This is a genomic window from Saccharomonospora piscinae, from assembly GCF_005862235.1.
GTDB classification, from domain to species: Bacteria; Actinomycetota; Actinomycetes; order Mycobacteriales; family Pseudonocardiaceae; genus Saccharomonospora; species Saccharomonospora piscinae.
On the sequence record NZ_VCEK01000004.1, the window covers coordinates 227,732 to 284,069 of the forward strand.

Genomic DNA, 56,338 nt, shown 5'->3' on the forward strand with positions numbered 1-56,338 from the left:
GTCGTGGGCGACTGACGCTCGCTCACCACCGGCACCACCGGCACCACACTGCCCTCACCACAGAGAAAGGCGACTCATGGCGGGACTCAAACAGCGATCGGTCGGGATCGTGATGAACGGGGTGACCGGGCGCATGGGCTACCGGCAGCACCTCGTGCGCTCGATCCTCGCGATCCGCGAGCAGGGCGGGGTGAGGCTGCCCGACGGCACGGTCGTGTGGCCCGAGCCGATCCTGGTCGGTCGCAACGAGGCGAAGCTCGCCGCGATCGCCAAGGACCACGGCCTCGACAACTGGACCACCGACCTCGACGCGGCGCTGGCTGATCCGGCTGCCGAGATCTACTTCGACGCCCAGGTGACCAGCCGCAGGGTGGAGGGCGTGCGCAAGGCCGTCGCGGCGGGCAAGCACATCTACACGGAGAAGCCGGTGGCCGAGGACGTCGGCACGGCACTGGAACTCGCGCGGTTGGCCGCCTCGGCGGGGGTCAAGGTGGGTGTGGTGCAGGACAAGCTGTTCCTGCCGGGCCTGCTCAAGCTCAAGCGGCTGGTGGACGGCGGGTTCTTCGGCCGCGTCCTCTCGGTGCGGGGCGAGTTCGGCTACTGGGTGTTCGAGGGGGACTGGCAGGAGGCGCAGCGACCGTCCTGGAACTACCGCAGTGAGGACGGCGGCGGCATCATCATCGACATGTTCTGCCACTGGCGGTACGTGCTGGAGGACATCTTCGGCCCGGTTCGTTCGGTGCAGGCGCTGGCGGCCACGCACGTTCCCGAGCGCGTGGACGAGGGCGGGCGGCCCTACGCCTGCACCGCCGACGACGCGGCGTACGGCATCTTCGAGCTCGACGGCGGCATCGTCGCACAGGTCAACTCGTCGTGGGCGACCCGCGTGTTCCGCGACGAACTCGTGGAGTTCCAGGTGGACGGCACCGAGGGCAGCGCGGTGGCGGGGCTGCGGCGCTGTCGTGTGCAGCACCGGTCGGTGACACCCAAGCCGGTGTGGAACCCGGATCTGCCCGCGACGGAGGACTTCCGTGGCCAGTGGCAGGACGTTCCCGACAACGCGGAGTTCGACAACGGTTTCAAGGCCCAGTGGGAACTGTTCCTCCGGCACGTGGTCGCCGACGGTGAGTTCCCGTGGGACTTCCTGGCCGGCGCGCGCGGGGTGCAGCTCGCCGAACTCGGCCTTCGCTCGGCCCACGAGGGCCGCAGGATCGCGGTGGAGCCACTGAGTTTGTAGAGCTGCCTGTAGGCGCTCTGCGCGGCTCGTCGCGGTGACAAGACCCGGCACGCACAACTGAACACGGTCCCGGCATTGCGAAAGAAAGCGCTTCCAGTAGAAGCGTGACACTCAACGGAGAGGAATTCGCTTATGTCCGGTCGTCGACGTGCGCGCGCTCTGGGGGCGCTGCTCGCGACACTGATGGCGGTCAGTGTCGCGGCAGCGCTTCCCGCGGGGGCCCAGCCACGATTCAGCGTCCTGGTCTTTTCCAAGGTCACCAATTTCCACCACGACTCGATCCCGGCCGGGATCGAGGCCATCGAGCGCATGGGTGCCGAACACGGCTTCGACGTCGAGGCCACCGACGACGCCTCGGCGTTCACCGACGACAACCTGGCACGCTTCGACACGCTCGTCTTCAACAACACCAACTCGACCCCCGAGTCGGGCGACCTGCTCGACGCGGACCAGCGCGCCGCGCTCCAGCGCTACGTGCAGGGGGGCGGCGGCTGGGTCGGGCTGCACGCGGCCTCCGCCAGCGAGCGCGACTGGGAGTGGTACGAGGGCCTGGTCGGCGCGATCTTCGACTATCATCCCGCGCCGCAGGTGGGCCGGGTGAAGGTCCTCGACCAGGTGCATCCGTCCACACGCGACCTACCGCAGCTGTGGGAGCAGCACGAGGAGTGGTACAACTGGCGGGCCAACCCCACGGGCGACGTCCACACGCTCGCGCAGATCAAGGTGCGCGACGGTGTCGAGGGCCTCGACGAGGGGGTGGACCACCCGTACTCGTGGTGCCACAACTACGACGGCGGGCGGTCGTGGTTCACCGCGGGCGGCCACGCGGCGGAGAAGTTCTCCGACGAGCTGTTCCTGTCGCACCTGAGGGGAGGCATCGAGTGGGCCGCCGGAGCCCAGGAGGGCGACTGCTCGGCCACGCAGACGGGCAACTTCCAGCGCGTCGCGTTGGTGGACGAGGGACTGGCCGATCCGTTCGAGCTGGCTGTGGCACCGGACCGCCGGGTCTTCTACATCCAGCGCACGGGCGCGCTCAAGGTGATCGACCAGACCTCGCGTGAGGTCACCACGGCACTCGACTTCAACTACACCCCCGAGATGACCAGCCAGTCCGACGGTCTGCTCGGGCTGACGCTCGACCCGGACTTCGCCGAGAACAGCCACCTGTACCTGTTGTACTCCGACCCCGAGGAGCCGAGGCTCAACCTCTCGCGGTTCACGGTCGCCGACGACGACACGGTGGACCGGGCCACCGAGGCCCGCCTGATGGAGATCCCGACGTTCCGGGGCGAGGGCAGGGCGAACTCCCACATGGCCGGGTCGATCACCTTCGACGCGGAGGGCAACCTGCTGGTCGCGACCGGCGACAACACCGACCCGTTCGACTCGGACGGCTTCTCCCCGATCGACGAGCGGGAGGGGCGCCGGGCGTGGGATGCCCAGGGCACCGCCGCCGACACCAACGACCTGCGGGGCAAGATCCTGCGCATCACGCCGCGGGACGACGGCACGTACACCGTGCCGGAGGGCAACCTCTTCGAGCCGGGCACGGAGCTGACCCGCCCGGAGATCTACGTGATGGGGCTGCGTAATCCCTTCCGTATCGCCGTCGATCCCGGCTCCAACGCCCTGTTCGTGGGCGACTACGGGCCGGACGCGCGGCAGCCCGTCCCCGATCGGGGACCCGAGGGCACGGTCGAGTTCCTGCGGATCACCGAGGCGGGTAACCACGGCTGGCCCTACTGCGTCGGCGACAACACTCCGTTCTCGGACTACGACTTCGCCACCGGCGAGTCCGGGGAGAAGTTCGACTGCGGGGCGCCGGTCAACGACTCGCCCAACAACAGCGGGCTCACCGAGCTGCCGCCCGCGCAGCCTGCCTGGGTGTGGTACCCGTACTCGGCCTCGGCGGAGTTCCCCGAACTCGGCACCGGTGGTGGCGGCCCGATGGGCGGGCCGGTCTACGACTTCGACCCGGACAACGAGCGGGTGACCAAGTTCCCCGAGTACTTCGACGGGAAGTTCTTCGCCTACGAGCTGACGCGCCGCTGGTTCAAGACGATGTCGGTGCAACAGGAAGACCAGAGCTTCACCGACCCGCGGTTCTCCCCGGCACAGGCCGGCGACCTGCATTCCATCAACGGCGTGTTCGAGGACATGGACTGGATCCAGCCGTTCGAGGCGCACTTCGGGCCTGACGGCTCGCTCTACGTCATCGACTTCGGTGAGGGCAGCGGCACCGGCCGGGGCGGAAGCAACGACGGGGCCGGGATCTACCGGATCGACTACGTGGCCGACGGGCGACTCCCCACGGCCTCGCTCAGTACGTCGGCCGACTCGGGCAAGACACCGTTGACGGTGGACTTCTCCAGCGAGGGGTCGGCGGGCGGTGACGGCGAGCCGGTCACCTACGAGTGGGACTTCGACGGCGACGGCACCACCGACTCCACCGAACCCGAGGCCACCCACACCTACACCGAGGGTGGCCAGTACACGGCGCGCCTCACGGTGACCAGCACGGCCAACCCGGAGCTGACGGCGGTCGCGACGACCACCATCACCGCCGGGAACACACGGCCCACCGTGGAGCTGGTGCTGCCGAAGGACGGCGGGATGTTCTCCTTCGGTGACACGATCCCGTTCCAGGTGCGGGTCAACGACCGGGAGGACGGCAGCATCGACTGCTCGGAGGTGGTCGTGCAGTCGCAGCTCGGGCACGACGACCACCTGCACCCGATGGACAACGTCACCGGGTGCCGCGGCGAGATGGCCACCGACAGCGGCGACAGCCACGGTCCCGGCCAGAACCTCTACGTCGCGCTCAGCGCGCAGTACACCGACCAGGGCAACGGCGACGTGCCGCCGCTGACCGGTTCCGCGCACGTCACGCTCGAACCGAAGCACAAGGAGGCCGAGCACCTGGAGGACAGCGACGGTGTGGACGTGCTGAACCGCGACGACGCGTCGGCGGGCAAGCGGCTCGGGGAGATCGAGCACGGTGACTGGGTGGCCTACGAACCCGTTCACCTGATGGGCATCGACTCGGTGACGATCGGGGCGAGTTCGGGTGGCATCGGGGGCACCGTCGAACTGCGTGCCGACGCCCCCGATGGCCCGCTGCTCGGCTCGGTCGACGTGGCAGCCACCGGAGACTACGGCGAGGTGGTGCCGAGGACGGCCGAACTGGCCGACCACGACGGCACGATGACCCTCTACCTGGTGTTCACGAACCCCGACTGGTCGCCGGACGGGCCTGACCTGCTGGCGCTCGACTGGCTGGAGTTCAACGGAAAGGGTGTGACGAGGTGAGTAGCACGGCGAACTCCCGGCGCGACTTCCTGCGCCTCGCGCTCGGCTCGGCGGCGCTGGCCGGTGCCGGAGGCATGCTGTCCCAGGGCACCGCGCTCGCGGACCGGCCCGCCGTCGGCCCCCACCGCGTGCCGCCGGGACACATCGGCATCCAGCTCTACACGGTGCGGTCGCTGATGACGCACGACCCGCAGGGCACGCTCGACGCGCTCGGCGAGATCGGCTACGCCACGGTGGGCGTCAGCGGCCGCTACGGGCACACCCCGCAGGAGTTCCGGGCGATGCTCGACCGCGCGGGACTGCGAGCGGTACTGACGCACCTGTCGCTGGACGCCGTGCGCGGTGACTGGCAGCGCGAGCTGGACAACGCGCACGTGCTCGGAGTGGACTCGGTGGTGGTGCCGTCGCTGCCGAGTTCGTTGTGGACACCGGAGGGTTACCGGCAGGTGGCCGCGGAGTTCGAGGCGGCGGGCCGGGCGGCGCGCGAGGCCGGGTTGCGGTTCCTCTACCACAACCACGACTTCGACTTCCGCACCGTCGACGGGCAGGTGCTCTACGACATCCTGCTCACCGAGACCGACCCCGCGCACGTGAACTTCGAGATCGATCTGTACTGGGCGATCCACGCGGGCTACGACCCGGTGGACTACTTCGCGCGGTACCCCGGCCGGTTCCCGGTGTTCCACGTGAAGGACCGGGCGCCGGACGGATCGTTCGAGGACGTCGGTTACGGCACGATCGACTTCCGCCGGATCTTCCGGCAGCGCAGGCTGTCGGGGGTGAAGGAGTACGTGGTGGAACACGACCAGCCGCAGGACCCGCTGGTCAGCGCCCGCCGCAGCTTCGACACGCTGTGGAGCCTGCGGTTCTAGGGGGTACCGGTGAGGCGCGGCGCAGGGCCGCGCCTCACCGGCGCAGGGCCAGCGCGTCGGCCCTCGCCTGGGCGGCCCGCGCGGCCTGGAGCATCGCCTCCGCGAGGTCGGCCAGGTTGGTCCGGTCGGCGAGGTCGGCGTTGATGGCCACCTCGCGCACCCGGCCTCGCGAGTCCAGCACCACTTCCACGAGTCCCCAGTCGTCCTGCGCGCGCACGCCGTCGTCCGGCCGTGGCGCGGCCGCGGGCTCGGCAGCGCTCGTGCGCCGCAGCGGGTCGTCGAACGCGGGATTCTGCTCGCTCATCCCCAGTCCGACGCGCGGGGGGCCGGCATCGTTCCCAGGGAACGGAACGGAACCGCGCCGCGTCGGAGCCGATATGGCTTGGGTACGTGCACGGGTGGAGGAACTGGCACGGCGCAGCCAGCCCCCGTCGGCGAGCACGCTGGGGCGGCGTCAGCCCAGGTGGGTGCGATCGAGTGGCCGCAGGAGGGCGTCCGCGCCGCCCGGTGACGTGGGCGACTCGACGGCGGCCACGCGGGTCGCCGACCGGCGGGACTGAGGCATACTCGGTGGCGTGGACCTGGTGACCCTGGCTGACATCCGCGCCGCCGCCGACCGTATCCGCCCCGCCGTCGTGCGGACGCCGCTTTTGCCGTGCGCGTTCCAGAGGTTCCAGCACAGCCCGCTGTGGCTCAAACCGGAGAACCTGCAGCCCATCGGGGCCTTCAAGCTCAGGGGCGCGCACAACGCCCTCGCGCGGCTCGACGCCGACGCGCGCAGGCGTGGCGTGGTGGCCTATTCCAGCGGCAACCACGCCCAGGCCGTCGCGTACGCGGCGGCGAAGGAGGGCATCACCGCACACATCGTCATGCCCGAGGCGACGCCCGCGGTGAAGATCGAGAACACCCGCTCCTACGGCGCCGAGGTCGTGCTCGTGGAGTCGGCCGCACAGCGCGAGTCGGCCGCCTACGAGATCGTGGCCGAGCGGGGCGCCGTGCTGATCCCGCCGTTCGACCACCCGGACGTCATCGCGGGGCAGGGCACCATCGGGCTGGAGATCGTCGAGGACGACCCGCACGTCGACGTCGTGCTCGTGCCCGTCAGCGGCGGTGGACTGGCCTCGGGCATCGCGACGGCGATCGCGGCCCTGAGCCCCCGCACGAAGGTCATCGGAGTGGAGCCCGAGCTCGCGGCCGACGCCAGGGAGGGGTTGCGGGCGGGCACCCCCGCCGACTGGCCGCTGGAGCTGCGCAACCGCACCATCGCCGACGGCCTGCGCTCCCAGCCCTCGGAGTTGACCTTCGCGCACCTGCGCGCGAGCCTGCACGACATCGTGACCGTCGCCGAGGACGAGATCCGGGAGGCGATGGCCGTGCTGGCGCGCTCGGCGCGGCTGGTCGCCGAGCCCAGCGGGGCCGTGCCGGTGGCGGCGGCCCTGTTCCACGCCGCCGAGCTGCCGCCCGGACGTACGGTGGCGGTGGTGTCCGGGGGCAACGTGGACCCGGCGCTGCTCGCGGACGTCCTGGCGGTCCGGGGCTGAACCACCTGAATCCACCTGAGTCCGGGTGACACGACGAGAAGGAGGCAGCGTTGCTGTTTGGTGACGACCACGTCAAGCGCTATGAGGAGACCGACGGCGAGGTCGGTTACGAGTGGTTGAAGGGCTCGAAAATCCTCGTTCTGACCACCACGGGGCGGAAGTCGGGCGAGCCGCGCAAGTCCGCTCTGATCTTCGGCGAGCACGGCGGCCACTACGTCGTCGTCGCCTCCAAGGGCGGCGCTCCGGAGCACCCCGACTGGTACAAGAATCTCGTGGCCCAGCCCGAGGTCCGCGTGCAGGTCAAGGCCGACCGGTTCCCGGCCCGCGCCCGCACGGCCACCGGCGAGGAGCGCAGCGCCTTGTGGGCCACGATGGTTCACGAGTGGCCGGACTACGACGACTACCAGCGCAAGACCGAGCGGGAGATTCCCGTCGTGGTGCTGGAGCGGCTGAGCTGAGTGCCGTGGGTCACCCAGGCGTCCCGCGCCGCCCGCCGCACCCGCTCAGGCTCATCCGCCGCTTTCCCCGGCGCGGCCGTGGTGCCTGGTTCGGCCTCGCCATCGAGGTGATCGCCCCGCTGCTCGCCGCCGCGACGCGGTGGCGGATCTCGGGGCGTGAGCACCTGCCCCGGCAGGGCGGTGTGCTCGTGGCGAGCAACCACCTGTCCTTCGCCGACCCGATCGCGGTGACGTTGTTCACACTGGTCGCGGGGCGGGTGCCCCGGTTCTTCGCGAAGGCCGAACTGTGGGAGACGCCGGTCGTCCGGCGCGTGATGCGCTCCGGCGGGCACATCGCCGTCCACCGGGGCAGGGCCAGCGCACTGGACGCCTTCCGGGACGGCGTGGCCGCCGCGCGGGCGGGGGAGTGCGTGGTGGTGTTTCCCGAGGGCGGCTTCACCGAGCGGCCCGGCCAGTGGCCCGACAGGGGCAAGACCGGCCTCGCCAGGATGGCGCTGACCACCGGAGTCCCCGTCGTGCCGCTGGCGTGCTGGGGAACACAGGAACTGCTGCCCGTGGGCAGCAGGCTGCCGAGAGTGCGCCCCCGCCCGACCCTGCACCTCGTCGCGGGACCGCCCGTGGACCTGTCCGACCTGGTGGGCGGGCGGCCGAGCGCGAGCCAGCTGCGGGAGGCGACCGAACGGATCATGGCGGCGATCACGGAGCTGCTGTCGCACGCCCGTGGCCAGGACCCGCCCACGGTGGCGGAGGGGGCATAATCGCGGCCATGAGCGAACACTTCGACGTTGTGGTGCTGGGTGCGGGCCCCGGCGGTTACACCGCCGCGGTCCGCGCGGCCCAGCTGGGCTACGACACCGCCGTCATCGAGGAACGCTACTGGGGCGGGGTGTGCCTCAACGTCGGATGCATCCCGTCGAAGGCGCTGCTGCGCAACGCCGAACTCGCGCACCTGTTCACCCACGAGGCGCGCACGTTCGGCATCCGGGTCGACGGCGAGGTCACGTTCGACTACGGGGCCGCCCACCAGCGCAGCCGCAAGGTCGCCGACGGCCGCGTCAAGGGCATCCACTACCTGATGAAGAAGAACGCGATCACCCAGTTCACCGGGCGCGGCAGCTTCACCAGCGACAAGTCCATCGAGGTGACCACCGCCGACGGCGTGGAGACGGTCACGTTCGACCACTGCATCATCGCCTCGGGCGCCTCGCCCAAGCTGCTGCCGGGCACGTCCGTGAGTGACCGGGTGGTCACCTACGAGGAGCAGATCCTGACCTCGGAGCTGCCCGAGAGCATCGTCATCTGCGGTGCGGGCGCGATCGGCGTCGAGTTCGCCTACGTCCTGCACAACTACGGCGTCAAGGTCACCATCGTCGAGTTCCTCGACCGGATGGTTCCTGCCGAGGACGAGGAGGTCTCGGCCGAGCTGGCGCGCCGCTACCGCAGGCTGGGCATCGAGGTGCTGACCTCGACGCGCGTCGAGTCCATCGACGAGTCGGACGAGTCGGTCCGCGTCACGGTGTCGAAGGACGGCGAGAAGCAGGTCCTCGAAGCCGACAAGGTCCTGCAGGCCATGGGATTCGCGCCCAATGTGGAGGGTTACGGCCTGGAGAACACCGGCGTGGCACTCACCGAGCGTGGAGCGATCGATGTGGACGGTCGCTGCCGCACGAGCGTGCCGAACATCTTCGCCATCGGTGACGTGACGGCCAAGCTGATGCTGGCCCACGCGGCGGAGTCGATGGCGATGGTGGCGGCCGAGACGATCGCCGACGCGGAGACCATGGAACTGGACTACCGCATGATCCCGAGGGCGACGTACTGCCAGCCGCAGGTCGCGAGCTTCGGGCTCACGGAGGAGCAGGCCAGGGCCGAGGGCCACGACGTGCAGGTGTCGAAGTTCCCGTTCACGGCCAACGGCAAGGCACACGGTCTGGCCGACCCGGTGGGCTTCGTCAAGCTCGTCAGCGACGCCAAGTACGGCGAGCTGCTGGGCGGGCACCTCATCGGCCCGGACGTCACGGAACTGCTGCCCGAGCTGACGCTGGCCCAGCAGTGGGACCTCACGGTGCACGAACTCGCCCGCAACGTGCACGCCCACCCCACCCTCGGCGAGGCCGTGAAGGAAGCCGTGCACGGCCTCGCGGGCCACATGATCAATATGTGAGGACGAATCCCGCTGCGACCTGGTCCCCGGGGTCGCAGCGGGCCGTTTCATGCCGGTGCCAACCGACAACCCAGAGCGCGAAGATCACGCAGCACCGGACGAGCCCTCAGCCGGAACGCTACTGATATGAAAACTGTCCCGCGCGCCGTTGCGTTGGTGTTCGCTTTCCTTGCCACGCTCATCGGGTGTGGCTCGGGCGAAGAAGGCGGGTTGATGGAGTACGACGGGGAGTTCGCCGAGCGAGTACGCGAGTTGCGCAGTGGTGCGGAGAGTGCGCCGCTGAAGGACCTGGTGCCAGGGGACTGGACCACGATCCACATCATTCTCGGCCCGCACACCGAGGAGTGGGTCGAGCGTGCGGTCGGCGCGCCGCTACCGGAATCGAAGTACGGTTTCGACACCGAGGGCAACATCCTGGTGTTCATGCGCGGCCAGGAGGTCGTCCAGATCAAGGGCACCACGGGGCGACTGATGGGCGAGGGCTACTTCTCGTCAGAAGTCGTGTTGCGGGGCACGGGCAGCACCATCGACATCGACGACCCGACACCGCCGCAGCCGAACTGATCATTGCGGAGCCGGACTACCCCCGCCAGCCCGCTCGGGCGAGGATCTCGTCGATGAGTGGCCGTTTGGCCTCCGCGTAGTAGTTGATGTCCGGCCACTCCCTCGTCGCGAGCTGCCGCTTGAGCGCGGCGTAGGCGTCGCGGTCGGCCTCGTTCGCCCGCAGCCGGTCGCGGAACGCGAGGTACTTGCGCACCTCCACGTGGCCGGGTGGGTAGCAGTGCAGGTTGACCGGCTCGCTGTCCGTGCCACCGCGCAGGGCGCGGTGCGCTGGCTCGCGCACGCGGAGTTCGTAGCCCGCCGCGTCGAGGTCGGGCAGGTACGCCTGCTCGTCGTCGGGGTCGTCGATACCCACGACGATGTCCACGATCGGCTTGGCGGCCAGGCCGGGCACCGACGTCGAGCCGATGTGCTCGATCAGCCGGGCACGCTCGCCGAGCACGTCGCGAAGCTCGGCGGCACGGTGCTCGAAGCGCACCGGCCAGGCGGGGTCGTAATCCACGGTCGTGACCGTGGTGGGGCGAGGCCCGTGGACGAGCTTCGCGGCGAGCGTGGGGTCGTCGTACGACTCGGGCATCGTGGCGCACTCCTTCCCGGGGCAGCGGGACAGCGTATCGCGCCGAGCGCCAGTAGCGGGGTGGCCGAAGCCCCTGCCGTCATCGAGCCAGCAGGCAGAACTCGTTGCCCTCGGGGTCCGCGAGCACCATGTCCTCGCCGTCCGCGATGACGGTGGCGCCGAGGCCGAGAAGTCGGGTGAGTTCTCCGGCGACGTCGTCGGCGTCGAGATCGAGATGCAACCGGTTCTTGACGATCTTGTGCTCCGGCACCGCGTTGAAGAACATCCGGGGTCCGCCGCCGTCGGGTGGTTCCACGAGCACCGACGGGTCGTCCTCCGGGCCGTCGACGCCGATGCCGCGGAGGCGTTCCAGTTCCGTGTCGTCGTAGGGTGCGACGTCGTAGCCGTCCAGTACCGCGGCCCAGAACCGCGCCAGCGATGCCGGGTGCCTGCAGTCGACGACCACGTCACGAATCCGAGCCACCACGACAGGGTCGCACACGCGCAGGGAGCAGTCCGGCCGTCCGAACGGCGTAGCGGAGAACTGGTGTGGATCGCTGGTGATCCACCTCGGCCGGTCGCCTAAGGTTTGCAGCTATGGCCGTCCCGCAGTTCGCCCGGCTTCCGGTGTGGCTGATCGCCGGTGCCGCGATGGTGGTGCTGTTGGCGTTCGGCCATCGCTACGGCTATCACGGCGACGAGTTGTACTTCATCGCCGCAGGGCGACACCTGGACTGGGGCTATGCCGACCAGCCGCCGCTGCTGCCGTTGCTGGCGCTGTTGATGGACAGCCTCTTCCCGAACTCGGTGGTCGGGTTCCGGTTGCCCGCCGTGTTGTTCACCGGCCTTGGCGTCGTGGTCGCGGGCCTGACGGCGCGGGAACTCGGTGGTGGGGCCAGGGCACAGGCCATGGCGGCCGGTGCGTACGCCTGTTCGCCGTTCCTGTTGGCGGGAGCGGGTCACATCCTCGCCACGCACATGGTGGACGCTTTTCTGTGGACGGTGGTCGTGTGGCTGGTGGTGCGGTGGGTCCGCACCCGGGACGACCGCCTGCTGCTGGCCGCGGCGGTCGTGACCGCGCTCGACCTCCAGGTGAAGTTCCTGATCCCGGTGTTCTGGGCGATCGCGGTCGTGGCGTCGCTCCTGCTGGGGCCGAGGGAACTCGTGCGGCGGCCCGCCCTGTGGCTCGGCGGTGCGCTGGCGGTCGCCGCGTGCGTGCCCACCCTGGTGTGGCAGGCGGCCAACGGCTGGCCGCAGCTGGAGATGAACCGCATCGTCGCCAGTGAGGTGTCCTACGCGGGCGGGCGGGTGACGTTCCTGCCGATGGCGCTGGAGCAGGCCGGCTACGGCGTGGGTGCCGTGTTGTTCGTCCTCGGGGTGTGGTGGTTGCTGCGCTCGCCGCGGCTGCGGGACTACCGGTTCCTCGGGTTGACCGTGCTGGGTGTGACCGCGGTGTTCTGGCTCAGCTCGGGGCGCCCCTACTACGTGGGCGGGCTGTTCGCGCTGTGCTTCGCGGCCTCGGCCGTGGAGCTCGACCGGTTGTTGACGGCGCGCTGGCGGCCCGTGGTGGTGCTCGCGTACGCCGTGTCGGCGCTCGTGGCGATCAGCTGGCTGCCGGTGAAGCCGATCTCGGCCTACGCGGGGCAGCCGTACGACCCGATGAACATGGAGCTGGAGGAGTTCGGCTGGCCCGAGGTGGCCGCCAGCGTGGCGTCGGTGTATAACGCGCTGCCGGAGGACCGCCGGAAGAACGCCACGATCGTCACGGAGACGTACTGGCAGGCGGCGGCCCTCGACAAGTTCGAGCCGGACCTGCCGGAGGCCCACAGCGGCAGCCGGGGTTACTGGTACTTCGGTGTGCCGCCCGAGAGCGCGCGGCTGACGCTGTTCGTGGGGGGTTCCCGCGACGAGCTCGAACCCTACTTCGATCAGGTGAAGCGCGTCGGGACCGTGGACAACGGTCACGAGGTCAACAACGGCAACCAGGGCGAACCCATCTGGGTGTGCGAGGGCCGTACCGCGCCGTGGTCCGAGTTGTGGCCGTCGTTCCGCCATATGACATTCACCTGGTGACAGGGTGGTCACGCCCTGTCGGAGTGGCGTAGAAGTTGACGAGGTCGAAACTTCTCCTTGACGCGTGACCGTCGTCGCCCTACTTTTGCATGCCAGAGAAGAAAGTGGGGCTGATGTGGATTTAAGTCTGCACGCGGCAAGCGACGAAGCGAGCGAGACGCCCCTGCTCACGATGCGTGGCATCGTGAAGCTCTTTCCCGGAGTCCGGGCGCTCGACGGTGTCGACCTGGACGTCAGGGCCGGTGAGGTGCACTGCCTGCTCGGTCAGAACGGCGCGGGGAAGTCGACGCTCATCAAGACGCTTGCCGGCGCGCACCAGCCGGACGCGGGTGAGATCACCTGGCAGGGGGAGGTGATCAGCCTGTCGTCGCCGGTGGCCGCGTTGCGGCGCGGTATCGCGACGATGTACCAGGAACTGGACCTCATTCCCGGGCTGTCGGTCGCGGAGAACGTCTTCCTGGGCCACGAGCACGCGCGGTACGGCTTCACGCGGCCCTCGGCCGCGCGGGCCCAGACCGCCGCGCTGCTCGACCGGTTGGGACACGCCGAGATCTCGCCCGACGACGAGGTCGGCGCCCTGTCGGCCGCGGGCCAGCAGCTGGTCTCGATGGCGAGGGCGCTGGCGCACGACGCCAAGCTGATCATCGCCGACGAGCCCACGGCCGCGCTGGCCGCGGACGAGGTGGACAACCTCTTCCGCGTCGTCGGCGAGCTGACCGAACAGGGCGTCGCCGTCGTCTACATCTCGCACCGGCTGGACGAGATCCGCCGGATCGGTGACCGGGTCACCGTCATCAAGGACGGCCGCACGGTGGCCGCCAACCTCGGCGCGCGGGAGAACTCGACGTCGGAGCTGGTCGACCTCATGGCGGGTCGCGCGGTGCAGACCGCGTTCCGCGAGGCGGGGCAGGCGCAGGTGGAGCCGGGCGAGGTCCTGCTCGACGTGCGGGACCTCAGCAGGGCAGGCGAGTTCCGCGACGTCTCCTTCAGCGTCCGCGCCGGTGAGATCGTCGGACTGGCGGGGCTGGTCGGCGCGGGGCGCAGCGAGATCCTGGAAACGGTCTTCGGCGCGCGCACACCCGACAGCGGCACCGTCGCGGTGAACGGCAGGCCGGTGCGGCCCGGCAGCGTCGCCTCCGCGGTGAACGCCGGTGTCGGCCTCGCGCCGGAGGAGCGCAAGAGCCAGGCGTTGCTGCTGGACATGTCCGTGACGCACAACGTCACGCTCGCCAGCCTCGGCGAGTACAGCACCGCCGGGTTCTCGCAACGCGACCGCGAGCACCGCGACGCGCGATCCACATTGGAGCGGCTCGACCTGCGGCCTGCCGACCCGCACCGGGAGGTGCGCACGCTGTCCGGCGGCAACCAGCAGAAGGCGGTCGTGGCGCGCTGGCTCGTGCACGGCTGCCGCGTGCTGCTGCTCGACGAACCCACGCGCGGGGTGGACGTGGGGGCCAGGGCCGGGCTGTACCGGCTGATCCACGAACTCGCCGCGTCGGGCGTGGCGGTGGTGCTGGTCTCCAGTGAGATCCCCGAGGTCCTGGGGCTGGCCGACCGGGTGCTCGTGGTGCGGGACGGCGAGGTGCTGACCGAGCGGCCCTCCGGCGAACTGACAGAAGCAGACATTCTCGACATGGTCATGGAAGGGAGCGCGGCGTGACCGAGACGCTCGACCGACCGCCGGTGGAGCCCCAGAGTGCGGGCACGCGGCGCAGGAAACCCGTCGACGTGCGGCTGCTGGGGCTGGCCGGGGTGCTGGTGCTGCTGCTGGCCATCGGGTTCGCCACGAACCCGGACACGTTCCTCTCGCAGGACAACATCTCGATCATGCTGCGGCTCTCCGCGGCCATCGGTGTGGTCAGCGTGGGGATGACGTTCGTCATCATCGCCGGTGGTATCGACCTGTCCGTGGGTTCGATCGCGGCCCTGGCCAGCGTGTGGATGACGACGGTCGCGACGCAGTCGTTCGGCCCGGTGGTCATGGTGCTGTGCGCGCTGGCGGTCGGGCTCGGCGCCGGCATGGTGAACGGCCTGCTGATCTCCTACGGCAAGGTCGTGCCGTTCATCATGACGCTCGCCATGATGGTCACGGCCCGGGGTCTGGCCGAGCGCATCAGCGGGCGGCAGACCCAGGTGGTGACCGAGCCGGGGTTCACCGAGTTCTTCAACTCCGACGTGCTCGGCATCCCGGTGCTGGTCTGGATCCTCGCGCTGGTGTTCGCGGCGGGCTGGGTGGTGCTCAACCGCACCACCTTCGGCAGGCGGACCTACGCCATCGGTGGCAACGCGGAGGCCGCCCGGCTCTCCGGCATCAACGTCAAGTGGCACACCGCGCTGGTGTACGGCATCAGCGGGCTCACCTGCGGGATCGGGGCCATCATGGTCGTGTCCCGCACGACCTCCGGCGCCTCGACGAACGGGATGCTCTGGGAACTTGACGCCATCGCCGCCGTCGTCATCGGCGGCACCCTGCTCTCCGGTGGGCGCGGAAGCCTCATCGGCACCCTCATCGGCGTGCTGATCTTCACGGTGCTCAACAGCATCTTCACCCAGAACAACCTCGACACCGACATCCAGAACATCGCCAAGGGCGTGATCATCGTCTTGGCCGTGCTGCTCCAGCACACCGCTCGGACGCGCAAGGGCAAGTCACCGCCATCGGCGGACCCCAAGAAGCTCTCCCCCGACCCGGCAACCGAACCCACTGGGAGTAAGCCATGAGAAGAACCAACCTAGGGCGACGCGGTTTCCTGCTCTCCGCCGCGGGAGTCGGCGCCGGAGCCGTGCTCGTGGGCTGCACGTCCAACGAGCAGCCCTCGGACGGCAACCAGCAACCCCAGGTGGGTGCGCAGGGTTCCAACGCCGAACCGGGTGATCCCGTCACCATCGGCTTCTCCGCGCCCGCGGCCGACCACGGCTGGATGGCCGCGATGACCATCAACGCGCGGGAGGCGGCCGGGCAGTACTCCGACGTCACGCTGGAGGCCACCGAGGGCACCAACGACGTCAACCGGCAGGTCGCCCAGGTCGAGTCGCTGATCAGCCAGGGTGTCGACGCGCTCGTGATCCTGCCGTTCGACGGCAAGGCGCTCACCCGGGTGGGCAGGCAGGCGATGGACGCCGGAATCCCGGTCATCAACGTGGACCGGGTGTTCGACACGCCGCTGGCCTACCGCACCTGGATCGGCGGCGACAACTACCGGATGGGCGTCAACGCGGGCAACTACATCGCCGAGCGGCTCAAGAGCGAGAACGTGAGCAACCCGGTGATCGGCGAGGTCGCCGGTCTGGACAGCCTGCCGCTGACCCAGGACCGCAGCCAGGGCTTCGCCGACGCGCTGGCGACCCACGGCTTCGAGGTCACGCACCGGGTCGCCGCGGAGTTCACCCCCGAGACCGGGCAGGAGCAGACCGCCAACCTGCTGCAGAGCGCGCAGGACCTGGACGCGCTGTGGAACCACGACGACGACCAGGGCATCGGCGTGGTCGCGGCCATCGACGCGGCGGGCCGCGACGACTTCTTCATGGTCGGCGGCGCGGGCTCGCGCAACATGATGGACCTCATCAAGGCCGACTCCGGCCCGGTGAAGGCCACGGTGCTGTACAGCCCGTCGATGGCGGCCTCGGCGATCTCGCTGGCCAGGCTGCTCGGCCAGAGCAAGGGCATGTCCGACCTCGCCGAGCACGAGATCCCCGCCGAGGTCACGACCTACTCCGCGGTGGTCACCAAGGACAATGTGGACTCCTATCTCGACGTTGGGTTCGACTCGTGACACAACAGGCATCCGGTAACGGCGGCGGGCGGGAAGAGCTCGGGGTCGCCATGGTCGGGCACGCCTTCATGGGGGCGGTGCACTCGCAGGCGTGGCGCAGCGTCGCCCGGTTCTTCGACGTGCCGGTCACCCCCAGAATGGCCGTGCTGACGGGCCGCGACGCGGACCGCGCGGCGCAGGCGGCCGACCGCATGGGCTGGGAGTCGGCCTCGACCGACTGGCGTGCGGTCCTCGAGCGCGACGACATCGACCTCGTGGACATCTGCACACCGGGCGACACCCACGCCGAGATCGCCATCGCGGCGCTGGAGGCGGGCAAGCACGTGCTGTGCGAGAAGCCGCTGGCCAACACGGTCGACGAGGCGCAGCGCATGGTGGAGGCCGCAGAGCGGGCCCGCGAGCGCGGGGTGTACTCGATGGTCGCGTTCAACTACCGCAGGGTGCCCGCGCTGGCGTTCGCCCGGAAGCTGGTCGCCGAGGGGCGGCTGGGGGAGCTGCGGCACGTGCGTGCCGTCTACCTGCAGGACTGGCTGGCCGACGCGGACTCGCCGATGACGTGGCGGCTGCGCAAGGAGCAGGCGGGTTCGGGCGCGCTCGGCGACATCGGCGCGCACATCATCGACGCCACCCAGTTCGTGACCGGACAGCGGATCAGCGGCGTGTCCGGGCTCACCGAGACCTTCGTGCGCCAGCGGCCCTCCGGCGAGGGCACCGAGGACGTGACGGTGGACGACTGCGCGATCTTCACGGCGCGCTTCGACTCCGGCGCGGTGGGCAGCTTCGAGGCCACCCGCTACGCGCTGGGCCGCAAGAACGCCATGCGCATGGAGATCAACGGGTCGCGGGGCAGCCTGTCGTTCGACTTCGAGTCGATGAACGAACTGTGGTTCCACGACGGCGACGAGGACCCCGAGACCGGCGGGTTCCGGCGCATCGTCGTCACCGAGCCCACCCACCCGTACCTGGGGGCCTGGTGGCCGCCGGGTCACGTGCTCGGCTACGAGCACACCTTCACCCACGAGCTCGCGGACCTGCTCACCGCCCTCGCGGCGGGCACGGCACCGGAGCCGAGTTTCGCCGACGGGCTGCGGGTACAGCGGGTTCTGTCGGCGGTCGAGCACAGCGCGGAGAACGGTTCGAAGTACATCCAGGTGTAGTCGAGTTCGACCGGGCCCCACGGTGTTGGGGGATGAGGAGTAGGTACCAGTGCGACGAGGCAGTAGTACCAGAACTCAGGGCGGAGCGTTGCGGCGCGGTTGGAAGGCCGGCGTCGTGACGCTCGCGCTCTGTACGGGATTGAGCGGCGGGTTGACGTTCACCGCCGGCGCGCAGGAGGCCGCCCACGCGGACGCCAGCGTGCTGGTGTTCTCGAAGACCGCCGGGTTCCGGCACGACTCGATCCCGGCCGGGATCGAGGCCATCGAGCAGCTCGGCGAGGAGCACCACTTCTCGGTGGACGCCACCGAGGACGCCGCCGAGTTCACCGACGACAACCTCGCCCAGTACGACGCGGTGGTCTGGCTGTCCACCACCGGCGACGTGCTGAACGACGAGCAGCAGTCGGCGTTCGAGCGCTACGTCGAGGGCGGCGGCGGTTACGCGGGCGTCCACGCCGCGTCCGACACCGAGTACGACTGGCCGTGGTACGGCGATCTGGTGGGCGCCTACTTCGACTCGCACCCGCACATCCAGGAAGCGACGGTCAACGTCGAGGAGCGGCAGCACCCGTCCACGGCGGAACTGCCGTACCAGTGGGTGCGCACCGACGAGTGGTACAACTACCGCGAGAACCCGCGCCAGGACGTCCACGTGCTGGCCGCGCTCGACGAGAGCAGCTACGACGCGGGCTCGGGCGCGATGGGCGACGATCACCCGATCGCCTGGTGCCACGAGAACAGTGGCGGCCGTGCCTGGTACACGGGCGGCGGCCACACCATCGAGTCGTACGAGGAACCGGAGTTCCTCTCGCACCTCGCGGGCGGTATCCGCTATGCCGCGGGCCTGGCCGACGCCGACTGCGCCTCGACCGGCGACCCCGATCCCGGCGATCCGGGCGACCCCGCCGACGAGGACTTCGACCAGATCACCCTGGCGCAGGGCGAGAGCGTCACCGGCGAGCCCATCGCGCTGTCGGTCCTGCCCGACGGCCGGGTGCTGCACACCTCCCGCGACGGCAGGGTCTTTCTGACCACGCCGGAGGGAAGCACCTCCGTGGCCGGGACGCTCGACGTCTACAACCACGACGAGGACGGCCTCCAGGGCATCGCCGTGGACCCGGACTTCGAGCAGAACCGCTGGGTGTACCTGTACTACGCGCCGCCGCTGGACACCCCGGCCGGTGACGCGCCCGAGACCGGTACGGCGGAGGACTTCGAGCCCTTCGAGGGCCACAACCAGCTGTCCCGCTTCACCCTCAGCGACGAGGGCACGCTCGATCTGGACAGCGAGCAGCAGATCCTCCAGGTACCCGCGGACCGCGGCACGTGCTGCCACGCGGGCGGCGAGATCGACTTCGACGGTGACGGCAACCTGCTGCTGTCCACCGGCGACGACACCAACCCCTTCGCCTCGGACGGCTACACGCCGATCGACGAGCGCGAGGAGCGCAACCCCGCGTGGGACGCGCAGCGCAGCTCCGCCAACACCAACGACCTGCGCGGCAAGATCGTGCGGATCTCGGTGCAGGAGGACGGCAGCTACACGATCCCGGAGGGCAACCTCTTCGCCGAGGGCACCGAGAAGACCCGCCCCGAGATCTACGCGATGGGTTTCCGCAACCCGTTCCGCTTCGCGGTCGACAAGGAGACCGGCTGGATCTACCTCGGTGACTACGGTCCGGACGCGGGGTCGGCGAACCCCGAGCGCGGACCGGCAGGCACCGTGGAGTTCAACCTGATCAAGGAGCCCGGCAACTACGGCTGGCCCTACTGCGTCGGTGACAACGAGCCGTTCATCGACTACGACTTCGTCACCGGGACCTCCGGCGAGGCGTTCGACTGCGCGGCACCGGTGAACGAGAGCCCGCACAACACGGGTCTGACCGAGCTGCCTCCCGCGCAGCCCGCGTGGATTCCGTACGACGGCGGGTCGGTTCCCGAGTTCGGCACCGGCGGCGAATCGCCCATGGGCGGCCCCGTCTACCGCTTCGACCCGGACAACGACTCGCCCACGAAGTTCCCCGAGTACTACGACGGCAAGAACTTCGCCTACGAGTGGGATCGCGGCTGGATCAACACGATCGACGTCGGCGAGGACGGCGAGCCCGGCGCGATCGAGCCGTTCTTCGAGTCGATGAATTTGACCCGCCCGATGAACATCGAGTTCGGGCCCGACGGGTCGCTGTACGTGCTGGACTACGGCAGCGGCTACTTCGGTGGCGCGGACGACTCGGCCGTCTACCGCATCGACTACACGAAGGGCAACCGCACGCCCGACGTGTCGCTGTCGGCGGACGTGACCTCCGGTCAGGCTCCGCTGGAGGTGCAGTTCGACCCGTCGGGAACCGAGGACGAGGACGGCGGTGAGCTGTCCTACGCCTGGGACTTCGACGGTGACGGCGAGACCGACTCGAACGAGGCCGGCCCGGTGAGCCACACCTACACCGAGAACGGCCAGTACACCGCGCGGTTGTCGGTCACCGACGAGACCGGCCTGACGGGCACCGCGAGCGTGACGGTCACGGTGGGCAACACCGCGCCCACGGTGACCCTCGAAACGCCCGGCGACGGCGGCTTCTTCGGCTTCGGCGACACCGTGCCGTTCGAGGTCTCGGTCACCGACCCCGAGGACGGCGAGATCGACTGCTCGAACGTGACGGTCGAGTACATCCTCGGGCACGACAACCACGGGCACCCGCTGTCGCGGACGACCGGGTGTGAGGGCGTCATCGAGACCCCGGCCGACGAGGGCCACGGGCTCGACGCCGACATCTTCGGTGTCATCAACGCGAGCTACACCGACACCGGCGCCGGTGACCTGCCCTCGCTGGAGGGCTCGGACGAGGTCGTGCTCCAGCCGAAGACGAAGCAGGCCGAGTTCTTCACCGAGATGGAGGGCGTCGAGGTCGTCGCGGCCGACGGCGCCAGCGGTGGCCAGCGGGTCGGCTACATCGACGACGGCGACTGGATCAAGCTCGATCCGGCGAGCCTGTCGGGTGTCGACAGCGTGACCTACCGCGTGTCCTCCGGTGGATCGGGCGGCACGATCGAGGCGCGCGTCGGCGCGGTCGACGGTCCCGTGGTGCACACGGTGGACGTCGAGAACACCGGCGGCTTCGACACCTACGAGGAGGTCGGGCCCGTCGAGGTCACCGACCCGGGTGAGAGCGGCCCCCTCTACCTGGTGTTCCGGGGCGAGGGCAGCGGAGGATTGTTCGACGTGGACGTCCTCAACGTCAACGGTGCCGGCGTCGCCGAGCCCGGCACTCCTGCCGAGTGCGAGCCCGGCCAGCCCGAGGACGGCTACCGGATGCTGTTCGACGGCACCGAGGACAGCCTCGGCGGCTGGAACCAGGCCGGGCCAGGTTCGTTCGAGCTGGGTGACGACTGCACCATCAAGTCCGTGGGCGGCATGGGGCTGCTGTGGTTCGACGAGCAGTTCGGCCCGGCGTACAGCCTCAAGCTCGACTGGATGATGCCCGGTGACGACAACTCCGGTGTCTTCGTGGGCTTCCCCGACCCGGGCGACGACCCGTGGGTCGCGGTCAACGAGGGCTACGAGATCCAGATCGACCCGTCGGACGCGCCGGAGAAGACCACGGGCGCGATCTACGACTTCCAGTCGGCCGATCTGGAGGCCAGGGACGAGGCGCTGAACCCCGAGGGCGAGTGGAACAGCTACGAGCTCGTGGTGCGGGGTCAGACGATCCAGGTGTACCTCAACGGCACCCTGATCAACGACTTCGTCAGCACCGACCCCAACCGTGATCTCACGCAGGGCTTCGTCGGCCTGCAGAACCACGGTGGCGAGGACGACGTGTTCTTCCGGAACGTGCAGATCCGCGACATCGACTCGGCGGCCCCGGCCACCGAGGCGTCGTTCGCGGAGCCCGGCGCCAACGGCTGGCACGACGGCGAGGTCGGGATCAGCCTGGAGGCCACGGACGAGGGCTCCGGGGTCGATCGCGTCGAGTACCGCCTCGACGGCGGCGACTGGACGCCGTACGGCGAGCCGGTCGTCGTGAGTGGTGACGGTGAGCACACGCTGCTGTACCGGGCGGTCGACAAGGCGGGCAACGTCGAGGACGACAACGCCCTGACCCTGAAGATCGACGGCACGGACCCGGTGGTGCTGATCGACGGAGTGGCCGACGGCGTCGTCTACGGCGACTCGCGGGACCTCGACGTGACGTGGCAGGCGACCGACGCCACCTCCGGTATCGAGTCGGCCTCGGCCACGCTGGACGGCGAGGAACTGGATTCGGAGCACACGGTGGCGCTGCACCGGCTCGACCTCGGTGCGCACTCGCTGGTCGTGGCGGCCACGGACGCCGCGGGCAACACGGCGGAGCACACGGTGGAGTTCACGTCCACGACGTCGTTCGACGACGTGAACGCGCTGCTGTCGCGCTTCGCGGACGAGGGCCAGCTCGGTTTCGGCCAGCGGATCATGCTGTCGGTGAAGCTGGGCCTCGCGGAGGTCGCGGGCAAGTGGGGCGGCTCGACGCACGCGGAGCGAGCGCTGGAGCGCTTCGTGACCGCGGCCGAGCGGCTGCCCGAGGGAGTGGCACGAACCACTCTGGTGCGCGACGGGCAAGCCCTCATCGGACACGTCGATGGGAGCGCGCAGCTGCCTGACGTTTCGTGATCCCCTCCCGGGTGGGCGTCCGCGGCGCGGCGGGCGCCCACCCGGGAGTGTCCAGGCCGAGCGCGTCGAACCGCGGGGACGTCCCAGGGTCGTGAGAGGGTCTGGAAAGGCGCGGTGGCACCGGCATCCACCGCGAAGAAGACAAGTGAACTGAGGTTGGTGCATCATGGCGCCCACAGGGTTGTGGTTGATCGGCGCACGGGGTTCCGTGGCCACCACGGCGGTCACCGGGTTGCTGGCGTTGCGGTCCGGAGTCGTTCCGCCCGTCGGCTGTGTCAGCGCGCAACAGGAGTTCCGGGACGTTCCACTCCCCGAGTGGGACGAGATCCGCGTCGGCGGGCACGACATCGTCGACACCCCGCTGGAGAAGCGTGCCGAGTTGCTCACCGACTCGGGCGTGATCCCGCACCGCGTGTTCGAGGCGGTACGCCCCACTCTGTCCGAAGTGGAACGTGAGATCCGGCCGGGCTACCACCCCGCCACGCACTCGGGTACGCAGGCCGACGCGGCGCGTACCCTCACCGACGACATCACCGCGTTCGCCCGGCGCCACGGCCTCGCGAGGGTGGTGGTGGTCAACGTGTCGTCCACCGAACCCGTCTTTCCCGACCTGCCCGAGCACGACGACCTCGGCGCGCTGGAAGCGGCGATGGCGGTGCCGGGCCGCACCGTGCTGCCGCCGAGTTCCGTGGCGGCCTACGCGGCGGTGCGCGCCGGGTGCCCGTTCGTCGACTTCACCCCGTCCACCGGCCTTCGGCTGCCCGCGCTGCGGGAACTGGCGCGGCGTGGCGGCATTCCCTACGCCGGATCGGACGGCAAGACCGGCGAGACGCTGGTGCGCAGCACGCTGGCCCCGCTGTTCACGACCCGCGCGCTCACGGTCCGATCCTGGGCGGGAACCAACCTGCTCGGCGGTGGCGACGGGCTGACGCTGGCCGACTCCGAGCACGCGGGCAGCAAGCTCGCCTCCAAGGGCAGGGGCCTTTCGACCCTGCTGGGTCAGGAAGTCACCGCACCCCTGCACATCGACAACGTTCCCGACCTCGGCGAGCAGAAGATCGCGTGGGACCACGTGTCGTTCGAGGGATTTCTCGGCGCGCGCATGAGCATGCAGTTCACGTGGACCGGGTACGACTCGTCGCTCGCCGCGCCGCTGGTGCTGGACCTGACGCGGTTCGCGGCGGCGGCGCAGGCGGCGGGGGAGGCCGGCCCGCTCGCCCCGCTCGCGTTCTTCTTCAAGGACCCGATGGGCAGTACGGAACACCGGCTGGCCGAGCAGTTCGCCACCCTGTCGTCCTGGGCGGGCACGCTGTGAGCGCCTACGTCGAGCTGGTCCGGGGCCCGGCCGCGCTCACCGCGGTCGGTGACACGGTCGCGGGCGGGGCCGCCGCCGGTGCTCCGCTGCGCGGCAGGCGGCGGTTGCTGCCGGTGGCGTCGGCGGCGTTCTACTGGGCGGGCATGGCACTCAACGACTGGGCGGACCGCGATCTCGATGCCGTGGAGCGCCCCGAGCGGCCCATCCCGTCGGGGCGCGTGAGCCCGACCGCGGCGCTGGCCACCGGCGGCGCCCTCACGGCGGCGGGGCTCGTCCTCGCGCGCGCGGCCGGTGGCTCGCGGGCGTGGCGCACGGCGCTGCCGTTGGCGGCCTGCGTGTGGGCCTACGACACGACCACGAAGGGCACCCCGCTGGGGCCGGTCACGATGGCGGCCTGCCGGGGGCTCGACGTGCTGCTGGGAGCCACGGGGCGCGAGCGGGAGGCGCTGGCGGCCGCGAGCGCGCTGGGCGTCCACACCTTCGGCGTCACCGCGCTGTCGGGCAACGAGGTCCACGGCACGAGCCCGGCGACCGCGGGTGGCGCGCTGGCCGCGACCGCCGCCACCACGGCCCTGTCGACGCGGAGTGCCCGGCGCACGGACCCGCCCGCCACGAGCAGGGCGGCGCGGCGTGCGGCCACGGTGCTGGGCGGCGCGTTCTCCGGCACCTACGCCGCCTCGGTCGGCAGGGCCCAGTACACGGCGCTGCGTGACCCGTCGGCCGCCCGGGTCAGGGAGGCCACCAAGGCCGGAATCCACGGCATGGTGCCGCTCCAGGCGGCCATCGCGGCCCGGCACGGTGCCGTGCGGGCGGCGACGCTGCTGGTCACCGCGCTCCCGCTGGCCCGGCGACTCGCGAAGAAGGTGAGCCCCACGTGAGCACTCTGCGGTTCGGCTACGGCACCAACGGCTTCGCCAACCACCGGCTCGACGACGCGCTCGCCGTCATCGCCGACCTCGGCTACTCCGGCGTGGCGCTCACGCTCGACCATGCCCACCTTGACCCGTTCGCCGACGACGTGGTGGCCCGCACCGGGCGCCTCGCGGCGCGGCTGGGCGAACTGGGGCTCGGCGTGGTGGTCGAGACCGGCGCCCGTTACCTGTTGGACCCGTGGCGCAAGCACCAGCCGACCCTGCTGTCCGACGAGCCTGGCCCGCGCCTCGACTTCCTGCGGCGGGCCGCCGACATCGCCACCGACCTCGGCGCGGAGTGCGTGTCGTTCTGGTCGGGGGTCGCGCCCGGTGGCCTGGCCGACGACGTCGCGTGGCAGCGGCTGCGGGACGGCGTGGCCGCGGTGCTGGACGGCACGAGCGCACCGCTGGCGCTGGAGCCCGAGCCGGGACACTTCGTGCAGCACCTGGAGCAGGCGCTGCGGTTGCGGGAAGAGCTGGGCGAGCGGCTGGGCATCACGCTCGACGTGGGCCACTGCGTCGCGGTCGAGCCGGTCGACGCCGCCGCCTGCGTCCGCAGGGCCGGTTCGGCGCTGCTCAACGTGCAACTCGACGACATGCTGCCCGGAATCCACGAACACCTGGAGTTCGGGCAGGGACAGCTCGACCTGCCCGGCACACTCGCCGCGCTGGCCGAGGTCGGTTACGCGGGCCTGGCCGCGGTCGAACTGCCCCGGCACAGTCACGCGGCGCCCGAGGTGGCGCGCCGGTCGCACGCGGCCCTGACCTCGGCCGACTGGGTCGTCGACGCGCGGGCGGCCGTGCGCGCCGAACCCCAGCGCATCCGCACGTCGTTTCCCGCCGTGGGCCGCAAGGCCGGGCGCACGGCGCTGCGGCCGGACACCGACCCCGAAGGTCTGATCCACGGCACCCACGACGATCGCGCGCGCGGGCACCTGCTGTCGGCGCTGGCCGGCACGCTGGAGCCCGGCGCGCTCGGCACCGAGGTCGAACAGTTGTATCGCTACGGGGACGGCGCGGAGAAGCGTGGTGTGCTGCGCAACCTCCACCTGCTGCCCGCCACCGACCCGCAGGTGGTGGAGGTGGGAACCCGGCTGGTGGCCGACGCGCTGCGCGCCAACGACACCGGGCTCGTGGCCGCGGCGCTCGGCCCGTTCGCGGCCGAGCATCTCGACGACCACAGCTGGCGCCACGGTGTGCTCAAGTGCCTGTTCACCGGGGTGCCGACCGCCGCGGTGGCAGGGTTGCGCCGCCGCTGTGACGCCGAGCTCGTCCGCATGGTCACCGACTACGTGGCCGAGCGGACGGCGGCGGGGCGTAGCGTGCCCGCCGACGCCGAGGCGATCCTGGCGCTCGGTGACGCCACCCGTGACAAGGAGGCCGCCCGATGAAGATCTTCGACCCGCACATCCACATGACCTCGCGCACCACCGACGACTACGAGAACATGTACGCCGCCGGGGTGCGCGCTCTCGTGGAGCCCGCGTTCTGGCTCGGCCAGCCCCGGACCACCGTCGGGTCGTTCACCGACTACTTCGACGGGCTCGTCGGCTGGGAGCGGTTTCGCGCGTCGCAGTTCGGCATCCGCCACCACTGCACCATCGCGCTGAACCCCAAGGAGGCCAACGACCCCCGGTGCCTGGACGTGCTCGACGTCCTGCCGCGCTACCTCGCCAAGGACGGCGTGGTGGCCGTGGGGGAGGTCGGCTACGATTCGATGACCGAGGCCGAGGAGAAGGCGTTCACCCACCAGCTCGGCCTCGCGGTGGAGTACGAGCTGCCCGTGCTGGTTCACACGCCGCACCGCGACAAGCTCGCGGGTACGCGACGGACGCTCGACGTCGTGCGGGAGTCGGGCATCGACCCGGCGCTGGTGGTGGTGGACCATCTGAACGAGGTCACCGTCGGGCTGGTCGCCGACTCGGGATGCTGGATGGGCTTCTCCATCTATCCCGACACGAAGATGGACGAGCACCGGATGGTGGCGATCCTGCGCGAGCACGGCACCGAGCGGATGCTGGTGAACTCCGCCGCCGACTGGGGGCGTTCCGACCCGCTCAAGACCTACCGCACGGGCGCGGCGATGCTGGAGTCCGGTTTCCCGCAATCCGATGTGGACACGGTGCTGTGGGACAACCCCGTGGCCTTCTACGGCCAAAGCGGCAAGCTCATGCTCGACCCGCTGCCGGAGTCGGCACCGACGGCCGAGACGTTCGAGGGCAACTCGGTCCTGCGCGGCGCGAGGAAGTAGCGCCGTGCTGTCCTACTGCACCAACGTTCATCCCGCCGAGGACCTCGACGGGATCATCGGTCAGCTCGACACCTACGCTACCCCGGTCCGCGAGTCGCTGGCCGTCGACGTGCTCGGGGTGGGGCTGTGGCTGGCCGCCGACGTCGCCGCCGGACTCGCGGCCGACGCCGCAGCCAGGGCACGGCTGGCCGGTGAGCTGAAGGCCAGGGGACTCGCGGTGCAGACGCTCAACGCGTTTCCCTACGGCGGATTCCACGACGAGGTCGTCAAACACGCCGTGTACGTCCCGGACTGGACCGACCCGCGCCGGGCGCGCTACACCCGGGACTGCCTCACCGTGCTGGCCGACCTGCTGCATTCCGACGCCGCCTACGGCAGCATCTCCACGCTGCCGCTGGGCTGGCGCGAGCCGTGGGGCCCCGCCGCCGACGACCGCGCAGTCGCGGCCTTCGACGAGGTCACCGCCTACGCCCGCACGCTGTCCGGGCGGATCGGCAGGCCGCTGCGCCTGGCCGTGGAGCCGGAACCCGGCTGCGTGCTCGACACCGCCGCCGACGCCGTGGCGTGGCTGGCGGGACGGGTGGACGCCGAGCACGTCGGGCTGTGCCTGGACACGTGCCACCTCGCCGTCTCGTTCGCCGACCCCACCGCCACGGTGCGCCGAATACACGACGCCGGGCTCGACGTCGTGAAGGTGCAGGCCTCGGCCGCCCTGCACGTCGACCGGCCCGGCGAGGCGGAGGCGCGGGCGGCGCTGGCCGAGTTCGTGGAGCCGCGCTACCTGCACCAGGTGCGGGAACTCGCCCCCACCGGGGAGGTCCTGGCCGCCGACGACCTCGACCGCGCACTGGAGGAGCTGCCGGGTCGCGGGCCGTGGCGGGTCCACTTCCACGTGCCGCTGCACGCCCAGCCCCGGCCGCCGCTGGTCTCGACCACGGACGTGCTCACCGAGGCCGTCGCCGCCGTCGCCGGGCAGCGAGGCGGGATGCCGCACGTCGAGGTCGAGACCTACACCTGGACGGTGCTGCCCACCTGGCGCGGCAGCGACCTCGCCACCGGAATCGCCGACGAACTGCGCTGGGCGCGCACGGAGGTCACCGTATGAAGAAACTGCTCGTGCTCGACGTCGTGGGCATGACGCCCGCGCTGCTGCGGCACATGCCGAACCTGTCGAGGCTCGCCGACCGGGGCTGGCGCTCGGAGCTGGGAACCGTGTTGCCCGCCGTGACGTGCAGCGCGCAGTCCACGCTGCTCACCGGGCGGATGCCCGCGGAGCACGGGGCCGTCGGCAACGGCTGGTACTTCCGCGACCTCGGTGAGGTCTACCTGTGGCGCCAGCACAACAAGCTGGTGCAGGGCGAGAAGGTGTGGGAGACCGCGCGTGCGGCGCAGCCCGGCTACACGGCCGCGAACGTGTGCTGGTGGTACGCGATGGGCGCGACCACCGACATCACGATCACGCCCCGGCCGATCTACCACGCCGACGGCCGCAAGTCACCCGACTGCTACGTGCGCCCGCCCCACCTGCACGACGCGCTCACGGCCGAGTTCGGTTCCTTCCCGCTGTTCAACTACTGGGGCCCCACGGCATCCATCGCGTCGTCGAAATGGATCGTGGAGGCCACCCGCCGCATCCTGCGCACCGACAACCCCGACCTGCTGCTGGCCTACCTGCCGCACCTGGACTACGACCTCCAGCGCCACGGCCCCGACTCGCCACAGGCGGTCAAGGCGGCCCGGGACGTCGACGCGGTGCTGGCGCCGCTGCTCACCGACGCCGAGCGCGCCGGTGCGACCGTGGTGGCGCTGTCGGAGTACGGCATCACGCCCGTCGACACGCCGGTGGACGTCAACCGTGCATTGCGGCGCGAGGGCCTGCTGGAGGTCTACACGCAGGACGGGATGGAGTACCTCGACCCGTGGACGTCCCGTGCGTTCGCCGTGGCCGACCACCAGGTCGCCCACGTCTACGTCGCCGACGACGCGGACCTGCCGAGGGTGCGCGAGATCGTGTCGGAGCTGACCGGCGTCGACGAGGTGCTCGACCGTGCGGCGCAGGCCCGCTACGGCATCGACCACGAGCGTGCGGGCGAACTCGTGGCCGTGGCCGAGCCGCGCGCGTGGTTCACGTACTACTACTGGCTCGACGACGACCACGCACCGGACTTCGCCCGAGGGGTGGAGATCCACCGCAAGCCGGGATACGATCCGGCCGAGTTGTTCTTCGATCCCAGCGATTCCTTCGCCAAGGCCAGGGCCGGACTGAACCTGGTCCGCAAGAAGGTCGGATTGCGTTACGCCATGAACGTGGTGCCCACCGACCCGAGGTGGGTACGGGGTTCCCACGGGCGGTTGCCGGATTCGGCCGAGAACGGTCCGGTTCTGCTGTGTTCCGACCCGGCCGTGCCCTCTACTGTGGAGACGAAGGGCCGGATCGCCGCCACCGACGTGCGGGACCTTCTCCTGCAACTGCAAGGTATTCGAGAGCAGGGAGCTCAAGGATGAGTCGACCGGTAACGCTGTTCACGGGCCAGTGGGCCGACATGCCCTTCGAGGAGGTGTGCCGGCTCGCGTCGGAGTGGGGCTACGACGGGCTGGAGATCGCCTGCTCGGGCGATCACTTCGAGGTCGACCGAGCACTGTCCGAACCGGACTACGTGGCCGAGCGGCTGAAGCTGCTCGACTCGTACGGGCTCAAGGTCTGGACGATCTCGAACCACCTCGTGGGCCAGGCCGTGTGCGACGACCCGATCGACGACCGGCACCGCAACATCCTTCCGGCTCGCATCTGGGGCGACGGGGAGCCCGAAGGGGTGCGCACCCGCGCCGCCGCGGAGATGGCCGACACGGCCAGGGCGGCGGCCAAGCTGGGCGTCGACACCGTCGTCGGCTTCACGGGCTCGAAGATCTGGAAGTACGTGGCGATGTTCCCGCCCATCGGGGCCGATGTGATCGAGGACGGGTACGCGGACTTCGCCCGGCGCTGGAACCCCATCCTCGACGTCTTCGACGAGGTCGGCGTCCGCTTCGCCCACGAGGTGCACCCGAGCGAGATCGCCTACGACTACTGGACCACCAAGCGCGCTCTGGAAGCCGTCGGCAACCGGCCCGCCTTCGGGCTGAACTGGGACCCCTCGCACTTCGTGTGGCAGGACCTTGACCCGGTCGGGTTCATCCTCGACTTCGCCGACCGCATCTACCACGTGGACTGCAAGGACACGAAGAAGCGTTTCGACGGCCGCAACGGCAGGCTCGGCTCGCACCTGCCGTGGGCCGACGCGCGACGCGGCTGGGACTTCGTGTCGACGGGGCACGGCGACGTGGACTGGGAGAGCGCCTTCCGCGCCCTGAACTCCATCGGCTACACCGGCCCGATCTCGGTCGAGTGGGAGGACGCGGGCATGGACCGGCTGCGGGGCGCCGCCGAGGCGGTGACCTACATCCGCAGCCAGCTGTTCGACAAGCCGGAGGCGGCCTTCGACGCCGCGTTCAGCGCCGACAAGAAGTGAGAGGTAGGGCATGAGCGACAAGGGACTGTCCCGCAGGGCCATGCTGCGCACCGCCGCGGGAGCCGCGGCCGGTGTCGGGCTCGCCGGTGCGATGAGCGGCACCGCACAGGCCAGCTGGTTCCCGGGTGGGCGCCGCATTCCGCAGCGCATGATCAGCATTCAGCTCTACACGCTGCGTACCCTGCTCGAATCCGACCTGGAGGGCACGCTGGAGGCGGTGGCCGACATCGGCTACCGCAGCGTGGAGCTGGCGGGCACCTACGGCAGGTCGGCGGCCGAGTTCCGGCGGCTGCTCGACCGGTACGGCCTCACCGCGACCTCGGCGCACGTCGGGTTCGACGGCGCCGACGTGAACCAGTTGATCGAGGACGCGAAGACCATCGGCTACCGCAAGGCGGCCTGCGCGTGGGCGCAGTACGGCACGCTGGGGGAGTGGCGCGACTTCGCGGACCGGCTCGACGACGCCGCCTCGGCGTTCCGCAGGGCGGGGATCTCGTACGGCTACCACAACCACGACCACGAGTACCAGCCCATCGACGGCGTGCGTCCCATCGACGTGATCGCCGACCGCACCAAGTGGTACAACGTCCACCTCGAGTACGACCTGTACTGGGTGGTCGTCGGTGGAGCCGATCCGGTGGAGGAGTACTATCGCCGCTTCGGCCGGGTGAAGCAGTTCCACGTGAAGGACCGCGGTGAGGACGGCGGCTGGGCCGATGTGGGAACGGGCGACATCGACTGGCGCACGCTGTTCCGCAGGACCTGGCCGGGCCCGATGAAGCAGTACATCGTCGAGCACGACGCCCCGTCCGACCCGCTGACCACGGCGAAGGTCGGCTACGACTATCTGAGGAACCTGCGCTTCTAGCGCGCCGGAGTGCCGCGAAGGCCACCGTCACCGCGGCAGACGCGGCGACGGTGGCCTTCGCGGCGTCTCACGAGCCGTACGCGGCCAGCGTGCGCAGGGCGTTGACGGTCGTGTAGCCGCGCCAGTCGAGTGCGGCGGCGGGGGAGTAGCTGGCGAAGTCCACCGTCCAGCCGCCGTCCTCGGCCTGCCGGTCCCGGAGCCGGTCGAGGTCGGCCCGGACCACCTCCGGAGTGAGTAGCGCGTTCGCGGGCCCTGGCTGCGGGCACAGGTCCAGCGGTCGCAGCGTCTCACCGGGTGCGCCGCCCTGCACGGGAACCAGCCCGGTGGCGGGGACGTGGGCCCCGAGCACGGTCAGCAACTCCCGCGCCGTCTCGGAATGCGCGCCGTGCAGCGCGTCCGCGAACCGCACGGCGAAGGCCAGTTCGTAAGCGTGTGGCACCCGTTCCTCGTGGCGCAGGCGCAGGATCGCGGCCACGCAGTACTCGGTGGCGCGCGCGAGCCAGGGGTGATCGGCGACGCCACGGTCGTGCGCCGCGACGCGGTGTGCGTGCAGGGCGACCACGGCCGTGATCTGGAGCGACGACGTGGCGTGGTCCGCCTGGGTCCAGAAGGGCGCGCACCCCACGGAGTCACCGATCGGCAGCGCGAACGGGAGTCCGCCGTCGGGCAGGGCCACCGTCGTGAGCCAGTCGCAGAGCTCCCGCGCTGCCGGTGTGGTCACGGGTGTCACCTCGGCCAGCACCTCGAAGGCGTGCAGTGCCGCCGCCGGCTGGCTCTCCGGCGACCGCAGGTCGGGTTCGAGACCGTGCCCATAGCCGCCGTCGGCGTTGCGGTACGCGGCCAGCGCGGCCAGTGCGGCTGGCGTGGCTGGCGTGGCTGGCGCCCCCTCCGGAGCGCCGCTGCCGTCGAGCACGGCGAACCGGTGGCGATCGAGCATTCTCGCGTGGGTGGTGAGAAACCGGCGTGCCGCCGCAGTGGTGCTGGACTCGGTCATACCGCGACGCTACCCCAAGTCGAACGGGTGTTCGAGTTGGGCTGGATGTGCTACTACGGCCGGGTGAGCAGGGTGAGGTAGGCGTCGAGTTGGGCCGCTCCCGCGAGCAGATCGCGGCTGCGGCGGGTCAGCCGGCGCTGCCACGAGTCGAGGAAGTCCCGCAACGCCTCAGCCCCGCCCGCCTCGTGCAGGGACCCGATGAACTGCGCGACCTGGCGCAACCCGTACCCGCCCCGGCGGAGTTGTCGCGCGATCTCGGCGTCGCGGACGCAGCCAGGTCCGTAGCGGCGGTAGCCGGTGGCCCGTTCGCGCGCGGGATGCAGGATGCCCTCGTCCTCCCAGGCGCGCAGCGTCGCCGGGTGGATGCTGAGCCTGCGTCCGAGTTCGCCCACGGTCAGGTCGGGCCCACGAATCGGGGCCGGCGCGGTGGTGGCCAGGCTGTCCAGCGCCGCCGCGGCCTCGGTGCGGGTGTCGCGTTCGGCGACCAGCGCGACGTGCGCGGCGTCGACGAGGCGGTAGGCCGCGTCCGTGTCGCCGCGGTTGACCGCGCGCATGATCTCCATCGCCCGCTGGTGCCCGTGGCCTTTGCGCAGTGCGAGAAAGGCACGCAGCGCCTGCGCGTGCAGGGGCGTGTAACGCCGGTATCCCGTCTCAGCGCGCTCGGTGGCCGGGAGGATTCCCGCGTCGCCGTAGTTGCGGATCGCCTGCGCGGACAAGTCGTGTTCGCGGGCGAGGTCGATAGGGCGCACCTGACTCCCGGTTGAGGCTTTCTGGCTCATCGCCGAGGTCGAGTTGGGGAAGGGTTCACTCGACTCTCCAACGATAGCGTCGAGGGCTGTCGCTTTGGGAAAGGGGTTTCTATGACGACCGCCGCGCCACTGGGCGAGATCGGCCGACCGTTCGACGACCGGGCGAGTCTGGGCCGTACCGTCCGCGAGTTCCTCGCCGCGCGGGCCGAGCCGCCGGTGCTGCTCGCACTCGGCGAACCGGTCCACGGAGTCGAGGCGTTTCCGTCCTTGCGCAACGACCTGCTGGGCGAGCTGGTCGAACGCGGGTATCGCTCGATCGTGCTGGAGACCGACGCCTTCGCCGCCGCCGCGGTCGACGACTACGTGTGCGGGGGCGCGGCGGAGCTCGACACCGTACTCGCGACCGGGTTCAGTCACGGTTTCGGCGCTCTGCCGGGCAATCGGGTGCTGGTCGAGTGGCTCCGCGCGTACAACGCGGGCCGCGCGCCGCGGGACCGGGTTCGCTTCCACGGCTTCGACGCCCCGGTGGAGTTCGCCGGTGCGCCGAGCCCACGGCACGCGCTGCTCTCGGCCCTCGGTTTCCTGCCGGCCGCACTGCGTCCCGGCAGTCCCGGCAGTCCCGGCAGTTCCGGCAGTCCCGGCACAGCCGGGGACCTGGACGCGCTGGTGGGCGAGGAGGCGGCCTGGACGAACCCGTCGGCCATGTACGAGCCGGAGGCGTCGATCGGCGACTCGGCCGGGGCGCGCGCTCTGCGCGTGGTCGCGGACGACCTCGTCAGTGTGTTACGCCGCGCGGCACCGGTCCTGCGGCCCGCCGACCCGGACGCCTACGGCCACGCCGTCGCGCACGCGCGCACCGCGCGGGGACTGCTGCGCTACCACGCGGCCATGGCGGACACCGGCTCCGACCGGATCGCGGCGCTGCTCAGCCTGCGTGCCGAGATGATGGCGGACAACCTGCTCGCGATCGTCGAACGGGAGCGGCCGCGCGGGCCGAGCCTGGTGTTCGCGCACAACGTGCACCTGCGACGGACGCGCTCCGACATGCCAGTTGACGGCGGGGACGTGAGCTGGTGCAGCGCGGGTGCGCTGATGGGACTGGAGCTGGGAGAGCGGTACGTGTTCGTGGCGACCGACGCCGTGTCCGGCGCCGAGCCGGGCACGTTGCAGCACGTGCTGGCCGAGTCGACCACCCGCCGTGCCCTGTTCCCGGCCGCCGGGCTCCGAGCCACGCTTCCCGCGTCCACCGGAGTGAGTCACCCGATCGCGCGAGGGCATCTCCCGCTCACCCCGGCCGAGCTGACCGGCGCCGACGCGGTCATCGCGGTCGCGGACACCGATGGCTCCCAGCACCGGTACTGGGAGGGTCCGTAGCGGGTGTGCCGCGAAGGCCACCCTCGCTGCGTCAGACGCAGTGAAGGTGGCCTTCGCGGCGCCTCACCGGGACACCGGGTCGGCGTCGAGCGTGAAGTCGAGGATCTCCTCTCCGGTACGCGGGGCGGGGACGCCGGCCAGCGCCGACTCGACCGTCCCGTGCAGCGGCAGGGCGTCGGACAGACCGACGGCCTCCACCGGTCTGCGCACCGCGCGCTGCGTCGCGACGACGCGCAGCGGCGTTCCGCGCCGTGCCGCCGTCTTCTGGGTGTTGAGCAGCAGCGCCAGTCCCGCCGAGCCCAGGAACGTGACCTCGCTGAGGTCCACGACCAGGGTCTCGGGCGGCGACACGGCGTCGAGCGCCTTGTCGAGATGGACCTCGAACTCCCGCCGGGTGCTGAGATCGATCTCGCCGCTCACCGTGACAACGGCACCTGCTCCATGACGTTCGATGGTTAGTCCCAACAGTGAAGTGGGTATTGCTAGTTCGGACACGGCACCTCCAGCGGTGTCCCCATCAACCGATAGGTCGAAAGCTCGTCTGGCTGCTGCCTGCTCAACCGCCCGACTGCACAAAGACTAGCCCGGACGGCCCAATGTGCAAAGACCAAAATCGGTGGGCATTCCCTGAATGGAGGATTGTCGCAACACGAGGAGTGACCTCAGATGGCACGAGTCCGGGACATCATGACGAGTGATCCGACGTATGCGGAGACCAGCGAGACGGTCACGCACGCGGCCCGCACGATGGCCTCCGCCGGGGTCGGAGCGCTGCCCATCCGCGGTGAGGACCACCGGCTCAAGGGAATGCTGACCGATCGTGACATCGTCGTGAAAGTGCTGGCCGAGGGCAAGGACCCCGTCGCACTCCACGTCGGTGAGCTGGCTCAGGGCGAGGTCTTCGCGGTCCGTCCCGACGACGACGTCCGCCGTGCTCTCGACGAGATGTCACGCCACCGGGTGCGGCGGCTGGTCGTCACGGAGGGCGACCGGCTCGTGGGAATCGTCTCGCAGGCGGATGTCGCGCGCAGCCTCGCCGATGCGGAGGTCGGAAGCACGGTCGAGGATATCTCCCGTGACTGATCGGGTGAATTTTCGGGCCCGCCACGAAATAGTCATCGGCTAGTTGACGGAACGTCGATTTTCGCGACTGTGTTTCATTTTTCACTCGGTTTCCGTCGCTTTGTCACCGGCCCAGTCGGTGATAGGAAAATCCCGCACGAACCACGCTGCCCGCGTCGAGGAGGTCGCGGGTGTCCACCAGCACGGGTCGGTCGGTCAGTGCCGCGAGCTGCCGCCAGTCGAGCTGCCGGAACTGCGGCCACTCCGTGAGCAGCACGAGTCCGGCCGCGTCCTTCGCGACGAGACCCACCTCGTCGGCCCACCGCACGGCTCCGAGTTCGGCCGTGCGGCGCACACCCGGGTCGTAGCCGGTGAGAACGGCTCCGGCGCAGGCGAGCCGGTCGGCCACGGCCAGCGCGGGTGACTCGCGGACGTCGTCGGTGCCCGCCTTGAACGCCATGCCGAGCAGGCCCAGGCGTACCCCGTCGAGTGAGCCCTCCGCCGAGCCCGTGACCGCCTCCCTGATCTTGCGCACCACTCGATCGTGCTGGTGTTCGTTGGCCGTGACGGTGTCGGCCAGCACGGCGAAGTCCACCCCGGCCTCCGTCGCCGTGCGCAGCAGGGCGCGGGTGTCCTTCGGCAGGCAGGAGCCACCCCAGCCCGGTCCGGGACTGAGGAACGCGGCCCCGATACGGGGATCGAGCCGCATCGCGCCCGCGACGTCGCCGATGTCCGCGCCGACGTGCTCGCACAGCTCGGCCAGCACGTTGACGTAGGACAGCTTCAGCGCGAGAAAGGCGTTGCTGGCGTACTTCGCCAGTTCGGCGCTCGCGGCGTCGGTGCGCACCAGCGGCGCGCTGATCCCGCCGTAGAGCGCGGTGACCGTGGCGGTGGCGCGCCCCTCGCCGGGGCCCGGCACGGTCCCGACCACGAGGCGGTCGGGGTGGAGGAAGTCGTGTACCGCGTGGCCTTCGCGGAGGAACTCGGGATTGCTGACGGCGCTGCGACCGAGCGCGCGGGCCGTGCGCCGGGTGGTGCCCACGGGGACGGTCGACTTGACGACCACGACCGCGTCGTGGCGCAGCACGTCCGCGAGTGCCGCGACGGCGGCGTCGAACGGTGCGAGGTCGGCCGTGCCGTCGGCGTGGGCCGGGGTCGGGACGCACAACAGAATGACCTCGGCGGTGGCGAGTTCGGCGAGGTCGGTGGTGAAGGTCAGCCCGCCGTCGGCGACGTGGGCGCCGACCAGGTCGGCGAGGCCGGGCTCCGCGATCGGCACCTCGGCCCGCCGCAGTGCCGCCACCTTGGTGGCGTCGATGTCGGCACCGATCACGCGGTGGCCCAGGTGCGCGAGGCAGGCGGCGCTGGTCAGCCCGACGTAGCCCGTGCCGACGACCCCGACGGTGAACGGTCTCCGGCCGCTGTCCTCCGGCATGGCACACCTCCGACGAGCAGCGTGAGGGCGGCATCGGTGACCTCGGGCACCGTCAGCCGCAGCAGTCCCGGGTCAGGGCGCGGCGCGTGCGGGTCACCGGCCTCGCCGGCCCACAGCGCGACATGCCGTGGCCGGTCGGGCGGAGGACCCCAGCGGGCGGGTGGGGTGGGGCCGAACAGCAGCACCGACGGTGTGCCGAACGCCGTCGCGAGGTGGCCCACGCCGGTGTCGCCGCACACGACGAGCGCCGCGCCCGCCACGAGCGCCGCGAGGTGCGTGAGATCGCCACCGGCCCGCACCGCCGAGTGCCCGAGCCCGGCCCGCACGGCGACCTCGGTCGCGAGGGGCCGTTCGGCCTCACTGCCGGTGACGACGACGCGGGCGCCCGGCCCGGTGCGCCGGTCGGCCAGGGCGCGGGCCACGGCCGCGAACCGGCCCGGCGGCCAGCGCCGGGCCCGGGACGCGGCGCCGGGGTGAACGACCACCGCGCCCGGTGCCGGGCAGGCTGAAGCCGCGGCCGGGGGCGGCGGCAGCTCCAGCCGGGCCGGGTCGGCCGCGATGCCGCTGTGGCGCAGCAGGTCGCACCACCGCCGTACCTCGTGGACGTCGTCCCGCCACGGCGGACCGTCGAGGGCGGGAAACGCGGCGTGCCGGTGGGTCACCACCGCGCGGGGCCGCGTGCGGAGCAGGTCCGCGATGCTGCGCGGTCCCCGGCCGTGCAGGTTCACGGCCAGTCCGGGCCGGGGCACCGAATCCGGCCGCAACGCGCCGAGACCCGGGGTGGGCAGCACCTCGTCGACCGCCCCGGTCAGCGCGGCCAGCGGTGCGAGCGCGGCCGGTGCCGCCAGCACGAGGCGATCGCCGGGGCGCGCGTCCCGCAGCGCGCGCAGCGCGGGCACGGCGGTGAGCAGGTCGCCCAGGCCGAGTGCGCGCAGCACGAGGGTTACGGCCATGACCCCTCTTCGGAGTGACACACGACCATCTCCCGCACCTCGCAGCCCGGCGGCTGCCGCAGCGCGTGCAGCACGGCCTTCGCCACGTCACCGGGCCGGTTGAGCCTGGCGTCGGCGGGCGGGCGGTACTGCTCGTCCCTGCCGTCGAAGAAGGCGGTGTCCATCCCGCCGGGCACCAGCAGCGTGACTCCGACCCGGCCCGCCGTCTCGGCGGCGAGCGCGCGCGTGAACCCGACGACCCCGGCCTTCGCCGCGCAGTACGCCGTGGCGTCGGACACCGACCGCAGCCCCAGCGTGGACGAGCAGGTCACGACGGTGCCGTGGGAGCGTTCGAGGTACGGCAGGGCGGCGCGCACGACGGCCGCGGTGCCGAACAGGTTGACGCGCACGACCCGCTCCCACTCGTCGGTCGGCACGGTGCCCAGCGTGCCCGGGGTGTCGACTCCGGCGGCGGTGAACACGGCGTCGAGGCCGCCCGCGCGGTCGGCCAGCTCCCGCACCGCGCGTTCGGCCGCGGCCGAGTCGGTCAGCTCGGCAGGCGCGTAGTCCACGCCGAGACTCTCCGCAGGGGGTTTGCGGTCCAGGACGAGCGCTCGCCCTCCCGCGTCGAGCACCTCCCGTACGGTCGCCGCGCCCAGCCCGGACGCCCCGCCGCTGATCAGGACTCTCATTTCCGTCTCCCTCGTCCTCGTCGGTCGTCGTCGTGCGTTCACGGGTCAGCCACCGGCTCGGAGCAACCGGGTCGTGGAGTAGCCCTCGACCGTCGGCAGGAGCACCACCTCACCGCCGTGGCGCCGGACGACCGCGGACTCCGGTAGCGGGGCACCGTCGTAGTCGCCGCCCTTGACCCAGACGTCGGGCCGCAGCCGGTCCAGCAGCGCCGACGGCGCGGGCTCGTCGAATACCACGACGGCGTCCACGGAGGACAGTTCCGCCAGCAGCCGGGCACGGTCGGCGGCGGTGACGACGGGGCGGCCCTCGCCCTTGCGGCGGCGCACGGACTCGTCGGAGTTGAGGCAGACGATCAGGGCGTCGCCCAGCGCCCGCGCCTGCCGCAGCAGGCTCACGTGCCCGGCGTGGAGCAGGTCGAAGCAGCCGCCGGTGGCCACCACCCGCCCGCCCCGGCCGCGCACCCGTCGCGACAGCGCCAGTGCGGCCCGTTCGGACACCGCCCCGTCGCCGGGTGGGTTGCCGGACGCGGGGGCGGTGACCGCACCGCGTACCGAGAGCGCGGCGGCACCGCCCACGCCGACGAATCGCGACGCCGCCTCCACGGCGGAGGCCACCGCGTCGGTGACGTCGGTGCCGTCGGCGAGTGCGGCCGTGGCGGCCCCGGCGAACCGGTCGCCCGCTCCGCAGGTGTCGAGCTTCTCGCCGGTGAGGGTCGCGCCGTCGGGCACCGGCACCGTGACCGGGTCGACGCCCTCGGGGCCCGCGAGCACCGCGCCCCGCGCGCCGAGGGTCACCGCGGCGGCGTGGCAGCGCCACCGGGCCCGGAGTCCGGTGGCGGCGGCACCCGGACCCGGCGCGCCGCCCACCAGTGCCAGCGCCTCGCTCTCGTTCGGCGTCGCGAGGGTGACGCCCGGGACGGGCGCGCAACCCCGGGGGTGCGGGTCCCAGACCACCGGCACCGTGCCGGTGAGCGTGGCCAGCAGCCCCCGCAGTTCGGGATGCGCCGTGATCCCCCGGCCGTAGTCGGACACCAGCACGGCGCGGGCGCCGCCGAGGGCCGCCCGCGCCCGCGCGGGCAGCGGTGCGCCGCCTGCCCTGCCGCCACCGGCGTCGAGCCGCACCACCGACTGGCCGGACGCCCGGACGCGGGTCTTGCTCACGGTCTCGCCCTCCAGCGGCAGTGCGATCACCTCGACCTCGCGGGCCAGCAGCGACGACAACCGGTGTCCGGTCCGGTCGTCGCCCAGCGCGGTCACGAACAGCACCTCGCCCGCGCTGCGGGCCGCGAGCAGGATCGCCGCCAGCCCGGCGCCACCGGGCCGTACCCACTCGCCCTCGACGTCGACCACCGGCACGGGTGCCTCGGGGCACAGCCGGCTCGCGCCGCCCTCGACGTCCACGTCGAGCAGCGCGTCCCCGACCACGACGAGTGGCTTCACGCGGCCACCCCCAGGGTGTGGTCGAGCTGCGCGCAGAGGGCGTGGACGACGGCGAGGTGTATCTCCTGCACGGTGGCGACGTGCTCGGCGGCGACGGCGACGGCGTCGTCGCACAGCGCCGTGAGGGGGTTCGGGCCCGGCCCGGTCAGGGCCCAGGTGCGCAGCCCGTGCTCGTGGGCCACCTTGGCCGCCGCCACCACGTTCTGGCTCCGGCCGCTGGTGGACAGCGCGAGCAGCACGTCGCCCTCCCGCCCGTGGGCGCGGACCTGCCGCGCGTACAACTCGTGCTCGCCGTAGTCGTTGGCGATGGCCGTGGCCGCCGAGGTGTCCGCGTGCAGCGCGATGGCCGACAGCGGCTGCCGGTCGTGCCGGAACCGGCCTACGAGTTCGCCCGTGAGGTGCTGTGCCTCGGCCGCGCTGCCCCCGTTGCCGCAGGCCAGCAACCGGCCGCCGCCGGCCAGCACTCCGGCGAGGTGGCTGCCCCATGCCTCGATCGTCGGCGCCGCCGTGTGCATGCGGCGCAGAGCGGAAGACAGCGCGCGGAAATGTTGCTCGATCACGACACACCTCCGAAGGACTGCGCGCCACGGCCTGCCGTGAGCGCGTCGACGGCCCGCACCACGTCCGCCGGGTCGACAGCCAGACACGGATGGCCCGGAACGGGGCACGACCGTGCCCTCGTGTCCCGGCAGGGGGCCTGCTGATCGCCCAGCACCACCCTGGCCACGCCGTAGGGCGCCCACCGTGACTGCGGCACCACGGGCGCGAACAGGGAGACCACCGGGGTGCCGACGGCCGCGGCGAGATGCGCGGGCCCCGTGTTCGGGGCCACGACGACGTCGGCCGCGGCGAGCACGGCGGCGAGCTGCGGCAACGAGGTCGCGCCGCCGAGGTCGACGATCCCGGCCGCGTCCTCGGCGCCCTCGGCGGCGCGTGCGGTGGCCTCGGCGGTGACCCACCCGGTGAGGTGCCGCTCGTCAGGTGAGCCGGTGACCACCACCCGGTGCCCCGCCTCGGCGAGGGCCGCCACGGCGGCGGCGGTGCGCTGGCGTTCGGGCTGCCGCGCCGGAACGGACGCGGCGGGGTGGACGACCACGAACGGCGCCGCTCCCACCGTGCCGGGCACGCCGGGCAGTGGGCGGCGCACGGCGAGCGTCCCGTCGTCGCCGTCGGGCAGTGCGAACCCGGCGGCGCGGGCCAGCGACAGCGCCCGTTCCGGCTCGGGCACGTCGCCGTCCACCCGGTGACGCAGGTCGAGCAGCGAGCCGGGGTAGTCCTCGCTGATCGCGCCGAGCCACGGCACTCCGGCCAGCCGCAACACGAGCGCCAGCGGCAGCGGTGACTGGTGGAACGACGTGAACACCAGTGCCGTGTCGACGCGCAGGTCCCGGACCTGCTTGACCAGCGAGCCCACCGACTCCTCGGTGACCTCGCCGGGCTCGGGGTCGATCCACGGGGCGCACCACTCGACCACATCGTCCACGCCGGGCAACAGGTCCGCGCCCGCTTGCCCCCGGGGACCGGCGAGCAGGGTGACGTGGTCGGCACCGGCGGCGACCGCCCGGATGGCGGGCCCGGCGAGCAGCACGTCCCCGATGTTGTCGAGGCGGGCCACCAGTACCCGGCCCGTCATGCCAGCTCCAGTGCTACCCGTGCCGCCGTGGACAGGTCGGGCACGACGGTGGCGTAGCGGCGCGCGAGCGCGACCTCGGAGGGCAGCGTCCGCGCGGTCGGGACCAGGACGGCGCGGGCCCCCGCCGTCAGCGCCGCCTCCACATCGGAGCCGATGTCGCCCACGACCACACACCGCCGCACGTCCACGCCCAGTTCCTCCGCCGCCCGCCGCACCAGCGCGGGGCGTGGTTTGCGGCAGGGGCAGTCCTCGTCGGGGCCGTGCGGGCACACCTGCCAGGTCTGGAACGGCCCGAGCAACTCGTCGATCCGGCAGGTCACGGCCCGCAGCTGCGCGGCGGTGATGTGGCCACGCGCGAGTCCGGACTGGTTGGTCACCACCCCGAGCGGCACCCCGGCCGCGCGCAGCAGGGCCAGTGCGTCGGCCGCACCGGGCATGGGCCGGACCTTCTCCGGGTCCGCCAGGTAGGGGACGTCCTCGATCAGCGTGTCGTCGCGGTCGAACAGCACGGCACGGCCCCGCCGCACGCGCCGTTCGCCTGCCAGCCGGTGCGCGCACGCGACCGGGGGAATCAACGCGCTCGTGGCGGCCATTCTGCCGATCTCGCCGGGGGTGCGGGGGCCCGCGGCGATGCGGCGCAGGGCGAACTCGGCCGTGAGCCCGGTCCAGAGACCGCCGGCCAGCGCTGCCGCCCTCGGGAGCCCGGCCGTGCCGAACCCGAGCGCGCAGGCCCCCGCCAGCGTCGTAAGCGCGTGCCTCCCGAGCCTGCCCTCGCCCTCACCCGCCGCGTCCCGCCAGCCCCGGCCGTGTTTGGCCCGCATCAGCGCGTTGTCCGCGTTCCCGCGCTGCCGGCGCACGCTGGCGAGCGGGCCGCCGTACTTCGGCGGGTGGGTCGTGACGCGGCTTCCCTCCACGATGCGCCAGCCCGCGCGCCGAACCCGCAGCGCGAGATCGGCGTCCTCCCGGTAGGCCCGGGGGAAGCGCTCGTCGAAGCCGCCCACCTCGACGAGTGCCTGCCTGCGGTAGGCCATGTCGGCGGTGATCCACCGCGCCCCGGTCAGCGCGAGCGTGTCCCGCTCGTCGTCGGTCGGGCGCCGCCCGTCGGGCAGCGGTACCACGATCCGCGCCACCGACGCGGCGATCTCCGTGCCGAGCGCGCCGAGGTCGTCGGCGAGCCGGGCCCGCCAGTCCTCACCGGGCAGCACGTCGTCGTCGAGGAACGCCACCCAGTCCGCCGTCGCGGCACGCCAGCCGACGTTGCGGGCGGCGGCGGGGCCGCGCCCGCCCGACGCGAGCAGCCGGACGGGCAGGTCGCACTCCGGCACCGGCAGGGGCCGGTCTCCGCGCTCGGGCCGGTCGTCGACCACGAGCACCTCCGAGGGCGCGGGGCCCCGCCCGAGGGCGAGCCCCCGCAGCAGCGGCGTCAGCGTGGCGCGTCCCGCCGTCGGTACGACGACGGCGTAGTCCGGTGCGGGGTCGCGGCGCGCGTTCGGTGTGCGCACTGTGCTCATGCCGGGCCTCCACCGCGAGACACGGCGAACGGGCCGAGTGCGAGCAGGTCCACCGGTGCGGAGCCGAAGCATTCCAGCGCGTCGCGTGGATCGTCCACCATCGGCCTGCCCGCGGTGTTGAGGCTGGTGTTGACCACGGTGGGCAGTCCGGTGCGGCGCTCGAACTCGGTGAGCATGCGCGCCAGCAGCGGTTCCTCCTCCGACTCGACCGTCTGGACGCGCGCTGTACCGTCCACATGGGTCACTGCCGGAATACGCTCCCGCCACTGTGGAGCGACGTCGTGGACGAACAGCATGTACGGGCTGGGTAACGGCCCCCGCGTGAACAGCTCGGCCGCGCGGTCGGCGAGCACCATCGGCGCCACCGGCCGGAACTGCTCCCGGCCCTTGACGTCGTTGAGGCGGTCCAGGTTGGCGGCCCTGCCCGGGTGGGCCAGCAGCGAGCGACGGCCCAGCGCGCGGGGACCGAACTCGGCCCGCCCCTGGAACCAGGCCACGATCCGGTCGTCGGCCAGCGCCCGCGCCACCGTCGCGGCGATGTCGGCGGGACGTTCGTAGGGCAGCCGGGCCCTGCGCAGCCAGTCCTCCAGCTCGGCGTCGTCGAACCCGCGCCCGAGGTCGGCGCCGGGCATGGGTTCGACCGCCTCGCCGAAGTCGGCAGCCAGCGCCAGTGCCGCGCCCAGCGCCGTCCCGGCGTCGCCGGCGGCGGGCTGGACCCACACGCGCTCGAACGGGCTCTCGTCGTGCAGGCGCGTGTTGGCGACGCAGTTCAGCGCCGTGCCTCCGGCGAGGGCGAGATCCGGGTGCCCGGTGCGCTCGTGCAGCCAGCGGGCGAGGTCCAGCAGCACCTCCTCGGTGACCCGCTGCACGCTCGCGGCCAGGTCGGCGTGCTCGGGCAGGAGCTCGGCGTGCTCGCCACGCGCCGGGGCGAAGTGCTCCCACGGCACAGCGGCGGTGCGGAACCCGCCGTCACCCGTGGCGAACACCAGCTCGCGCAGCTCGCTGACGAAGCGCGGGCTGCCGTAGGAGGCCAGCGCCATCACCTTGTACTCGTCGCTGGAACGCCGGAACCCGAGGTGTGCCGTGGCGGCCTCGTAGGTGAGGCCCAGTGAGTGCGGCAGCCGTTGGTGGGCCAGCTCGACGAGCTTGCCGTCCCGGTACTCGCCCAGTAGGGCCGACTCCGCCTCGCCCCGGCCGTCGGAGGTCAGCACGGCGCAGTCACCGAAGGGCGCGGCCAGTGCCGCCGACGCGGCGTGTGCCACGTGGTGCCGCACGAACCGGACCACCGACGGGTCCAGTCCCGGCAGTGCGGTGCGCAGGAACGCCGGGGCGCGGCGCGCGTAGAGCGTGCGCAGCTTCTCCCAGCCGCCCGAGTCCACGCCGTCCAGCGTGTCGTCCACCAGCGCCGGGTCGTAGGAGTACGCCACGGCGTCGAGTTCGGAGGGCTCCAGCCCGGCCTGCCGCAAACACCACGCCGCCGCCTGCTCCGGCAGCTCCCAGGTCGCGAACGGCACGGGCGCCTTGCCGTGCTTGCGGCGGGTGAACCGCTCCTCCTCGGCCGCGGCCACGATCCGGCCGTCCACGACGACAGCGGCGGCGGGATCGTGGAAGACGGCGTTGACTCCGAGTATCCGCACTCGTTCGACCTCCCGGATCAGCGGACGAGCCGCTTCGCGACCCGCATTGAGTCGCTACCCGGCGAAGCGACGCATAAACGAGTGGGGCCGCGCCCGGGGTGATCACGTCCGGGGCGTCAGCGGCGAGCCCGCGCGTGTGGCGAACCAGGCGACCGTGCGGTGCAGGCCCTCGCGTGGCGGCACCTCCGGCTGCCAGCCCAGCGCCGTGCGGGCGAGCGTGATGTCGGGGCAACGCCGCTGCGGATCGTCCACGGCCCCCGGCACGGTGGTCACCGCCGAGGTGGTGCCGGTGAGGTCGCGGATCTGCTCGGCCACGTGCCGCACCGTCATCTCGTGTGGGTTGCCGAGGTTCACCGGCCCCGTCAGGTCACTGCGCCAGAGCGCGAGCAGTCCCGACACGGTGTCGTCGACGTAGCACACCGAGCGGGTCTGCTCGCCCGTTCCCGCCACCGTCAGGGGGCGCCCACGCAGTGCCTGGGTGATGAAGTTCGGGATCATCCGGCCGTCGTCGGCGCGCATGCGGGGACCGTAGGTGTTGAAGACCCGGGCGATCGCCACGTCCGTTCCGTACTCCCGGTGGTAGGCCATGACCAGCGCCTCGGCGTAGCGCTTGGCCTCGTCGTAGACGCTGCGCGGGCCGATCGGGTTGACGTTGCCCCAGTAGGTCTCCCGTTGCGGATGCTCCACCGGGTCGCCGTACACCTCGCTCGTCGACGACAGCACCAGCCGCGCGCCGTGGCGGGTGGCCAGCTCCAGTGCGTGCTCCGTGCCGCGCGCCCCGACTCGCAGGGTCGCCAGCGGCAGCCGCTGGTAGTCCTTCGGCGAGGCGGGGGAGGCGAGGTGCAGGACGTCCGACGGCGGGTCGAACGGCGGCCACTTCTCGGGCGGCAGGGTGATGTCACAGCACACGACGTCGAAGCGATCGCTGCCGCGCAGTGCCGCCACGTTGTCCGCGCTTCCGGTGAGCAGACTGTCCACACAGGTCACCCGGTGTCCGCTGTGCAGAAGTCGCTCGCACACATGGGATCCGACGAACCCCGCGCCGCCGATCACCACCACGTGCTCACCCCGGACGGCCATGCGTTTGGTTACCCTCGGGTGCCGGTGTGAAACGCTGTGACGCGGGTATGAGCCCGGCATGCGCGTGCTGGTGACGGGGTGGCCGAGTTTCCTTCGCGGTGAGGCGACCGCGGGTGACGTGCTGAGTATGCGCCGGGTCGCCGACGCGCTCGACGGCGCGGGCATCGCGGTGGACACGGCGTGGAGCCCGTCGCTGCGCCCGGGCGGGCTGCACCTGGAGGACGCGGACCCCGGCGCGTACACGCACGTGGTCTTCGCGTGCGGTCCCGCGCACGGCGAGCAGGTGGAGTGGCTGCACCGGCGGTACCCGGCCTGCCGCCGCATCGCGGTGGGGGTGTCGGTGCTCGACCCACGCTGCCCGGCCGCCGCGGGCTTCCACCGCATCCTGGCCAGGGACGGACTCGGCGAGCCCCAGCCCGACCTGTCGTACGCCGCGCACACCGACCGGGTTCCGGTGGCGGCGCTCATGCTCGCCCCCGGGCAGTACGAGTACGGCGGTCGCCGCAGACACGAGCAGGTACACAAGATCCTGCTGAACTGGGCCACCGGCCTGGACTGCGCGCGGGTCGACCTCGACACCCGGCTCGACACGGCGGACTGGCGGCACTGCGCGAGTCCCGACCAGTTCGCCTCGCTGCTGGCCCGCTTCGACGTCGTGGTGACCACGCGCATGCACGGGCTCGTGCTCGCCCTGCGCGCCGGAGTCCCCGCCGTGGCCGTCGATCCGGTGGCGGGCGGGGGAAAGGTGACCGCGCAGGCACACGCGCTCGGCTGGCCCGCCGTCATCCCGGCCGAGGAGACGCGCCCGGAATCGCTCGACCGGTGGTGGCGCTGGTGCCTGTCCGGCACCGACGCGCATCCGGTGGCCACGCCTCCCGGCGGGCGGGGCACGCTCATCGCGGAACTGCTGGGGGAGGTGCTGCGGTGAGGACGACCGTGGTGATCGCGACAAGGGACCGCGCTGACGACCTCGCCCGCACGCTCACTCACCTGCGGGCGCTACGGCCCGCGCCGCCCGTCATCGTGGTGGACAACGGTTCCGCCGACGACACGGCGAGCCGCGTGCGCGACGGCTTCCCCGGGGTGCGGTTGATCCGCCTGCCGGAGAACGTGGGCATGGCCGCGCGCAACCTCGGTGTCGAGGCGGCCGACACCCCCTACATCGCCTTCAACGACGACGACTCCTGGTGGGCTCAGGGCGCGCTGCCGCAGGCGGAGGTGCTGTTCGACGCCTATCCCCGGCTGGGCCTGCTCGCGGCCACGACTCTCGTGGGCCCGCAGGAGCGCCGCGACCCGGTCTGCGCGCTGATGGCGGACAGCCCGCTCGGCACCGCACCCGACCTGCCGGGGCCGAGGGTGCTGGGCTTCCTCGCGTGCTCGGCCGTCGTGCGGCGCAGCGCGTTCCTCGACGCGGGTGGCTTTCACCCGCTGCTGTACTTCGGCGCCGAGGAACGACTGCTGTCCTACGACCTCGCCGCGCGCGGGTGGGAACTGTGTTACGTGGATCGAGTCCGGGCCCACCACCACCCGTCGGCGATCCGGCCTTCGGCGTCGTGGCGGCGGCGGATCGAGCGCCGCAACAACGCGCTCATCACGTGGATGCGGCGGCCACTGGGCGACTGCCTGCGCGCCTCGGGCGGCCTGCTGCGCGATCCGCTCGCGGCGGCGGGTGCGGTGCGCAGGCTCCCGAGGGCCCTGTCGTCGCGCCGCCCGCTGCCCCGGGACGTCGAGCGGCGCATCCGGGAGCTGGCATGAGCCGAGTCAGCGTCGTGATGATCACGTACAACCGCCGTGACGAGGCGCTGCGCACGCTCGACGCGATGACCTCGCTGCCCGACGCGGCCCCGATCGTCGTGGCGGACAACGCCTCCACCGACGGCACAGCCGAGGCGGTCGCGGCGCTGTTCCCGCACGTGTCCCTGCTGCGCTGCGACCGCAACCTCGGCGCGCTCGCGCGCAACCTCGCGGTCCGCCAGATCCACACCCCGTACGTCGCGTTCTGCGACGACGACACCCGCTGGCAGCCCGGTGCGCTGACGCGGGCCGTGGACGTCCTCGACGCGCATCCGGGGCTGGCGTCGGTGACCGGCCGCTGCCTCGTGGAACCCGACCTGGTGGAGGACCCGATCACCCCGGAGCTGCGCGACTCGCCGGTGCGCGGGCCCGACTGGCTGCCCGGTCCCGCGCTGCTCGGCGTGCTGGCGGCGCTGACGACGTTCCGCCTCGACGCCTTCCGCCAGGTGGGCGGCTTCTCCTCCCGGCTGTGGCTCGGTGGAGAGGAGGAGCTACTGGCTCTCGACCTCGCCGCGCACGGCTGGTGGATGTGCTGGGACCCCGACATCGTGATCCACCACGCGCCCTCGCCCCTGCGTGAGCCCACCCGGCGCAGGCAGCTCGGCATCCGTAACACGCTGTGGACGCTGTGGCTGCGCAGACCCGTGTCCTCGGCCGCCCGCCGGACGCGCGACGTGCTGCGCTCGGCGCCGAGGGACGCCGCCACGGTTCGAGCCGTCGCCGAGGCGGTACGGGGACTGCCGTGGGTGCTGGCGGAGCGGCGCGTGGTGCCCGCCGACGTCGAGGAGGGGCTGCGGGCACTGGAGCACTCGCAGCGGCACTCGACCGCCCGCCGGTACGTGGGGTGACGGGGTTGACCGCGCCGCCGCCCGGGTAGCCGTGCGGGCAGGCAGAACACACCGTCATCGCGAGGGAGTGTCTCGATGAGCGGCTTCTTCGGAGCAGACTCCGGCCCGAGCCCGTTCGACTCGCTGCTGGCCCAGTTCTTCGGCAACGACATGCCGGGGCGGCGCCCGCACGCGGTCGGTATCACGCGACTGATGAGCGAGCAGGCGCTCGCGCTGGTGTCGGCCGCCGTGCGGCAGGTGGGCGAGTGGGGGCACTCGGAGCTGGACTCCACCCACCTGCTCTGGGCCGCGACGCGGGTACCGGGAAGCCGCGAGCTGATCCAGCGCTCCGGTGCCGATCCCGACGCGCTCGCCGAGCGCGTGGAACGGGAGGCCGCGGGCCACCGCCAGGAACGGCAGAGCACCCCGGTGCTCACACCCGGAGCCAAACGCACGCTGCTCGACGCGCACCAGATCTCCCGAGGGCTGCGGTCCTCCTACATCGGCCCCGAGCACGTGCTGCTGGCGCTGGTGGCGAACCCGGACTCCCGCGCCGGGCTGATGCTGGCCGAGGCCGGGATCACGCCGGAAGCGATGCAGCGCGCGCTGTCGGGACCGACCGGCCCGCCCAGCCCGTCCCGTGACGGTGGGCAGCCGCAGCCGCAGGAGAGCGAGACGCCCACACTCGACGCCTACGGCCGCGACCTCACCGCGATGGCGCGCGACGGCGAGATCGACCCGGTGGTGGGCCGCGACGACGAGATCGAGCAGACGATCGAGGTGCTGTCGCGGCGCACCAAGAACAACCCCGTGCTCATCGGTGAGGCGGGGGTGGGCAAGACCGCGATCGTCGAGGGACTCGCCCAGCGCGTGGTGGACGCGCAGGTGCCCGAGCCGATGATCGAGCGCAGGGTGGTGCAGCTCGACATCGCGGCCATGGTGGCGGGCACGCGCTACCGGGGCGACTTCGAGGAGCGGATGAAGAAGCTGCTCGACGAACTGCGCCGCAACCAGGGCAGGCTCGTGGTGTTCATCGACGAGCTGCACACCGTGGTCGGCGCGGGAGCATCGGAGGGTTCGATGGGGGCTGGCAACATGCTCAAGCCCGCGCTGGCGCGGGGCGAGTTGCACATCGTGGGTGCCACGACGCTGGACGAGTACCGCGAGAACATCGAGAACGATCCCGCGTTCGAGCGCCGGTTCCAGCCGATTCTCGTGCCCGAGCCCAACGTCGAGGACACGGTCGCGATCCTGCACGGGCTGCGGGACCAGTACGAGGCCCACCACCAGGTGCGCTTCACCGACGAGGCGCTCACCGCGGCGGCGACGCTGTCCGACCGCTACATCACCGACCGGTACCTGCCGGACAAGGCCATCGACCTCATCGACCAGGCGGGCGCGCGGGTGCGGATGCGGTCCGGCCGCTGGCCCGAACGGCTGCGTGATCTGGAAGCCCGCCTCGAACAGCTGTGCCGCGACCGGGACCAGGCCGTGAGCGAGGAACACTACGAGCGGGCGTCGGCGCTGCGCGACGAGATCCACGACCTGCGCAGCCGCATCGACGAACAGCGTGCCGACCACCGGCCCGCCGAAGCGCCCGACGTCGGGCCCACGGACATCGCCGAGGTCGTGTCGCGCAGCACCGGCATCCCGGTGGCGCAGCTGACGCAGGAGGAACGGGAGCGGCTGCTGAACCTGGAGCAGCACCTGCACGGCCGGGTGGTCGGGCAGGACGAGGCGGTCGCCGCCGTGGCGGAGGCCGTGCGCAGGGCCAGGGCGGGGCTCGCCGAACCCGACCGGCCGTCGGGCAGCTTCCTGTTCCTCGGCCCCACCGGCGTCGGCAAGACCGAGCTGGCGAGAGCACTGGCCGAGGCGCTGTTCGGCAGCGAGGACAGCATGGTGCGGCTCGACATGTCGGAGTACGGCGAGCGCCACACCGTCAGCAGGCTCGTCGGCGCCCCGCCCGGCTACGTCGGCTACGAGGAGGCGGGTCAGCTGACCGAGGCCGTGCGCAGGAGGCCCTACTCGGTGGTGCTGCTCGACGAGATCGAGAAGGCGCACCCCGACGTGTTCAACATGCTCTTGCAGGTGCTCGACGACGGGCGGCTCACCGACGGTCGCGGCCGCACGGTGAACTTCACCAACACCGTGCTGATCATGACGAGCAACGTGGGTTCGGAGCTGGTGTTGAGCGGCACACAGGGTGCGCTGGGGTTCGCGCCCCGGGACGAGGACGAGACCGAGGCGCCGCTGCGCGAACGGCTGATGCGGCGGCTGCGGGACGTGTTCCGTCCCGAGTTCCTCAACCGCATCGACGAGATCATCGTGTTCCGCAAGCTCTCGGCCGAGCAGCTGCGGCAGGTGACCGAGCTACTGCTGGAGGAGACCCGGCGCAAGGCCCACGCGCAGGGCGTGGCCGTGGAGGTCACACCGGACGCCGTGTGGTGGTTGTCGGAAGCGGGTTACCAGCCGGAGTACGGCGCCCGGCCGCTGCGCCGCACCATCCAGCGCGAGGTGGACAACGTGCTCTCCCGCATGCTGCTCCAGGGCGACGCGGGCACGGGCGACCGCGTCACCGTGACCGTCCGCGACGGCCGGCTGGCGCTCGACGTCGCGGCACCCGTCGGCTCCTGAGGGGCGCCGCGAAGGCCACCCTCACTGCGCGAGACGCAGTCAAGGTGGCCTTCGCTGCACCACCGTCCGGTAGGGACGAAGCGCTCTTGACCCCCGTGGTCGACCTGTTTATCGTTTGTCGATATTAACGACAGTCGATAAGGGGAAGTGATGGAGGGGGAGCGTGGCCTGCTCGAACCGGTGGCCACCTGGGTGCGGGTGCTCCTGGCGCTGGTGGGCACGCTTGTCGGGATCGGTGTGATCGCGATGGTCTTCGGGTCGGGGTCCGTGTTCGGGATCGGTGCCTCCGAAGTCTGCGTGGAGACGGCGAACGGCCACGTGCCGGTGCCGCAGTCCGGGCACAACGTGGCGACCGGTGTCGAGGACGGGGTGCGGTCCTGGCCCTCGGCCGTGGGGATGTGCGCGCAATCGCCGACGACAGGGCAGCGGCTGCTCGGTGTCCTGTCGCAGGCGCCCACGTTCGCGGTGTTCGTCGGCACGTTGTTGCTCGCGATCCGGTTGCTCCGGGGAGCGTCCCGGGACGGCATCTTCACCCTGCGAGTGGCCGGGCGATTGCGAACCCTCGGCTGGTTCGTCCTCGTCGGCGAGGCCGTGGCGACGTTCGTCGAGGCCCTGGCGAGCAACTGGCTGACCGGCACGATGATGGTGGACCGGCACGACCTGTTCTCGATCAACGAATGGGACGTGCCGGTGATGGCACTGCTCGCCGGTGCGGGCCTTGTCTCGATGGCGCGGATCATGCGAGCAGGCGCCACGATGCGCGAAGACCTCGAGGGAACGGTGTGACCGAGGAGCCACACACCATCGAGGTGCATCTCGACACGGTTCTCGCGGCCCGGGACATGACGCTGACCGAGCTGTCGCACCGGGTCGGTGTGTCCATCGTGAACCTGTCGAACCTGAAGACCGGCAAGGTGCGAGCCATTCGGTTCAGCACGCTCACCAGGCTCTGCGAGGTGCTGGACTGTCAGCCCGGCGACCTGCTCACCTACCGGTCACAGCGCTGAGCACCGCCCGGACGACGCCGCGCGCCACGGTCACACCTCGTTCGCGGCGATTCCCTCCGCGCTCGCCACGGGGGCGGGCACCGTGCGCTCGTAGACGCGGGTGGTGTCGGACGCGATGCGGTCCCAGGAGTACCGGCAGCGTGCCCGGTCGGCACCGGCGATGCCGTAGGCGTCGCGCAGCGCGGCATCGGAGAGCAGCCGCCGCACGGCCGCCGCCACCGCGTCGGGGCGGCGCGGCGGCACGTGAACACCCGTGACGCCGTCCACGACCGTGTCGGTCAGCCCGCCGACCGCGCTCGCCACCACGGGAACGCCGCACGCCATCGCTTCCAGCGGGACGATGCCGAAGGGTTCGTACCACGGGGTACACACGACGACGTCGGCCGAGCGCAGCAGCGACGGCATGTCGCCGCGGGGGAGCTGTCCCACCAGCCGCACCCGGTCCTGCACGCCCAGTTCGGCGGCGTAGCCGCGCAGCCGTCGCGCCTCCGGGTCCCCGGCCAGCCTGCCGTTGTCGGGTCCTCCCGCGATGACCAGTTCCACCTCCGGCAGCGTGCGCAGGGCGGCGATGGCCACGTCGAAACCCTTGCGCGGCACCAGCCTGCCCACCGCCACGATGCGGTAGCGGTGATCGCGGGTGTTGCGGGGGCCCGCCGTCGTGAAGCGGGACAGATCCACCCCGCACGGCACCACCGAGATCCTGGACCGGGGCAGCCCGAGCCGTACCAGTTCGAAGACCTCGTCGGAGCACGTCGCCGCCACCCGGGCCGCGTTGCGCCCGATGAGCCGTTCGAGCCCGATCCGCTCGGCCGGGCTGGTGTCCAGCGCTCCCTGGTGTCGCCGCTTGACCACGCCGAGCGCGTGGAACGTCTGCACCACGGGAACCCCCACCGCCCGCGCGGCCATGAGGGAGGCCAGACCCGACATCCAGAAGTGCGCGTGGACGACGTCCGGCGGGTCCTGCTCCCAGCGCTGCCGCAGGAACCGGGTGAACTCGCCCAGGTGGGGCAGCAGCTCGTCCCTCGGTACGTACCGTGCGGGCCCCGCGGGCACGGGGACGACGCGGTACCCCCCGGGCATGGCGATCTGGGCCGGCGCGTCGGCACTGTCTCGCCGCGTGTACACCGTCACGTCGTGACCCGCTCTGACCAGTCCCGAGGAGAGTTCGGCGACGTGGACGTTCTGGCCGCCTGCGTCGATCTCGCCCAGCGCCGCCAGCGGGCTGGCGTGCTCGGACACCATCGAGATCTTCATACACTGCCTCCCGGGAGAATCACGGCGAAAGCGATCCGAGCAGGGCGTCCCAGCGGCGCAGGAACTCTTCCAATCCGAAGTGCGCGAGCGCGTGTTCCCGCGCCGCCTTCCCGGCCCGCTGGGCCAGGGCGGGATCGGAGCGGAAGGTGCGGATCGCGTCGGTGAGCCGGTCGACGTCGGTCGATACCACCCCGGCGTCCGGAGGCACCGCGGTCGCGGCCTCGGTCGAGGCGACCGCCACGACCGGCATGCCGAGCTGCATGGCCTCCAGCAGCGACAGGCCCAGGGAGGTCCAGCGCGCGGTGTGGACGTACACGCGCCTGCGGGCCAGCTCGGTGTGCAGCTGTGCGTTCGGCAGGTCGCCGACCGGGTGCACACCGTCCAGCGCGATCTCGCCGACACCGATGCCGTAGAGGTCCACCGGAGCAGCTCGGGCGAAGGCGGGCAGCAGGTCGGCGCCCACGATCCTGCCCCGGCGGCGCGGTTCGTTGACGAGCACGGCCACGCGGTCCAGCTCGCCGGTGTAGTGGTGGCCCGGGTCGGGGATGCCGTGGTCGATGACGACCGTGTCCGCGATGCCGCTGTCCCACATCAGGTCGTTGTAGTGGGTGACATGCACGATCGGGATCGCGTCCTGGTCCGCGAGCGGATGGCGGGTGGTGGCGGCGTGACCGCGTGGAGTGTTGTGCTCGACGAACACGGCGGGCACCTCGGTGCCGGGGCGCCTGCCCAGCCACCGGTGGGCGAGGTCGATCTCCTCGGGCCGCTGGAGCACCACCGCGTCGAGGTCGGCCTCCCGCAGCTGGGCCGGCGTCACCTCCCGCGCACGGCTCGGCCACGGCCGCCCGCACCGGCCGCGGCCCCACTCGCCACCACCGTCTACAATGGGCAGAAGATACTCGTGCCCGCCCTGGACGAAAGCGGTCGTCCACGAGCCGTGGACATGCCACACGAGCAGTCTCATATCTCCGAATTGCCCGGGGCCACAATGGGTTAAACCGGGGGTAGCGCGGCCGGTCGGCAGTGCCGGGCAACGGGTTTACCGCCCCGCGTCGATGGTCACGTGGCCGGGTCGGTGGCCGGGCTACCCCGCAGTGGGGCCACGCAGACGAACAACCCCAGCAGGGCCGTCACCGCGTACAGCCACACGTTGCCCGGCCGCATGTTGGCCAGGTTGCCCAGCGGGGAGAGCGTGACCGCCAGCACGCTGTAGGCGAAGACTCCGGTGAAGCCGAAGAAGCCCAGCCAGCCGAAGGCGCGCACCGTGGCCTCGCTCCGGGTCGCCGCCAGCCCGAGCACGCCCACGCCGGTGTGACCGATGTTGAGCAGCGCACTGGTCCCGAACAGCCAGACGGACCGGGACACGTCGGCGCCCATGCCGGTGCCGCCGACGGCGAAGCCGACGATTCCCAGCGCCAGATACCACAGGCCGAGCACGAGGACCACGGCTCGCAGGGTGGCCGCGCTGGGATGCGGCAGGACCGGGATGCGCATCTGACAGCCTCCACCGCGGCGGCACTCCACCCGCTATCTGGTGGGGTGACGGGCGACCTGCTTGGCGAAGTCGATGTGGACGATGCGGTCGACGTCCCGGCGCGGGTCGAGCTCGTGCCGCCACGCCGACAGCGAGTCCGTCACGGTGTCGAGCACCCGCCAGCTCCACTGGCTCGGCACACCCGCGGGCCCGGTGGGGGACACCGTCGAGGACACCTCCACCCGCAACTTCCCGAAGGCCACCGAAAGCCGGCACGTCAGCAGCGCCCCCGGGACGGAGGCGCGGACCAGGCTCGCGCAGGCCTCGTCGACGGCGAGAACGATGTCGGTCACTTCGTCGGGCGGAAACCCCTCGCGCTCCGCCACGCCCTGGGCGAGCATGCGCACGAGGACGAGCTGCCGGGCATCGGCGGGAACGCGGAGTTCCACCGGACCCCGGCATCCCGGCCCGAGCCAGTCCGCCAGTTCACGTCTGTTCATGATGCGGCAGGAGTACCCCGCGTCGGGCTGTCCACACTCACCCGGGTGCAGCGTGACGTCGCTGTGCGAGGCCGGAGCGGCGCGACCGGGTGAGGTTTGTGCCCGGCCCGTGCGGGGCACACGGTGACCACCCGTCCACCCGGCCACTGGGGCGCCACCGCCGCGTGAGCGCGACGAATGGAGGGAAACCGTGGTGTACGAAGACCAGCGGGACGGGCAGCGCTCGGTGGCGCAGCTCGTCAACGACCTTTCGGCGCAGGTGAGCAGGCTCGTCCGGGACGAGATGATGCTCGCGCGGGCAGAGCTGCAGGCCAAGGGCAAGCGGTTCGGCATGGGCGCGGGTATGGCCGGAGCGGGTGGCGTCATCGCCCTGTACGGCCTGGCGGTCCTCATCACGGCGGCGGTACTCGCGCTGGCCCTGGTCCTGCCGGCCTGGGCCGCGGCGCTCGTGGTCGGTGGCGCGCTGATGCTGCTGGCCGGGCTGCTCGCCCTGGTCGGACGGCAGCAGATCCGCAAGGGGGCACCGCCGATGCCGAGGGAAGCGGTGGAGAGCGTGCGCAGGGACATCGACACGGTGAAGGAGACGATGCGCCGATGAGCACGCCGGACGACGAGTTCCCGCGGACGGTCGAGCAGGCGCGCACCGACATCGAACTGACCAGGCGGGAGCTGGGGGACACGGTGCGCGAACTCACGCACCGGCTCAACGTCGGCGAGCGGGCGAAGGAGCAGTGGCAGGACAGTTCGCGATCGGCGATGCGGGTCCTGCGGGCGAATCCGGTGGCCGTCGCCGCGAGCGGGGCCGTGCTGGCCCTGGCTGTGGGCGGCCTGTTGACGTGGAGGCTGAAACGGTGACGCAGCAGCACGGGTCCAAGGCGATGAAGGGGTTGTACCGCCCGCTGAGCCTGGCGGTCAGCGTGGGCGGCGGCCTGCTGGCCAGCGCCGCGTTCCGGCAGGTGTGGCGACGGGCCACGGGCGACACGCAGGCGCCCAAGGCCACCGATCGCACGTTCAAGACATGGCAGGTCGTGGTGGCCGCCGCGGCCCAGGGCGCCATCATGGGCGCGGTGCGGGCCGCCGTGGACCGGGCCGGTGCGGCGAGCTAC

General features: G+C 71.7%; 54 protein-coding genes (2 of these 54 cut by a window edge). 35 read left to right on the forward strand and 19 right to left on the reverse strand.

The window, feature by feature from the left end; all coding sequences use genetic code 11:
• From FFT09_RS17365 to FFT09_RS17380, 4 genes are all read left to right on the forward strand, one after another.
• Positions 1-15 carry the 3' portion of an ABC transporter ATP-binding protein gene (locus FFT09_RS17365; RefSeq protein WP_081194748.1) on the forward strand. 771 nt of this gene lie to the left of the window's left edge, so only the last 15 of its 786 coding nucleotides appear in the window; its start codon lies beyond the left edge, outside the window; its stop codon occupies positions 13-15.
• A gap of 61 nt (positions 16-76) precedes the next feature.
• The gene (locus FFT09_RS17370) at positions 77-1,237 is read left to right on the forward strand and encodes a Gfo/Idh/MocA family protein (RefSeq protein ID WP_081194750.1); all 1,161 of its coding nucleotides are present in this window, start codon (positions 77-79) and stop codon (positions 1,235-1,237) included.
• A gap of 132 nt (positions 1,238-1,369) precedes the next feature.
• On the forward strand, positions 1,370-4,546 hold the full coding sequence (locus tag FFT09_RS17375) for a ThuA domain-containing protein (protein WP_138383344.1): 3,177 nt from the start codon (positions 1,370-1,372) through the stop codon (positions 4,544-4,546).
• The gene (locus tag FFT09_RS17380; protein ID WP_208544448.1) at positions 4,543-5,418 is read left to right on the forward strand and encodes a sugar phosphate isomerase/epimerase family protein; all 876 of its coding nucleotides are present in this window, start codon (positions 4,543-4,545) and stop codon (positions 5,416-5,418) included. The genes FFT09_RS17375 and FFT09_RS17380 overlap by 4 nt, the downstream gene beginning before the upstream one ends.
• A gap of 34 nt (positions 5,419-5,452) precedes the next feature.
• Here the strand turns inward: FFT09_RS17380 and FFT09_RS17385 are convergent, their stop codons facing one another.
• Complete coding sequence (locus FFT09_RS17385) at positions 5,453-5,722, reverse strand: YbaB/EbfC family nucleoid-associated protein (RefSeq protein WP_081194754.1); 270 nt, start codon at positions 5,720-5,722, stop codon at positions 5,453-5,455.
• A gap of 73 nt (positions 5,723-5,795) precedes the next feature.
• Here FFT09_RS17385 and FFT09_RS17390 point away from each other — a divergent pair, with 73 nt between their 5' ends.
• From FFT09_RS17390 to FFT09_RS17415, 6 genes are all read left to right on the forward strand, one after another.
• Complete coding sequence (locus tag FFT09_RS17390) at positions 5,796-5,978, forward strand: hypothetical protein (RefSeq protein ID WP_138383345.1); 183 nt, start codon at positions 5,796-5,798, stop codon at positions 5,976-5,978.
• 15 nt (positions 5,979-5,993) lie between these two features.
• Positions 5,994-6,959: a threonine ammonia-lyase gene (locus FFT09_RS17395; RefSeq protein ID WP_024876052.1), complete on the forward strand. Its 966-nt coding sequence runs from the start codon at positions 5,994-5,996 to the stop codon at positions 6,957-6,959.
• Between the two features lie 50 nt (positions 6,960-7,009).
• Positions 7,010-7,417, forward strand: a complete 408-nt coding sequence (locus FFT09_RS17400) for a nitroreductase family deazaflavin-dependent oxidoreductase (RefSeq protein ID WP_138383346.1) — start codon at positions 7,010-7,012, stop codon at positions 7,415-7,417.
• Positions 7,414-8,175, forward strand: a complete 762-nt coding sequence (locus FFT09_RS17405) for a lysophospholipid acyltransferase family protein (RefSeq protein WP_208544463.1) — start codon at positions 7,414-7,416, stop codon at positions 8,173-8,175. Before FFT09_RS17400 ends, FFT09_RS17405 begins: the two co-directional genes overlap by 4 nt.
• Positions 8,176-8,183: 8 nt before the next feature.
• Entirely contained in the window at positions 8,184-9,581 is a 1,398-nt protein-coding gene (gene lpdA / locus FFT09_RS17410) for a dihydrolipoyl dehydrogenase (RefSeq protein WP_081194760.1), read from the forward strand.
• 213 nt (positions 9,582-9,794) lie between these two features.
• Positions 9,795-10,145: a hypothetical protein gene (locus FFT09_RS17415; protein ID WP_244231401.1), complete on the forward strand. Its 351-nt coding sequence runs from the start codon at positions 9,795-9,797 to the stop codon at positions 10,143-10,145.
• 16 nt (positions 10,146-10,161) lie between these two features.
• Here FFT09_RS17415 and FFT09_RS17420 read toward each other — a convergent pair whose 3' ends face one another.
• Together FFT09_RS17420 and FFT09_RS17425 are read right to left on the reverse strand one after the other, a co-directional pair.
• Complete coding sequence (locus FFT09_RS17420) at positions 10,162-10,719, reverse strand: GrpB family protein (RefSeq protein ID WP_138383348.1); 558 nt, start codon at positions 10,717-10,719, stop codon at positions 10,162-10,164.
• A 79-nt stretch (positions 10,720-10,798) separates the two neighbouring features.
• Entirely contained in the window at positions 10,799-11,182 is a 384-nt protein-coding gene (locus FFT09_RS17425) for a VOC family protein (RefSeq protein WP_138383349.1), read from the reverse strand.
• Positions 11,183-11,295: 113 nt separating this feature from the next.
• On the opposite strand from FFT09_RS17425, the gene FFT09_RS17430 reads away from it, so the two are divergent.
• From FFT09_RS17430 to FFT09_RS17495, 14 genes are all read left to right on the forward strand, one after another.
• Positions 11,296-12,771 (forward strand): glycosyltransferase family 39 protein, encoded by a 1,476-nt coding sequence (locus tag FFT09_RS17430; RefSeq protein WP_138383350.1) that lies wholly within the window; start codon positions 11,296-11,298, stop codon positions 12,769-12,771.
• Positions 12,772-12,943: 172 nt separating this feature from the next.
• The gene (locus FFT09_RS17435) at positions 12,944-14,431 is read left to right on the forward strand and encodes a sugar ABC transporter ATP-binding protein (RefSeq protein WP_138383351.1); all 1,488 of its coding nucleotides are present in this window, start codon (positions 12,944-12,946) and stop codon (positions 14,429-14,431) included.
• Entirely contained in the window at positions 14,428-15,492 is a 1,065-nt protein-coding gene (locus tag FFT09_RS17440; protein WP_138383352.1) for an ABC transporter permease, read from the forward strand. The genes FFT09_RS17435 and FFT09_RS17440 overlap by 4 nt, the downstream gene beginning before the upstream one ends.
• Positions 15,489-16,544: a substrate-binding domain-containing protein gene (locus FFT09_RS17445; RefSeq protein WP_081194772.1), complete on the forward strand. Its 1,056-nt coding sequence runs from the start codon at positions 15,489-15,491 to the stop codon at positions 16,542-16,544. The genes FFT09_RS17440 and FFT09_RS17445 overlap by 4 nt, the downstream gene beginning before the upstream one ends.
• A 50-nt stretch (positions 16,545-16,594) precedes the next feature.
• Positions 16,595-17,701: a Gfo/Idh/MocA family protein gene (locus tag FFT09_RS17450; protein WP_138383566.1), complete on the forward strand. Its 1,107-nt coding sequence runs from the start codon at positions 16,595-16,597 to the stop codon at positions 17,699-17,701.
• A 49-nt stretch (positions 17,702-17,750) separates the two neighbouring features.
• Entirely contained in the window at positions 17,751-22,349 is a 4,599-nt protein-coding gene (locus FFT09_RS17455; protein ID WP_138383353.1) for a ThuA domain-containing protein, read from the forward strand.
• A gap of 166 nt (positions 22,350-22,515) precedes the next feature.
• A complete protein-coding gene (locus FFT09_RS17460) occupies positions 22,516-23,664 on the forward strand; it encodes an inositol-3-phosphate synthase (RefSeq protein WP_081194778.1) in 1,149 nt (382 codons plus the stop codon).
• On the forward strand, positions 23,661-24,542 hold the full coding sequence (locus FFT09_RS17465) for an SCO3242 family prenyltransferase (protein WP_138383354.1): 882 nt from the start codon (positions 23,661-23,663) through the stop codon (positions 24,540-24,542). The genes FFT09_RS17460 and FFT09_RS17465 overlap by 4 nt, the downstream gene beginning before the upstream one ends.
• The gene (locus tag FFT09_RS17470; protein WP_138383355.1) at positions 24,539-25,966 is read left to right on the forward strand and encodes an EboA domain-containing protein; all 1,428 of its coding nucleotides are present in this window, start codon (positions 24,539-24,541) and stop codon (positions 25,964-25,966) included. The genes FFT09_RS17465 and FFT09_RS17470 overlap by 4 nt, the downstream gene beginning before the upstream one ends.
• On the forward strand, positions 25,963-26,826 hold the full coding sequence (locus FFT09_RS17475) for a TatD family hydrolase (protein WP_138383356.1): 864 nt from the start codon (positions 25,963-25,965) through the stop codon (positions 26,824-26,826). The genes FFT09_RS17470 and FFT09_RS17475 overlap by 4 nt, the downstream gene beginning before the upstream one ends.
• Before the next feature lie 4 nt (positions 26,827-26,830).
• The gene (eboE, locus tag FFT09_RS17480) at positions 26,831-27,931 is read left to right on the forward strand and encodes a metabolite traffic protein EboE (protein ID WP_138383357.1); all 1,101 of its coding nucleotides are present in this window, start codon (positions 26,831-26,833) and stop codon (positions 27,929-27,931) included.
• Positions 27,928-29,331, forward strand: coding sequence for an alkaline phosphatase family protein (locus FFT09_RS17485; protein WP_138383358.1), 1,404 nt, complete (start codon positions 27,928-27,930; stop codon positions 29,329-29,331). The genes eboE and FFT09_RS17485 overlap by 4 nt, the downstream gene beginning before the upstream one ends.
• Positions 29,328-30,335: a sugar phosphate isomerase/epimerase family protein gene (locus tag FFT09_RS17490; protein ID WP_024876032.1), complete on the forward strand. Its 1,008-nt coding sequence runs from the start codon at positions 29,328-29,330 to the stop codon at positions 30,333-30,335. Before FFT09_RS17485 ends, FFT09_RS17490 begins: the two co-directional genes overlap by 4 nt.
• A gap of 10 nt (positions 30,336-30,345) precedes the next feature.
• Positions 30,346-31,203: a sugar phosphate isomerase/epimerase family protein gene (locus FFT09_RS17495; protein WP_138383359.1), complete on the forward strand. Its 858-nt coding sequence runs from the start codon at positions 30,346-30,348 to the stop codon at positions 31,201-31,203.
• A gap of 67 nt (positions 31,204-31,270) precedes the next feature.
• Here FFT09_RS17495 and FFT09_RS17500 read toward each other — a convergent pair whose 3' ends face one another.
• Together FFT09_RS17500 and FFT09_RS17505 are read right to left on the reverse strand one after the other, a co-directional pair.
• Positions 31,271-32,197, reverse strand: coding sequence for a prenyltransferase/squalene oxidase repeat-containing protein (locus FFT09_RS17500; protein ID WP_138383360.1), 927 nt, complete (start codon positions 32,195-32,197; stop codon positions 31,271-31,273).
• A 53-nt stretch (positions 32,198-32,250) separates the two neighbouring features.
• Entirely contained in the window at positions 32,251-32,946 is a 696-nt protein-coding gene (locus tag FFT09_RS17505) for a MerR family transcriptional regulator (RefSeq protein ID WP_081194794.1), read from the reverse strand.
• Positions 32,947-33,057: 111 nt separating this feature from the next.
• On the opposite strand from FFT09_RS17505, the gene FFT09_RS17510 reads away from it, so the two are divergent.
• A complete protein-coding gene (locus tag FFT09_RS17510; RefSeq protein ID WP_138383361.1) occupies positions 33,058-34,320 on the forward strand; it encodes an erythromycin esterase family protein in 1,263 nt (420 codons plus the stop codon).
• Between the two features lie 63 nt (positions 34,321-34,383).
• Here FFT09_RS17510 and FFT09_RS17515 read toward each other — a convergent pair whose 3' ends face one another.
• The gene (locus tag FFT09_RS17515) at positions 34,384-34,815 is read right to left on the reverse strand and encodes an STAS domain-containing protein (protein WP_081194798.1); all 432 of its coding nucleotides are present in this window, start codon (positions 34,813-34,815) and stop codon (positions 34,384-34,386) included.
• Between the two features lie 171 nt (positions 34,816-34,986).
• On the opposite strand from FFT09_RS17515, the gene FFT09_RS17520 reads away from it, so the two are divergent.
• Positions 34,987-35,403, forward strand: a complete 417-nt coding sequence (locus FFT09_RS17520; protein ID WP_081194800.1) for a CBS domain-containing protein — start codon at positions 34,987-34,989, stop codon at positions 35,401-35,403.
• A 103-nt stretch (positions 35,404-35,506) separates the two neighbouring features.
• Here the strand turns inward: FFT09_RS17520 and FFT09_RS17525 are convergent, their stop codons facing one another.
• The 9 genes from FFT09_RS17525 to FFT09_RS17565 form a co-directional block, all read right to left on the reverse strand.
• Entirely contained in the window at positions 35,507-36,817 is a 1,311-nt protein-coding gene (locus FFT09_RS17525) for a UDP-glucose dehydrogenase family protein (protein WP_138383362.1), read from the reverse strand.
• A complete protein-coding gene (locus FFT09_RS17530) occupies positions 36,751-37,770 on the reverse strand; it encodes a glycosyltransferase family 9 protein (RefSeq protein ID WP_138383363.1) in 1,020 nt (339 codons plus the stop codon). Before FFT09_RS17530 ends, FFT09_RS17525 begins: the two co-directional genes overlap by 67 nt.
• Positions 37,761-38,441, reverse strand: a complete 681-nt coding sequence (locus tag FFT09_RS17535) for an SDR family oxidoreductase (protein ID WP_024876023.1) — start codon at positions 38,439-38,441, stop codon at positions 37,761-37,763. The genes FFT09_RS17530 and FFT09_RS17535 overlap by 10 nt, the downstream gene beginning before the upstream one ends.
• Before the next feature lie 45 nt (positions 38,442-38,486).
• Entirely contained in the window at positions 38,487-39,881 is a 1,395-nt protein-coding gene (locus FFT09_RS17540; protein WP_138383364.1) for a PfkB family carbohydrate kinase, read from the reverse strand.
• Positions 39,878-40,441: a D-sedoheptulose-7-phosphate isomerase gene (locus FFT09_RS17545; RefSeq protein ID WP_138383365.1), complete on the reverse strand. Its 564-nt coding sequence runs from the start codon at positions 40,439-40,441 to the stop codon at positions 39,878-39,880. Before FFT09_RS17545 ends, FFT09_RS17540 begins: the two co-directional genes overlap by 4 nt.
• Positions 40,438-41,514: a glycosyltransferase family 9 protein gene (locus FFT09_RS17550; protein ID WP_081194806.1), complete on the reverse strand. Its 1,077-nt coding sequence runs from the start codon at positions 41,512-41,514 to the stop codon at positions 40,438-40,440. Before FFT09_RS17550 ends, FFT09_RS17545 begins: the two co-directional genes overlap by 4 nt.
• On the reverse strand, positions 41,511-43,025 hold the full coding sequence (locus tag FFT09_RS17555; RefSeq protein WP_138383366.1) for an HAD-IIIA family hydrolase: 1,515 nt from the start codon (positions 43,023-43,025) through the stop codon (positions 41,511-41,513). The genes FFT09_RS17550 and FFT09_RS17555 overlap by 4 nt, the downstream gene beginning before the upstream one ends.
• A complete protein-coding gene (locus FFT09_RS17560) occupies positions 43,022-44,662 on the reverse strand; it encodes a carbamoyltransferase family protein (RefSeq protein WP_138383367.1) in 1,641 nt (546 codons plus the stop codon). The genes FFT09_RS17555 and FFT09_RS17560 overlap by 4 nt, the downstream gene beginning before the upstream one ends.
• A gap of 102 nt (positions 44,663-44,764) precedes the next feature.
• On the reverse strand, positions 44,765-45,742 hold the full coding sequence (locus tag FFT09_RS17565) for an NAD-dependent epimerase/dehydratase family protein (protein WP_081194812.1): 978 nt from the start codon (positions 45,740-45,742) through the stop codon (positions 44,765-44,767).
• 58 nt (positions 45,743-45,800) lie between these two features.
• On the opposite strand from FFT09_RS17565, the gene FFT09_RS17570 reads away from it, so the two are divergent.
• The 6 genes from FFT09_RS17570 (at position 45,801) to FFT09_RS23345 (ending at position 52,004) form a co-directional block, all read left to right on the forward strand.
• The gene (locus tag FFT09_RS17570; protein WP_138383368.1) at positions 45,801-46,670 is read left to right on the forward strand and encodes a polysaccharide pyruvyl transferase family protein; all 870 of its coding nucleotides are present in this window, start codon (positions 45,801-45,803) and stop codon (positions 46,668-46,670) included.
• Positions 46,667-47,497 (forward strand): glycosyltransferase family 2 protein, encoded by an 831-nt coding sequence (locus FFT09_RS17575; protein WP_138383369.1) that lies wholly within the window; start codon positions 46,667-46,669, stop codon positions 47,495-47,497. The genes FFT09_RS17570 and FFT09_RS17575 overlap by 4 nt, the downstream gene beginning before the upstream one ends.
• Complete coding sequence (locus FFT09_RS17580; protein ID WP_138383370.1) at positions 47,494-48,384, forward strand: glycosyltransferase family 2 protein; 891 nt, start codon at positions 47,494-47,496, stop codon at positions 48,382-48,384. The genes FFT09_RS17575 and FFT09_RS17580 overlap by 4 nt, the downstream gene beginning before the upstream one ends.
• A gap of 75 nt (positions 48,385-48,459) precedes the next feature.
• Positions 48,460-50,997 (forward strand): ATP-dependent Clp protease ATP-binding subunit, encoded by a 2,538-nt coding sequence (locus tag FFT09_RS17585; RefSeq protein WP_138383371.1) that lies wholly within the window; start codon positions 48,460-48,462, stop codon positions 50,995-50,997.
• Between the two features lie 150 nt (positions 50,998-51,147).
• Positions 51,148-51,783 carry a DUF2975 domain-containing protein gene (locus FFT09_RS17590; RefSeq protein ID WP_138383372.1) on the forward strand — a complete coding sequence of 212 codons (636 nt, stop codon included), beginning with the start codon at positions 51,148-51,150 and terminating at the stop codon, positions 51,781-51,783.
• Positions 51,780-52,004 carry a helix-turn-helix domain-containing protein gene (locus tag FFT09_RS23345; protein ID WP_024876011.1) on the forward strand — a complete coding sequence of 75 codons (225 nt, stop codon included), beginning with the start codon at positions 51,780-51,782 and terminating at the stop codon, positions 52,002-52,004. The genes FFT09_RS17590 and FFT09_RS23345 overlap by 4 nt, the downstream gene beginning before the upstream one ends.
• A 30-nt stretch (positions 52,005-52,034) precedes the next feature.
• Here FFT09_RS23345 and FFT09_RS17600 read toward each other — a convergent pair whose 3' ends face one another.
• The 4 genes from FFT09_RS17600 to FFT09_RS17615 form a co-directional block, all read right to left on the reverse strand.
• Positions 52,035-53,258, reverse strand: a complete 1,224-nt coding sequence (locus tag FFT09_RS17600) for a glycosyltransferase (protein WP_024876010.1) — start codon at positions 53,256-53,258, stop codon at positions 52,035-52,037.
• 19 nt (positions 53,259-53,277) lie between these two features.
• Positions 53,278-54,222 (reverse strand): glycosyltransferase, encoded by a 945-nt coding sequence (locus FFT09_RS17605; protein ID WP_138383373.1) that lies wholly within the window; start codon positions 54,220-54,222, stop codon positions 53,278-53,280.
• 95 nt (positions 54,223-54,317) lie between these two features.
• Entirely contained in the window at positions 54,318-54,752 is a 435-nt protein-coding gene (locus tag FFT09_RS17610) for a DUF4383 domain-containing protein (protein WP_138383374.1), read from the reverse strand.
• Positions 54,753-54,785: 33 nt separating this feature from the next.
• Entirely contained in the window at positions 54,786-55,232 is a 447-nt protein-coding gene (locus FFT09_RS17615) for an ATP-binding protein (protein WP_081194830.1), read from the reverse strand.
• Positions 55,233-55,422: 190 nt separating this feature from the next.
• On the opposite strand from FFT09_RS17615, the gene FFT09_RS17620 reads away from it, so the two are divergent.
• The 3 genes in view from FFT09_RS17620 to FFT09_RS17630 are tightly spaced (at most 23 nt apart) and all read left to right on the forward strand, a layout consistent with a single transcriptional unit that may run on beyond the window.
• Complete coding sequence (locus tag FFT09_RS17620; RefSeq protein ID WP_024876006.1) at positions 55,423-55,830, forward strand: phage holin family protein; 408 nt, start codon at positions 55,423-55,425, stop codon at positions 55,828-55,830.
• Complete coding sequence (locus FFT09_RS17625) at positions 55,827-56,087, forward strand: DUF3618 domain-containing protein (protein WP_081194832.1); 261 nt, start codon at positions 55,827-55,829, stop codon at positions 56,085-56,087. The genes FFT09_RS17620 and FFT09_RS17625 overlap by 4 nt, the downstream gene beginning before the upstream one ends.
• 23 nt (positions 56,088-56,110) lie before the next feature.
• Positions 56,111-56,338 carry the 5' portion of a DUF4235 domain-containing protein gene (locus FFT09_RS17630; RefSeq protein ID WP_024876004.1) on the forward strand. It continues 36 nt past the right edge of the window, so 228 of the gene's 264 nt are visible here — the first part of the coding sequence; it begins with the start codon at positions 56,111-56,113; the stop codon falls past the right edge of the window.

What these genes read in the sequence shown, in the direction of transcription:
- FFT09_RS17495 (WP_138383359.1), top strand. Translation starts at nt 30,346, where the DNA reads ATGAGCGACAAGGGACTGTCCCGCAGGGCCATGCTGCGCACCGCCGCG.
- FFT09_RS17510 (WP_138383361.1), top strand. Translation starts at nt 33,058, where the DNA reads ATGACGACCGCCGCGCCACTGGGCGAGATCGGCCGACCGTTCGACGAC.
- FFT09_RS17385 (WP_081194754.1), bottom strand. Translation starts at nt 5,722, where the DNA reads ATGAGCGAGCAGAATCCCGCGTTCGACGACCCGCTGCGGCGCACGAGC.
- FFT09_RS17490 (WP_024876032.1), top strand. Translation starts at nt 29,328, where the DNA reads ATGAGTCGACCGGTAACGCTGTTCACGGGCCAGTGGGCCGACATGCCC.
- FFT09_RS17500 (WP_138383360.1), bottom strand. Translation starts at nt 32,197, where the DNA reads ATGACCGAGTCCAGCACCACTGCGGCGGCACGCCGGTTTCTCACCACC.
- FFT09_RS17555 (WP_138383366.1), bottom strand. Translation starts at nt 43,025, where the DNA reads ATGAGCACAGTGCGCACACCGAACGCGCGCCGCGACCCCGCACCGGAC.
- FFT09_RS17460 (WP_081194778.1), top strand. Translation starts at nt 22,516, where the DNA reads ATGGCGCCCACAGGGTTGTGGTTGATCGGCGCACGGGGTTCCGTGGCC.
- lpdA (WP_081194760.1), top strand. Translation starts at nt 8,184, where the DNA reads ATGAGCGAACACTTCGACGTTGTGGTGCTGGGTGCGGGCCCCGGCGGT.
- FFT09_RS17475 (WP_138383356.1), top strand. Translation starts at nt 25,963, where the DNA reads ATGAAGATCTTCGACCCGCACATCCACATGACCTCGCGCACCACCGAC.
- FFT09_RS17615 (WP_081194830.1), bottom strand. Translation starts at nt 55,232, where the DNA reads ATGAACAGACGTGAACTGGCGGACTGGCTCGGGCCGGGATGCCGGGGT.
- FFT09_RS17625 (WP_081194832.1), top strand. Translation starts at nt 55,827, where the DNA reads ATGAGCACGCCGGACGACGAGTTCCCGCGGACGGTCGAGCAGGCGCGC.
- FFT09_RS17605 (WP_138383373.1), bottom strand. Translation starts at nt 54,222, where the DNA reads ATGAGACTGCTCGTGTGGCATGTCCACGGCTCGTGGACGACCGCTTTC.
- FFT09_RS17445 (WP_081194772.1), top strand. Translation starts at nt 15,489, where the DNA reads ATGAGAAGAACCAACCTAGGGCGACGCGGTTTCCTGCTCTCCGCCGCG.
- FFT09_RS17420 (WP_138383348.1), bottom strand. Translation starts at nt 10,719, where the DNA reads ATGCCCGAGTCGTACGACGACCCCACGCTCGCCGCGAAGCTCGTCCAC.
- FFT09_RS17580 (WP_138383370.1), top strand. Translation starts at nt 47,494, where the DNA reads ATGAGCCGAGTCAGCGTCGTGATGATCACGTACAACCGCCGTGACGAG.
- FFT09_RS17600 (WP_024876010.1), bottom strand. Translation starts at nt 53,258, where the DNA reads ATGAAGATCTCGATGGTGTCCGAGCACGCCAGCCCGCTGGCGGCGCTG.
- FFT09_RS17520 (WP_081194800.1), top strand. Translation starts at nt 34,987, where the DNA reads ATGGCACGAGTCCGGGACATCATGACGAGTGATCCGACGTATGCGGAG.
- FFT09_RS17450 (WP_138383566.1), top strand. Translation starts at nt 16,595, where the DNA reads ATGGTCGGGCACGCCTTCATGGGGGCGGTGCACTCGCAGGCGTGGCGC.
- FFT09_RS17525 (WP_138383362.1), bottom strand. Translation starts at nt 36,817, where the DNA reads ATGCCGGAGGACAGCGGCCGGAGACCGTTCACCGTCGGGGTCGTCGGC.
- FFT09_RS17415 (WP_244231401.1), top strand. Translation starts at nt 9,795, where the DNA reads ATGGAGTACGACGGGGAGTTCGCCGAGCGAGTACGCGAGTTGCGCAGT.
- FFT09_RS17435 (WP_138383351.1), top strand. Translation starts at nt 12,944, where the DNA reads ATGCGTGGCATCGTGAAGCTCTTTCCCGGAGTCCGGGCGCTCGACGGT.
- FFT09_RS17430 (WP_138383350.1), top strand. Translation starts at nt 11,296, where the DNA reads ATGGCCGTCCCGCAGTTCGCCCGGCTTCCGGTGTGGCTGATCGCCGGT.
- FFT09_RS17485 (WP_138383358.1), top strand. Translation starts at nt 27,928, where the DNA reads ATGAAGAAACTGCTCGTGCTCGACGTCGTGGGCATGACGCCCGCGCTG.
- FFT09_RS17390 (WP_138383345.1), top strand. Translation starts at nt 5,796, where the DNA reads ATGGCTTGGGTACGTGCACGGGTGGAGGAACTGGCACGGCGCAGCCAG.
- FFT09_RS17610 (WP_138383374.1), bottom strand. Translation starts at nt 54,752, where the DNA reads ATGCGCATCCCGGTCCTGCCGCATCCCAGCGCGGCCACCCTGCGAGCC.
- FFT09_RS17585 (WP_138383371.1), top strand. Translation starts at nt 48,460, where the DNA reads ATGAGCGGCTTCTTCGGAGCAGACTCCGGCCCGAGCCCGTTCGACTCG.
- FFT09_RS17550 (WP_081194806.1), bottom strand. Translation starts at nt 41,514, where the DNA reads ATGACGGGCCGGGTACTGGTGGCCCGCCTCGACAACATCGGGGACGTG.
- FFT09_RS17370 (WP_081194750.1), top strand. Translation starts at nt 77, where the DNA reads ATGGCGGGACTCAAACAGCGATCGGTCGGGATCGTGATGAACGGGGTG.
- FFT09_RS17565 (WP_081194812.1), bottom strand. Translation starts at nt 45,742, where the DNA reads ATGGCCGTCCGGGGTGAGCACGTGGTGGTGATCGGCGGCGCGGGGTTC.
- FFT09_RS17375 (WP_138383344.1), top strand. Translation starts at nt 1,370, where the DNA reads ATGTCCGGTCGTCGACGTGCGCGCGCTCTGGGGGCGCTGCTCGCGACA.
- FFT09_RS17535 (WP_024876023.1), bottom strand. Translation starts at nt 38,441, where the DNA reads ATGAGAGTCCTGATCAGCGGCGGGGCGTCCGGGCTGGGCGCGGCGACC.
- FFT09_RS17570 (WP_138383368.1), top strand. Translation starts at nt 45,801, where the DNA reads ATGCGCGTGCTGGTGACGGGGTGGCCGAGTTTCCTTCGCGGTGAGGCG.
- FFT09_RS17590 (WP_138383372.1), top strand. Translation starts at nt 51,148, where the DNA reads ATGGAGGGGGAGCGTGGCCTGCTCGAACCGGTGGCCACCTGGGTGCGG.
- FFT09_RS17530 (WP_138383363.1), bottom strand. Translation starts at nt 37,770, where the DNA reads ATGGCCGTAACCCTCGTGCTGCGCGCACTCGGCCTGGGCGACCTGCTC.